This is a genomic window from Marinomonas rhizomae, from assembly GCF_003315485.1.
Taxonomy (GTDB): Bacteria; Pseudomonadota; Gammaproteobacteria; order Pseudomonadales; family Marinomonadaceae; genus Marinomonas; species Marinomonas rhizomae.
Genome location: NZ_QNSE01000006.1, coordinates 1 through 57,671 on the forward strand (window position 1 = coordinate 1; position 57,671 = coordinate 57,671).

Consider the following 57,671-nt stretch of genomic DNA (forward strand, 5'->3'; position numbering starts at 1 on the left):
TTGTTTTGGTGTTGTGAAACATCAAAGCGAATACAAGCCTCAAATAGTCTAAATGACTAAAAAAGGCTTGCTTTGAAAGATGGTATCTCCCCTTGGAAGACATAAGGGGAGGGAATAAAAAGCTAAAACTCTCTCCCCAGTAAAAACACGTCTTCTTTAATCTGTTCATTCTGGGCAATATTGGGAAGCAGCCCCCATTGCTCAAACCCCTGACGAGTGAAGAAGCTTTGGCTGTCGAGGTTGCTGGCGTAGATGTAGGCGATAAGGTGGGTAAAACCAAGTGTTGGTCGGTTGGTTTCTAGATATTGAAATAGCTGTGTACCAATGCCTTTTCCTTGGCTATCTGGGAAGACATAGACACTAATTTCACAGGCGGTGTTGAAGGCGGGTAAGCCATAGAAGGGTTCAATGGAGCACCAAGCAATCACCTTTCCCTGCTCTTCTAGAACTAACATAGGATGATTGTCTGTAACGCTTTCTAGCCAATCCATGACATCGATTAAGCCAATGTGATCTTGTCGATGCCCTGATGTGGCGAAAAGATCACAGCGTTGAAATATCTCTAAAATCGCAGGGGCGTCCTCTAGTTCAGCTAGACGAACTTCCCTGCGGGGATGAGGGGACATTGGCGTGCTAGCCCTGTTCAAGCAAGCGGCGCAAGTCAATAATGGCGGTATTAGCGCGTGCAATGTATGACGCCATAACCAAAGAATGGTTGGCCAATACACCAAAACCGCTACCATTTAAGATGAAGGGAGACCAAATACTCGCTTGCGTTGCTTCTAGTTCTCGAATGATTTGACGTAGGCTAACCAGCGCGTTTTTATCCTGTAGGGTGAAGATAAAATCCACCTCGACTGCACGCAGCATGTGGATTAGTGCCCAGCTTGTTCCGCGTGCTTCGTAGAAAACATCATCGACTTTTGACCAAGGCGTACGCACGTAACGGGTATTTTCATCTGATTCCAACTGAGGTTTGTCTTCAATGACGCTTGCGGATAAGCGCTGAGACAAGCTACCAAGACGAGTGCTGACGTCTGACAACCAGTCTGAAAGGTTGTCTGCACGAGCATAGAATTGCGCCTTGTTGTTGGTTTGTCCCGCCAGACGGTCAAGGTATTCCATTAACTCTTTGTTGCCACGACGATATTCACTCTCACTGGATGGTAGTGCCCAGCTTTTGTTATCGAAGTTAAATTGTGGCTCAGCTATTTTTAAATTTACATCTTCTGTGGACTGTGACTGCGAACGACTAAACTCTTTACGGAAGGCTCTTGCCAGGTCTCGAGACTGCACCAAGGCACCAAATTCCCAAGCTGGCATGTTGTCCATAAATACGCCAGGCGGCATTACGTCGTTACTAATAAATCCACCTGGTTTATCCAGTAAAGTTTCCATAATAGTGTGCAGTGTGCTTGCCGTTGTATAACCTGCAACCAGTTTTTTACTGTTGTTTAGATAACCTCGCTCCGTGGCTTTTTCTTTTGCAGTGGCGACCACATCAAACTGATCAGGCTCACTACTCCAGTACATACCTAAAAAGCTCAATAGCACAGCGGCAACAAGCAAAGCAGCCGCCGTGACTTTTCCGACACTTGAAAAATTAAAGCTTGGCTTTAAACCTTGTAATTTACTTGCTAACCACGACATTATTGACCTACCTTAATCTTGTTGTAATTCGACCATGTAATCAGCACGATGATATGTCATCGCACGTACACGAAATTCGGGAACACGACTGTTAATTATTTGATAAATCAAACGTGCTTCTTTGTCATTTGGCCAGTAAATGACGAGTGGACGATCTGCTTTTGCCACGTCATCTATAATAGGCTGAATTTTTTCAATTATCTCATCTTCGCTCAAACTAAAAAGCGTTTTAGGCAATAAAAACTGATCTTCTTTTAATGGTTCTGGCTCTTGCGGCGTAACCTGCTTTGATTTTTGCAATTGAGACGTTGATTTTGGCTCTCTTACGGCCAGCTCTCGTCTGGCTTTTAAATCCGTCACTCGCGAGGCCATTTCTACAATAGCTGGGTCCTCTGGGTTCACTGAACGGGCTGAATCTAAATATCGCTTAGCTTGTTTATAGTCATGATTTTTTGCGGCTTGCCATGCCCACTGAGTGTAGACATCAACAATAGCGGTTATGCCTTGTATAGCTTTAAAGTTACCTGGATCACGACCTAAAGCAGCTTGAAAATATAAGTTGGCGTTGTCATCCACCGGTGTTAGAAGCCTCTTGGCCGTCAGTGCCGTTTCACCTTGTTCAATTAAGCGTTGGGTCAACTGCTCAAAAGCCGTTGGCGTTTTTGCTGGTTTAGGCGACGGCGTTTTTAGAGTCGTAGAGCGTTCAGACTCTGCTACTTTATTAATAGAAGCGCTGTCTGGTGCAGGTTGTGTTATTTCCACTTCTTCAATGGGCTGACTTTTCTCTGTTGACTTCACATTTGACTGACAACCTGTCAGGAAAACTACAACAATTAGAAAAGAAACTAGGTTTTTACTCAATTTGCCCCCTTGCAATTGGCAACTTAAAGGTGGATTGGTAGTCTACACCTTATACTTAGCGTGGTGAAATATGGATTTACACTATACGTACAACTTGACTGAAGATATTTATGCGCCTATTCGTTCTACTGTTTTTATTAACCTTCCAAAACTTATCTTACGCTTTCACCTTCGCTCCCACATCAAGACTTTCAGAACCTGAATTTTTACCCGTTGAGCAAGCTTTTCAGCTATCTGTTACAGCACCTAAAGATGGTAAATTAACGGCAACTTGGCAGATCAATGATGGTTACTATTTATACCAAGAACAGTTTGCTTTGTCTGGCGAACACACAGATAAGCTGCATTTCTCTCCGTTTCCTGCCGGAGAAACAAAACAAGACCCTTATTATGGTGAAGTAATCGTTTATCGAGATCAATTCACTCTACCAATATATTACGACATCAAATTGGCGCCAGGCACACAAGTAAATGCGGTTCTATCCTATCAAGGCTGTGCAGATAAAGGTTTATGTTACGCACCGCAAAAAATGCCCATTCAATTTACGATTCCCCCCTTATCATCAGCAGTAGAAAAGCAGCTCACCGCATCTCAATCCAGCACCCAAACGGCTCACATGGTTAATTCGAGCATTGCACCTTCTGAAGCGGAATCTGTTAGCCAGCTACTTAATTCAAATAGTTTGACGGCAACCATTATCGCAGTGTTTGGCTTAGGTTTACTCTTATCTTTCACTCCTTGCGTGTTACCCATGGTGCCTATTGTCAGCGCTATTGTAGTTGGCACTCGCCATTCAAGGTTAGGTGCGTTTTATTATAGCTTTATTTACGTATTGGCGATGGCATTAACCTATGCTGCTATTGGCGGATTAGTCGGTATTTTTGGTACTCAACTTAATCTACAAGCTCAGTTACAAAATCCTATTTTATTGATCGCTAGTGCAATTATCTTTGCTCTGCTTGCTCTGGCAATGTTTGGTGTTTATGAAATAAGAGTACCAAGCTCATGGCAACAACGCTTCCAGGTGTCCACAAAACCAACAAGCTCGACTTGGAAATCGACAACAAGCATTTTTATCGCAGGAGTTTTGTCTACACTAATTGTCTCCCCTTGCGTATCTGCACCACTTGCTGGTGCTTTACTTTACATAAGCAGCCAAGGCAATGCATGGTACGGCGCGATGATGCTGTTTGTGATGGCTGTTGGAATGGGTATTCCACTATTACTAGTAGGATTATTTGGCCCTAAAGTTTTACCCAAAAACGGCGAGTGGCTGCATGACATCAAGGTATTGATGGGCTTTGGTTTACTTGCTATGGCAATTTGGCTGATTACTCGTTGGTTACCGATGAGTAGCCATTTATACCTTTGGGGCATTTTAGCACTGGGGATCAGCAGCTATTTCATTCATCGCGCTTATAAGGTTGCTTCGCACCCTATTAGATGGTTTTTGGTTTTAGTTTTCTTCCTTATTGGTAGTGTTGAATTTATTGGTGGTACAACGGGTGGCAACAGTCCATTACAACCCTTGGAAAAGTTCTCGTCTTCCTCAACAAACCTAGAAGAGAAAGTGACATTTGATGCCACTATCACAAATTTAGATGAACTCGATAGGATTATAGCGAATCAGGACAATCGCCCTATCGTCTTAGACCTTTATGCAGATTGGTGTATCAGCTGCAAAATATTAGAAGACATGTTTGCTTCGCCAGATGTATTACCACTGCTCGATAAGGTTCAATTAGTTCGAGTTGATGTCACAGAAAATTCAGCAAAGAACCAAGCATTAATGCAGAAGTTCGGCCTATTTGGACCACCATCACTGATATTTTTAGATAAAAAAGGCGAAGAACGCAAAGACTTAACCTTAATGGGAGAGCCAACAAAACCATCACTCATTGACCGATTAAATTTTGTCACGGCCCCCTAAACTCAACATAAAAAAGCAAGCAGTTTACAGTAGATTAAAAAACACTCATCGCAGATGTTTTTAGGTTTTTTTGCCGCATAACTGGACAATATCCCGCTTTTTATCGATAATTTCGAGCTACAAGCTTTTACAACTGGTATTTTTATAAAAGCCCTGTTTGTTGGATTAAGCAAGCAGCATACAAATTTATAAAAGAGGTCTTTATAAAGCCTCTATATAGTCAGTGATAACATAAAGCACTGAACCACCAACACAGACAGAAGAGAGTAATTATGGACATTCGTAAAATCAAAAAACTAATCGAGCTTTTAGAAGAATCTAACGTCTACGAGATTGAGATCAAAGAAGGCGAAGAGGCTGTTCGTATTAGTCGTGGTGGTGCTCCGGTTCAAGCACCTATGATGGCCGCCCCAGTGATGTCAGCACCTGCTGCTGCCCCAGCTGCCGCTTCTACTGCAGCACCAGAGGCTCCTGCTGCTATCGCAGGTCACTCAGTAAGCTCTCCAATGGTTGGTACTTACTACAAGTCTTCTGCACCAGGTGCTAAGCCTTTCATCGAAGTGGGACAAAAAGTTAACGTTGGCGATACTATCTGTATCGTTGAAGCAATGAAAATGATGAACCAAATTGAAGCAGATAAGTCTGGTACAATCGGTGCGATCCTTGTTGAAGACGGCGAGCCAGTTGAATTCGACCAGCCTCTTATTACTATTATTTAATCTAACGCAAAGGTTTCATCATGCTCGATAAGGTATTGATTGCTAACCGAGGCGAAATCGCGCTACGTATTTTACGTGCGTGTAAAGAGCTCGGTATCAAAACCGTTGCGGTTCATTCTAAAATTGACCGTGACTTATTACATGTGCGCCTTGCAGATGAATCTATCTGCATAGGGCCAAATCCATCAGCTCAAAGTTATTTGAACATCCCAGCCATCATCAGTGCTGCGGAATTAACAGATACCTCAGCGATTCACCCAGGCTACGGCTTCCTTGCTGAAAATGCAGATTTTGCAGAGCAAGTTGAACGCTCTGGTTTTGCCTTCATCGGCCCTAAAGCTGAAACAATTCGCCTAATGGGTGACAAAGTTTCTGCTATTAAAGCGATGAAAGAAGCTGGCGTACCAACTGTTCCCGGTTCAAATGGCCCTGTGCCAACCAATCCAGAAGAGTGTATCCGCATAGCAAATGAAATCGGCTTTCCGGTTATCGTAAAAGCGGCAGCAGGTGGCGGTGGTCGTGGGATGCGCGTTGTTCACAACGAAGGCAGCCTACTAAAATCCATCAGCATTACACAATCTGAAGCTGGTTCTTACTTTGGTGACAGCACGGTTTATATGGAAAAATTCCTACAAAACCCACGCCACGTAGAAGTACAAGTATTAGCTGATGGCCAAGGCAACGCAGTTCACCTATACGACCGCGATTGTTCTTTGCAACGCCGTCATCAAAAGGTATTGGAAGAAGCTCCAGCACCAATGTTGAACGAAGAATCCCGCCAAGCTTGTTTAAAAGCCTGTGTTGATGCTTGTATCAAGATCAATTACCGCGGCGCAGGTACGTTCGAATTCCTATACGAAGATGGCAACTTCTACTTCATCGAAATGAACACTCGTGTTCAAGTAGAACATCCAGTTACTGAAATGGTAACAGGAGTAGACATCGTCAAAGAACAGCTTCGTATTGCTAGCGGCTTGCCATTGTCTTTTAAACAAGAAGATATCAAGCTTAATGGCCACGCAGTTGAGTCTCGTATAAACGCAGAAGACTCTAAAACCTTCATGCCTTGCCCAGGTAAAGTGGAGTATTTCCATGCACCAGGCGGTATGGGTGTTCGTGTTGACTCTCATTTGTACAGCGGCTACTCAGTACCACCAACGTATGATTCCATGATTGCTAAAATCATCTGTCATGCTCCTGATCGTACTGCTGCACTAAAACGCCTTTCTGGCGCTCTAGATGAAACATTCATCGATGGTATTAAAACCAACATAGAGCTTCAAAAAGACCTAGTAAATGATTCAAATTTCATTGCTGGTGGCGTTAACATCCATTATTTGGAGAAAAAACTGGGTCTATAAAGACTGCAGTTTTGCCCCTAGTGACATCATAAATCACTAGGGGCAATCATTTTCCTCTCGCCTCTCGCTCCAAGCTTCGCTATTCTATTCCTGTTTGTTTTATTGTTGGACTCCACTTTATGCCTTGGCTTCAAATACGTATTCATACCACGCCCGATCACGTCCCAGCGTTCGAAGACACTCTTCTCGACTGTGGCGCCATGGTTGTCACTTTTGAAGACGTTCATGACGACCCTGTATATGAACCAGACCTAAACACCACGCCACTGTGGAAAAACACTAAGGTAACGGGCCTATTTGAGGCTGATGCAGATATTGAGCACATACGCCCAGTGATTGAGCATAAAGCCAGCGCTCTTGGCGAAAACGATATCGACATGAAAATAGAAATTGTTGAAGACAAGGATTGGGAAAGAGAGTGGATGGATAACTACCACCCAATTCAATTTGGCGAACGCCTTTGGGTTTGCCCAAGCTGGCGCGAAGTTCCGGATCCAAATGCAGTCACACTGATGCTGGATCCAGGGTTGGCATTTGGCACAGGCACTCACCCCACTACCGCCTTATGCTTACAATGGTTAGACAGCATTGATTGCAAGGACAAAACCATTATAGATTACGGTTGTGGTTCAGGTATTCTTGGCATCGCCGGCTTGTTACTTGGCGCAAATAATATGGTGGGTATCGACATTGATCCACAAGCCGTACAAGCAACCGAAGCCAATGCAGAACGTAATAAAATTGACCCAAACCGCCTAGAGGTAAAACTTCCTCCATACGAGTCTGATTTACAAGCTGACATCGTAGTGGCAAACATTCTGGCTGGACCACTTGCTCACTTAGCCCCTACTATTTCCTCTCTAGTAAAAAGTGGTGGTCAGTTGGCACTCTCTGGCATTCTTGCCAACCAAGCCCAGGAAGTGGTTGAGGCTTATCAAGAATGGTTTACAATTGACTCCATTACTGAAAAAGAAGAATGGGTTCGTATTGTTGGCACTAAGCACGCATAATAGCCGTTTTACCCGAGCACAGTTTTAGACAGGAAGATGATACCCTATGGCCAGTAGCCTAATAACACGTTGCCCAAAATGTTCAACTGCATTTCGAGTAAGCGATGAAGTATTAAGCATGGCCAAGGGCAAAGTCAGATGTGGCCAATGCTTTCATATTTTTAATGCTAGCGATACTGCAAATAATAAAACAACCGCTGCTCACGCCGCAAAAAAGCAGAGACATGAACACACCAACCCAACGGTTGAAGTAGCCGCACCTAATAAAAAAACGCTCGCAGATTCATCACACCAAGCAACGGCGACAGAACAAGCCATCCCAACTAGAGCAAATACTGACAAGCTTATTGATAGTAGACTGGCCCCAGCGGAAGACATTGTTAACCCTGACTGGCTGCATACATTATTTGATGACGAAGACTTACAGCCCCCCAGCCCAGACACAACAACTCAATCCTCTCTAGAAGAAACGGAAGCGGCAGAAGCCCAATCGATAGAAACAAGTACGGTCTATCAGGATTCGGCTCGCAAACAAGAACAGGCAAAATACCAAGCGAAAAAAGTAGAGACTGAGGCAGCGCGACAGGATGAGCCAGCGCCGTGGGAAGTTGAGCTGGCAGAAGTAGAAGCCGCGCTACAAGCAACACAACAACCTGCTGTAGCAAGCAAACCTATTACGAAACCTTCACCAGCACCTAAAACGCCTGTAGATGAAAAACCTAGCCCAGAACCGGATTATATGGTCGCCCTGCACTCTTTGGCGCAAACTGCAGCAGAGCAAACACGTCCGTCAGACATTAAAAATCAACATACCATTCTTGAGCAATTATCCGCTCAGCAAAGCTTAGCCCCCTTGATGGGTGAAAGTACCCCTAAGTCACGCAAGAAAAACAACCATCCTTGGTTATGGTTCTTTGCTTCTCTCTTAGGAGTTGCCTTATTAACCGCACAAGTAGCAACGCATTTTTTTGAAGAAGGCAGTCGCTCCTCTAATTTTAGAGCCATGTACAAAACAATTTGCTCTTACTCCGGCTGCTCTCTACCAAGATTTGAGGACATCAGTGCCATCTCTATTCAACACGTACGCATACAAAGCCACCCATCCATCCCTAACACACTTTTAGTAAATGCCATCATCACAAATACCAGTGATTTTTCTCAACCTATGCCCAAAATCGCCTTGGAATTTTTTGACTTAAATGGCTTACCAGTGGCGGCACGTCTATTTGCTCCAAGCGACTACCTACACAAAGACTTTCTAGATATCACTTATATGCCACCAAATACCCCGATCCATTTGGTCATTCCAATACAAGATCCAGGCGCTCGAGCAGTCACTCATCAACTCAGAGCCTTTCCTACAGACACTCGCTCTTACTAGTTTTTAAGCGAGTGCACGACTACTGTGCTCGCCAATACTTTGTTAAATATAGACTCGCTTATTTACGGATTTAACAACATGGGCTCATTTATAACCCATAATTAGGCTTTTCCTTCCTGCGTCGACCTAATAACTACATCCATGTAGTTATCCGTTTCTCGTCTTTTTTTCTCGTCTTGGCTTCGCTCGTGACTTCGTGCAAAGGTCTCTTTTCACTGTTTTAGTGCAAAGGTTAAAAAAAGAACAAAAAATAGTCAGTTTTTAGCCTGTCAAGACTTCAAAAACAACGATTGCATAGGTATTATTCACGCCCGCTCGACAGTGTCGACGATCTTTAACATTCAATCCAGTATTCAGGAACATCATGGCATTTGCTATTGGCCCATATTGCGTTGACAAATCGGTTATTCTGGCCCCTATGGCTGGTGTAACAGATTTGCCTTTTCGCCGCCTTTGTCATGATCAAGGTGCAGGCTTAGTCGTATCAGAAATGGTCACTTCTGATGTTCGTCTGTGGAACTCGACAAAAAGCCGTCATCGTCTAATTCATGATGCGGAAGTCTCGCCGAGATCCGTTCAAATTGCTGGTGGTGACCCTCAAATGATGGCTGAAGCCGCTCAACAAAATGTTGAGCTAGGCGCACAAATCATTGATATCAATATGGGATGCCCTGCTAAAAAAGTATGCAATAAAGCAGCAGGCTCAGCATTACTTAAAGATGAAGCACTTGTTCGAGAAATACTGGAAACTGTTGTAAATAGTGTTTCGGTTCCGGTCACTCTAAAAATCCGCACAGGATGGAGTCTTGATCAGAAAAATGGTCTTGCGATTGCAAAAATGGCAGAAGATATTGGCATTCAAGCACTAGCGATTCATGGACGAACACGGGAATGCAAATTCCAAGGACAAGTAGAATACGACACAATTGCAGAGATTAAGCATCATTTGAATATCCCGATTTTTGCTAACGGGGATATTAAAGACGCGCAGTCAGCAAAATTTGTGAAAGATTACACACAGGCGGATGGCATCATGATTGGCCGAGCCGCTCAAGGAAGGCCGTGGATTTTTCGCGAAATAAACCACTATTTAGAAACAAATGAATTGTTAGCGCCTCCATCTTTATCTGAGGTGAGACAGCTTGTTATTAACCACGTGAACGCTTTACACCAGTTTTATGGTGACTATTTAGGCGTGCGTATTGCTCGCAAACACGTTGGTTGGTACCTGCAGACGTTAGCGGACAAAACACAATTTCGCAGCCTGTTTAACCGTATTGATAATACGCAAGAACAGCTTGATAAATTGCAAGAGTTCTTTGTTTGCCAATAGGCAAACGAACCTTACACTTAATGCACTGAAAATCAAAAAGAAGACTTAGATCACTCTTTTCAATGACGATCAGCGCGCATTAATAAATGGTTAGCTTTAAAAATAGAAGGTCATTCTGTGGTAGAAAAAACTCATACTCATACGTTTCAAGCCGCTTCTTCAGAGCAGTCACAAACCCTACGTGACAATGTTGAAAAAGCCCTACAAAACTATTTCGCTCATCTTGATGGGCAGCCAATAACAGACTTATACCAGTTAGTCTTAGCTGAGGTTGAGGCGCCTTTGCTAGAGTCTGTAATGAGCTACACAAAGGATAACCAAACAAAAGCATCCACCATCCTTGGTTTAAACCGAGGCACACTTCGCAAGAAGTTGAAGCAATACGGCATGCTATAAGCACAAAGAAAAAAGGGCGAATTCGCCCTTTTTTTCGTCTTACCTTCCCCTTGTTTATTTAGTGTTAAATTAACTGCGAGAACCATGATGGCAAATCAAAAGACAGTAACTCCAATCAAACGAGCGTTAATCAGTGTTTCCGACAAAACAGGCATTGTCGAATTCGCGCGAGAATTGACTACTCAAGGCGTTGAAATTCTTTCAACTGGTGGCACTTACCGCCTTTTATTAGACAGCAACGTTAAAGCAACTGAAGTTTCTGATTACACTGGCTTTCCTGAAATGATGGATGGTCGTGTGAAAACGCTACACCCAAAAGTTCACGGTGGCATTCTTGGCCGTCGTGACATCGATGGCGCCATCATGAAAGAGCATGGTATCGAAGAAATCGATATGGTGGTTGTTAACCTTTATCCATTCGAAGCAACTATCGAACGTCCAGACTGCGACTTACCAATGGCGATTGAAAATATCGATATTGGTGGCCCAACCATGGTTCGCTCTGCAGCGAAAAACCACAAAGACGTGGCTATTGTCGTGTCTCCGTCCAACTACGAAGGCATCTTAGCCTCTCTTAAAGTCGATGGCGGTTTAACTTTCGAACAACGCTTTGATCTTGCGGTGAAAGCATTTGAGCACACATCACACTACGATGGTGCCATTGCAAACTTCCTTGGCAAAAAAGTCGAAGGCGGCAGCGAAGACTTTGCTCGTACCTTCAACCTACAATTCAACAAACAAGAAGAAATGCGCTATGGTGAGAATCCACACCAGAAAGCTGCCTTCTATGTTGAAGCAAACCCTAAAGAAGCATCCATTAGCACGGCTAAACAAATTCAAGGTAAGGCACTGTCTTACAACAACATCGCAGACACAGATGCAGCTCTTGAGTGCGTAAAGAGCTTCGATAAACCTGCTTGCGTTATCGTTAAGCACGCTAACCCTTGTGGTGTTGCCACGGCTGCAACACAATTTGAAGCCTACGACCTAGCCTTCCAAACAGACCCAACGTCTGCTTTTGGCGGCATCATTGCTTTTAACCAAGAACTTGATGCAAAAACAGCACAAGCCATTGTTGACCGCCAATTCGTTGAAGTTATTATTGCCCCAAGCGTGAGCAAAGAAGCAACCGACATCGTTGCTGCAAAACAAAATGTTCGCTTGCTTGAATGTGGCCAATGGTCAAAAGACAAGCCAGCTGCACTAGACTACAAACGCGTTAACGGTGGTTTATTGGTCCAAGACCGTGATGACGGTGTGATTACTTTAGACGACCTTAAAATCGTTTCTAAACGCCAACCTAGCGAAGAAGAACTAAAAGATCTATTGTTTGCTTGGAAAGTCGCTAAATTCGTAAAATCCAATGCAATTGTTTATGCAAAAGCAGAACAAACGATTGGTGTAGGTGCTGGCCAAATGAGCCGTGTTTACAGTGCGAAAATCGCTGGCATCAAAGCCGCTGACGAAAGCTTAGAAGTGGTTGGCTCTGTTATGGCATCTGATGCATTCTTTCCATTCCGTGATGGCATAGATGCCGCAGCACAAGCTGGAATTACAGCGGTTATTCAGCCAGGTGGCTCTATGCGTGATGAAGAAGTCATCGCTGCTGCTGACGAAGCTGGCATGGCAATGGTCTTCACTGGCATGCGTCATTTCCGCCATTAAAAGCACACCGCTAAGAAGCCGCATTAATGGAAATAACCATTAATGCTCCAAAACTTTTTAGTTAGTCGTCAGAGGCTTCTGCCTCTGGCTCGCAATACAAAGGATTAGATAATGAAAGTTCTTATTATTGGTAACGGCGGACGTGAGCATGCTCTAGCATGGAAAACCGCAGAGTCCAGCCAAGTTGATAAAGTTTTCGTTGCCCCAGGCAATGCAGGCTCAGCAACCGAAAGCAAAGTTGAAAACGTTAACATCGGTGTAACAGACATCGCTGATCTTGTCGCTTTTGCGAAAAAAGAAAACATCGACCTAACCATTGTTGGCCCAGAAGCGCCATTAGTTATTGGCGTGGTAGATGCGTTTGAAAAAGAAGGCCTAGCTATCTTTGGCCCCACAGCGGCGGCAGCACAATTAGAAGGCTCTAAAGCTTTCACGAAAGATTTCTTAGCTCGCCACAACATTCCAACGGCAGCTTACGGCAACTTCACTGAGATAGAAGCGGCTGTTGCATACATCAAGCAACACGGCGCTCCAATCGTTGTTAAAGCCGATGGCCTAGCCGCTGGTAAAGGCGTTATCTTGGCGCAAACCGAAGCCGAAGCGATAGAAGCCGTTGAAGATATGCTTCAAGGCAATAGCTTTGGCGATGCGGGTAGCCGCGTTGTTATAGAAGAATTTTTGGTCGGTGAAGAAGCCAGTTTTATCTGTATGGTAGACGGTGAAACAGTTTTACCAATGGCTACAAGCCAAGACCACAAAGCACGCGATAATGGCGACAAAGGCCCTAACACTGGCGGTATGGGTGCTTATTCCCCAGCTCCTGTTGTTACACCTGAAATTCACGATCGCATTATGAACGAAGTTATTATGCCAACCGTCAAAGGCATGAACGCTGAAGGTAATCGCTACCGCGGATTCTTGTACGCTGGCGTGATGATTGCTCCAGATGGCACACCAAAAACACTTGAATACAACTGTCGTTTTGGTGATCCAGAAACACAACCAATCATGATGCGCTTACGTTCTGATTTGGCTCAAATGTGCTTAGCAGCAATCAATGGCAAGCTGGATACAATTGAAGCTGACTGGGACCCTCGTGCCAGCTTAGGTGTTGTTCTTGCTGCTGGCGGCTACCCTGCCGATTATCCTAAAGGTGATGCAATTTCTGGCTTGGACACAGAGCTTCCAAAAGGTCAGAAAGTATTTCAGGCTGGTACAGCATTAAAAGGCGATCAAGTTGTTACTAATGGCGGTCGCGTTCTATGCGCCGTGGCTCTTGGTGATACCGTTGCAGAAGCACAAGCCTCTGCTTACGATGTTGTTAAAACACTGTCTTGGGACAAAGTTTACTTTCGCACTGACATTGGCCATCGCGCCATTGCTCGTGAGCAAAAGTAATCGACCTATTGAATAAGATAACAAGTAAAAAGGCCTCACATTGAGGCCTTTTTACTATGTTAATTTGGCGAAATTTAGCGCTTATTTTTTAAGTTGTGACTCTTTTTTGTCTAACCAAGCTTTAAGCAAACGCCCTAATTCCAATACCAACAAACCAAAAATAACACCAGAAACCCAGTCTAAACCTAGAACAAAACCCAGTGACGCGATCATCCCATAGCCGTACATTAGATTAGTGCGTGTTGCCGGCTTTGCTTGTCTTGCAAACCAAGTTACGCCAAGTAGCAATATGCTAAACCAAACATAATACTCTACTAAAATTGGATATAGCATTTGATCCCCTATCTAGTTAATAATGATAGCCTTTATACAATACAGTCAGGCTAGCGTTTTGCTTTATCGATTAATTTTACTGTTTTTACTCAGCATCTCCAACTGCGCTTGGAGCTCAAACACAATTGCCATTATTAATGATACAAATAGTGTATTCAATATCGGGAAAAGCGGTTCTTATTTCGTTGATAAAAATCAAAACCTCTCATTTGATACTATAGCGTCTGATGAATACGCCAAACAATTCCGCCCCCTAAATAGAGACTACTTACAATTTGGCATGGTGCAGGGAAATATCTGGATTCGTACAGATATTGCTATACGAACCACCAATAGCACACCAGTTTTACTAGAAATAGATTCTCCGAGACTCCAATACTTAGACATTTACCTGCCTAATTTATACGAAAATCAGATACAAGCAGAGCTTGGTGGCGCCAGACCCTATAACAACAAGCAAATCAAAACACCAAACTATGTCTATTCTATTCCGGCTAACTCTCCACCGGTTTTCACCCTATATATTAAACTCTCTTCTCATTTGCCGATTAATGCGCAAATAGAGCTAAAAACACTTTCACAACTAAGCCAAGACACCCAAAAGGATCTAACCTATACCGGTATAATCCTTGGCGTATTACTCACCTTATTCGTCTGCAATGCGTTTTTTTTCACCAAAACATCACACCCAATGTATTTGATTTACTGCATATTACTCATTGCTATTGCAGTACTACACTTGGCTCTTCATGATCAAGTCTCACAGTTTTTTCCAAACCAAACCAACGTTCAAGAGCGAATATATAACCTAGCCGCACTATCCTGCTTATGCGCCATCGTGTTTTTTTCTCGACTCTATTTTGATACTAAAGAACACCTACCCATAATGAATAAGTGGCTCATTTCGATAGGCTCTATTAATGCGCTCTTTGTGATCCTCTTTACGCTTTCGCCTGAAAGAATCAATATTCTGCTACTCTCGATGCTTGCGATTAGTACTTTTATTATCTTAATCGTGCATGCTGTTATCGCCTTTATGAAGAAAATCCCTTTCTCTGGGTACTATTTAGTCGCACGACTCACACTAATCTGCGGCCATTTCACATGGGTAATGTCGGTCTATGGCATCATTCCAAACATCATTTTATTTAAATGGGGCCTAACTCTCACCATCATTGTTGAATCAATGATTCATTTCACCGGTATGATTATTCAGACTGCACCACTCTTACAAAGACATTCTAGAAAAAGTAAGTACTCTCAAACTGAAACGGCCAGCCTTTTACCCGATATTTCCAGCCGACTACGTCGTCAAATAAATATTCTTGGTGGTGTTCTTTCTCACCTCGACCAAGCAGCGACGTCAAACGACACAAAGCTTCTTTTGACAAGTAGCCTTACAGCCAACAATAATATTAAAAATCTAGTAGAGCGAATTGAACTCCTCAGCGATATCAAAGAGAACACCTTACCCGACCAACTGCATCCGATAGCACTCAACCAACTAATCGATAATGCCTATAACAACTTTCAGCGTTTAGACCAAGACAATACGCTAATTGAGCTAAACACCTATAAAACGAACCAAGTTGAAATCCTACAGAATGCGTCTATTTTGCAGCATCTAATCGAAACCCTAATACAAGAATTCAAACACTTTACTGATCAAACATTGACGCTCAATATCACTCGCCACGAAATGAATAGAGAAGGCATCACTTTATTAGAATTAAGCAGCTACCCTCTCCCAACTCAAATTCGTGCCACTACGGCCAGCTTCGATCTTGGCATGCATTACATCATGCTTTTAATCCAATATTTAGAGGGTGAAGTTCACATATCCGAGAATGAGCGTACGCGAAGCATTAATATCCAGCTTCCTATACATACACACATTCGTCCATTGAATAACGACATCAACCAACAAAGTCACTTTGATATCATATTATTTGGCCAAGAAGACAGTGACCTACAAAAAGCACTAACGATTTTGCAAAATCACGCCAATAAAATAGAGCATTTCACCACACTAGAAAGCTTATTAGACTATTTAGAATTACCGGCAAAAAGAGAGTCAGGCTCTATTATTTTGGTTTTCGATAATGGCGGACACATCCCTCACATCACACAACAAAGGCTAATGCCTTTAATGCGCCGTGAAGATCAGTGCTTACTAATTAGCAACAATGTTAAAATGTCGCTAGATTATGCTAAAAAACTTGGTTTTGATGAACTATTAGCTTGCTCTGAACTAGAAGCGCATCTAAAACAAAGAATATCGCGCCTTATACAAAAAGGAGACAGACTAAAGAGCACATCTTTGTCACGGATCAATCCTTTGCGCAAGACGCCTTGAAGCAAAGCAACTAAACTTGAATAATACAATTGAAAGGAGATGATATGGACTGTTTATTTTGCAAGATAGTAAAAGGTGACATTCCGGCAACCATTTTGTTTGAAGACGATGATGTTATTGCCTTTGAAGACATAATGCCCAAAGCCCCCTGCCATTTCCTTGTCATTCCGAAACGTCATATTAGCACCTTAAATGACCTTAGCGATGAAGACGCTCCTGTGGTTGGCAAGCTGCAAATCACAGCAGCAAAAATAGCAAAACAGAAAGGCATCAGCGATGCAGGTTATCGTGTTGTCATGAACTGCAACGAAATGGGTGGACAAACCGTTTACCACATTCATATGCATGTACTCGGTGGCCGTGCAATGACGTGGCCTCCAGGTTAACAAGAGGAAATTATAATGATCTCTTTTATTGATAAAGCCGTACTACAGTTTGATCGTGCTTTACAAACGCTTGTTCCACATGCCGCAAAAGCAAATCGATCTTCTCCTGCGGATAAACTGAAGGAAGCCGAGCTAGATCAAAGCGACCGTAAACATTCATCCGGCCTTATGCGAATTAATCATACTGGCGAAGTATGTGCTCAAGCCCTCTATGCAGGACAAGCTACAACAGCAAAACTCGCTAAGGTGCGCCAAGAAATGGAGCATGCCGCTGATGAAGAGATCGACCATCTCGTCTGGTGTGAACAACGACTTTATGACCTTGGAAGTAAACCAAGCATTTTAAACCCGTTGTTCTATGGAGCATCATTTATGATTGGCGCTGGAGCAGGTTTAATTAGTGATAGACTTAGTTTGGGCTTTGTTGCGGCAACAGAAGACCAAGTTTGCATTCACCTTGAAAAACACATGGCAACCTTGCCAATGCAAGATGAAAAAAGCAAAGCGGTATTAACGCAAATGCACATTGACGAAGCGAAACATAAAGCAATGGCATTAGAAGCAGGCGGATACGAATTTCCACAACCTATTATGGCCATCATGACCCAAGTATCTAAAGTCATGACTTCTACTACTTACCGGATTTAATCATGAACAGAGATCTTCATTCTATTCGTCGTGACTACCAATTCGACGATCTTTTGGAAGAGCAAGCAGGTAACAACCCACTGGCTCTATTTGATACTTGGCTAGACAAAGCTATAGAATCCTGCCCTGATGACCCAACCGCTATGGTACTCAGTACAGTTGGGCTAGACGGCTGGCCACATTCTCGCGTAGTACTATTGAAACAACGCAATGACACAGGCTTTTCTTTCTTCACAAACTACGACAGTGAGAAAGCCCAGCAATTGGCGCAAAATAACAAAGCCAGCATGACCTTTTTCTGGCCGGCCCTATCTCGCCAAGTTCGCATTGAAGGCACCATAGAAAAAGTGTCTAGAGAAACCTCAGAAACCTATTTCGCAAGCCGTCCACGAGGCAGCCAGCTGGCAGCTAGAACGTCTAGACAAAGCTCAGTTATTGCTAGCCGTGATGAATTGCAAAAGGCATTTGATACAGAAGAAAAAACCTTCAGTGATAAAGACGTCCCTTGCCCTGAAAACTGGGGAGGATATGTATTAAACCCCAGCTTTATTGAATTCTGGCAAGGTAGACCAAGCCGACTTCATGACCGTATTTGCTATACACAAGAAGACAACAATTGGATAAGAACGCGAAAAGCGCCGTGATTTTTGAGATGCAGCCATACAATGCATCAAGAAAATAAATAGCACTCAAAACAGGAGACGAAAGGTTAAACTCATTCTCTCCTCTTTGATCCGCTTTCGCACTGGCAAAGAGTGCTGCCACAACACCTGTGTCGAAGCGGACATAATTAACCAGCTTCCATTTTCTAATTCAATGCAATGCTTAATTTGATGATTTCCTTTAAGACGAAATAAAAATGGCCGATTTGCTCCGAGACTCAACATAGCCACAACGGGAGCTGGGCCTAATATTTTTTCATCATCAGCATGCCACCCCATATATTCCTCACCATCTTGGTACCAATTCAATAACACCGCATTAAAAGACTGCCCTGCAAGCTGCTCGGCCTCTTGCTTAATAGGTAATAGCCAATCAGGCCAGCCAAAACCATTATGATCTTTGCCAGAATAGCGATAACAAATGCCGTGATCAGCAATAAATGCAACTTTTCTTGGCACCAATACTTCACGCCCAAACATGGTTAGACTTTCTCTCTCCCAGGACACATCTGATTTAAGCTGAGACATTAACGGCGGTAGGCTTGAGCTAGAAAATGAGTATCGGTATGATGGCCCAGCTCCTATTAAATTATTCACCTTGGACTTCAATGCAAACCTCTTTCACTTTAGAGCCAACTAAACGTAGTGCATTCCTAGACGTATATCGCGGGTCTGCTGTACTACTGATGATGATATTCCACTTTTGTTGGGATTTACGAAATTTTGGCTTTATGGAATTCTACATCTACGACCCTTTTTGGGTTTATTTTCGTAGCTTGATTCTAACACTGTTTCTTACCGCCATTGGCTGGTCTACCTATCTCACGTTAAGCAAAGCCAAACACCCTTCATTTTGGGTGCGCGACATCAAACTGTTTGTCTCGGCGGCCGCAATATCGCTTGCCACATACCTTGCTGCACCTGACCAATGGATATACTTTGGCATATTGCATTTTATCTTTATAGCCTCTTTAGTCACCAGGCCATTTGCCAAATGGCCAATCAGTTCAGCCTTGGTTGGTGCATCCATAATAATCATTTATCATTCAACAAATTGGCTTCATTTCCCAAACGCTTTTTCAATCATTTCCTCATACATAGAACTGCCACAAAGAACCCTAGATATTGTATTTCCATTCCCATGGATAGCCGTTGTTCTAATTGGCCCTCTTCTTGGCCACCTAAACTGGCATAAATGTCCGACTCCAAATACCCTAACAATACACATTTTAGCCTTTATGGGACGTTACGCACTCCCTATATACCTCATCCATCAAGTCATTTTATTTGCTTTGGTGGCAACATTCAAAATGGTGCTCAATCTCATTAACTGATCACTTTTCGCGCATTCAATGAGGTGAGTTTTTTTCATCAAAAAATAGATAAAAATAGCCAACACGGTATTGCCAATTGCTAACTTTACGCTTTTTCAGGCAAGTAAAGTAAGTAAGTACTTAGCTATTATCAAATTATCATTTCAGAGTTTTTTTCAAGCCTTGATTTTCACTTAAATGAGCACTATTGTTCGCTACAGATTATTAATAAAACACTATATGTAGTGTGTCAGCCAAAAACATCACACTACATACAGTAAACCACCTCTTTTTATATCGCACTAATGGGAAGCCAATGCATGAGTACTCTCACAGTTACTAAACGTAACGGGAAGACGGAAAATATCAACCTAGAAAAGATTCATAAAGTCATCGCATGGGCTGCTGAAGGATTAGATAATGTTTCTGTTTCCCAAGTCGAACTAAAAGCGCGCATTCAGTTCTTTGAGGGCATTCGGACCACAGACATCCACGAAACACTTATCAAGTCTGCAGCGGATTTAATTTCTGAACATACGCCAGATTATCAATACCTAGCAGCACGTTTGGCTATTTTTCACTTACGTAAAAAAGCTTTTGGTGATTTTGAACCGCCACACCTATACCAACACGTAAAAAACCTAGTCGAACAAAAACGCTACGACTCACACCTTCTAGAAGACTACACAGAAGAAGATTTCAACCAGCTGAATTCCTTTATTGATCACTCTCGTGATATGGATTTTTCTTATGCTGCGGTTAAACAACTGGAAGGTAAATACCTAGTACAAAACCGAGTGACTGGTGCTATCTATGAAAGCCCACAGTTTATTTATATTCTTGTTGCTGCTTGCTTATTTGCAGGTTACGACAAAAAAGAACGTTTGAATCTAATCCGTCGTTTTTATGATGCCGTATCTAAGTTCAAGATTTCATTACCTACGCCTATCATGTCTGGTATTCGCACACCAACTCGCCAATTCAGTAGCTGTGTACTGATTGAATGTGGCGACTCTTTAGACTCTATTAACGCGACATCCAGTGCTATCGTCAAATACGTAAGTCAACGCGCTGGTATTGGCGTAAACGCAGGAGCAATTCGTGCTCTAGGTAGCCCTATACGTGGCGGTGAAGCATTCCATACAGGCTGTATTCCATTCTATAAACATTTCCAGACAGCGGTAAAAAGCTGCTCTCAGGGTGGTGTTCGTGGTGGTGCAGCTACCGTTTTTTATCCAATCTGGCATCTTGAAGTGGAAAGCCTATTGGTACTAAAAAACAATCGCGGCGTAGAAGAAAACCGCGTACGTCACCTAGACTACGGCGTTCAGTTCAACCGTTTGATGTATCAACGTTTGATTAAAGGTGGCAACATCACCTTGTTTAGCCCATCTGATGTACCAGGTCTATACGACGCTTTCTTTGCCGACCAAGAAGAATTTGATCGCCTATACACTATGTATGAGCAAGATCCTTCTATCCGCAAACAAACAGTTAAGGCAACAGAGCTATTCACTCTGTTCGCTTCTGAGCGTGCAAGTACTGGCCGTATATACCTGCAGAACGTGGATCACTGTAATACTCACAGTCCATTTGATCCTAAAGTTGCACCCGTTAAACAAAGCAACTTGTGCTTAGAAATCGCTCTTCCAACTAAGCCGTTAAACAGCATTGATGATAAAGAAGGCGAGATCGCACTTTGTACTTTGTCTGCTTTTAACCTAGGAGCACTTGAAAACCTAGACGAACTAGAAGAATTAGCTGAACTCATCGTTCGTGCCTTAGACAGCTTGTTGGATTATCAAAATTACCCAATTCCAGCAGCACAACGTGCAACGGAATTGCGTCGCACATTAGGTGTGGGCGTTATCAACTACGCATACTACTTAGCGAAGAACGGAGTTAAATACTCTGATGGTAGTGCAAACGACCTAACTCATAAAACATTCGAAGCGATTCAATACTTCCTATTGAAAGCATCGAATAAGTTAGCAAAAGAGTTTGGCCCATGCTTGGCCTTTAACGAAACAACATACTCTAAGGGCGTTTTGCCAATCGATTCTTATAAAAAAGAAATCGATAACATCGTGTCATCTGAACTTCACTACGATTGGGAAGCCTTGCGTACTGAGATAGTTACTCACGGCCTACGCAATTCGACGCTAACAGCATTAATGCCATCTGAAACGTCATCTCAGATCAGTAACGCAACAAACGGTATCGAACCGCCTCGTGGTTTCGTATCTGTCAAAGCAAGTAAAGATGGTATTTTGAAGCAAGTTGTTCCAGAGTTTGAACGCCTAAAAGAAAACTATGAGCTACTGTGGACCATTCCATCAAACGATGGTTACCTACAATTAGTGGGTATTATGCAAAAGTTTGTCGACCAAGCGATTTCTGCCAACACTAACTATGATCCGCAGAAATTTGAGTCACAAAAAGTGCCGATGAAAGTCATTTTGAAAGATTTATTGACCGCTTATAAACTTGGTGTGAAAACACTGTACTATCACAACACTCGTGATGGTGCTGATGACAAGCAAGAAGACATGGATGATTGCGCTGGCGGTGCTTGTAAAATCTAACCCGTCAGACATGGAACCAAGATCGCTTCCATGACCTGACAAGCAAAGCCTCACCCAATGAGGCTTTGCTACGTTTACCGCTTTACACAAGACTCTAAAATCTATTAATAACTAAGGCATCCTCTGACAGAATATGCCTTACGCTTTTGAGGAATACCCTGAAACATGAGTTACTCGACTTTCAACCGTAAGCACTTCGATAGTACAAAAGAACCTATGTTCTTTGGTGAAAATGTCAACGTTGCTCGCTATGATCAGCAAAAGCATCCTATTTTCGAAAAGCTAATCGAAAAGCAATTGTCTTTTTTTTGGCGCCCTGAAGAAGTCGACCTATCTACCGATCGCAAAGACTTCCAAAGATTAGAAGAACATGAGCAACATATCTTTTTGAGCAACCTCAAATATCAAACCTTACTCGATAGTGTTCAAGGTCGCTCACCGAACGTAGCGCTGCTACCAATTGTTTCTCTACCAGAATTGGAAACTTGGATCGAAACATGGTCTTTTAGTGAAACCATCCACAGCCGTTCTTATACTCACATCATCCGTAATATCGTCAACGATCCAAGTAAAATCTTTGACGATATCGTTACCAATGAAGAAATAACCAAACGTGCTGATAGTGTGTCTCTCTATTATGACCGCTTAATTGAGATGGTGAATATATACAACACAATGGGCATGGGAACATTTAGCATCCCAGGTAAGGGCGACATCGAAATATCCATGCCTAAACTGAAAAAAGCGCTGTATCTGACAATTGCTTCTGTCAACGTACTAGAAGCGATCCGCTTTTACGTGAGCTTTGCTTGTAGTTTTGGCTTTGCCGAGCGCACGCTCATGGAAGGTAACGCGAAAATCATCAAACTGATCGCCCGTGATGAAGCCCTGCACTTAACCGGCACTCAACATATGCTAAACCTAATGGCTTCCGGTAAAGATGACCCAGAAATGGCGATTATTGCCGCCGAATGCCAAGACGAAATGCGTCAGATCTTCATCGAAGCCGCAGAACAAGAGAAAGAATGGGCGACCTACCTGTTTAAAGATGGCTCTATGATTGGCCTTAACGCTCAAATTTTAGGTCAATATGTTGAGTACATTACTAACGTACGCATGCAAGCGGTTGGACTTGAAGCTTATTTTGAAACTAAACACAACCCAATTCCTTGGATTAACGCTTGGTTAGTAAGTGACAATGTTCAAGTTGCCCCACAAGAGGCAGAAATCAGTTCTTACCTAGTAGGACAAACGGACAACAGCTTAGACGATTCAGATTTCGATGACTTCGACCTCTAAACCACAAGGAGACGAGAAAACAGATCAAGTACATCGAGTACTGTTAGGGAAAAAACAAATTCTCGTCACTGAAGATGAGCCCTTACTGGTACAACTTGAACGAGCTGGTATTCACGTTGAATACCAGTGTCGCGAAGGATACTGCTCATCTTGCTCAGTCAAACTCTTATGGGGACATGTTATCTACCCATTTGAACCTCTAGCATGGGTGCAAAGTGGTTATTTATTAGCGTGTTGCGCCATTGTTAAAAGCGATATTGAAATCGCTTTTTTCGATTAACCCTAAGCAACAGGATTTAGGTCAATGTTCGGTAGCCTGCATAAATTCGGGTTACCGTCGTTATCCAGCATATCACACCAAACGAATATGCCATGACGGCAAAGTAGTCAGGCAATAAACAAATCAATACCAGAAACACAATAGTTTCTGTCCCTTCTGCCAATCCACCTAAAAAATATAAAGATTTACGACCATATTCTAAACGCTCGATTTTTCGCTTTTCTGCCATGATGGCAAACGCTAAAAAACTGCTGCCAGTCCCCATAAAAGAAAAAATCAAAAAACTCGCGGCTAACGCATTATCCAATGGGTTCATCAGAGCAAAGCCAAAAATCACCGCAGAATAAAAAATAAAATCCAAGGTAATATCCAAATAACCACCCAAATCAGTTGGCCCCTGCACGCGCGCTACAGCACCATCTAAGCCATCCATTACTCTGTTAATGATCACACAACCTAATGCAAATGATGTATTTCCAAAATACAACGCTGGCAACGCCATCATACCGACGACAAAGCCAAGCAAGGTGATCCAATTAGCTTTAACACCTAATTTATCAATCACCGCTGCGGTGACCTGCAGAGGATACTTCAGGCTCTTTATAAAAAATGTATCTAACATTCAAACAACTACCTTGATTCTATAGGGACGAAACTTTCCAAGACTTGGTACAATACAGGCAACACAACGATTCCACACGTCAACAATTTACTTACTTGCAGTATGATAAGGTTACTATGATTCACGCAAAGCAATATGGTTCCTCTGGACCAAACCTAATTGTCATTCATGGCTTATTTGGCAACGCAGATAATTGGCATTCAATAGCACAATCCCTAGCAGAACACTTCACCGTATACTGCATAGACCTTCCCAACCACGGTAAATCAGACAGCATGTCTGACGCCAGCTATCCAAAGATGGCAGAAGCAATACTTGACTGGGTGGAGCTCAATAAAATCGATTCTTTTTATCTTCTCGGCCACTCAATGGGCGGCAAAGTCGCTATGCAAATAGCAGCAATCGCACCAATCGGAAAAATTGAAAAGCTGGTCGTTGTTGATATCGCTCCCGTTGATTACCAGCCAAGCCATATTCGTATTTTAGAAGGCTTGAAGGCCATTGAAGAGGCACAACCCGCTTCAAGAAAAGAAGCCGACACACTGTTAAGTCAGTATGTATCAAATTTATCAGTTAGACAGTTTTTATTAAAAAACCTCGTCAGGAGTGAACAAGGTTTTAAACTAGAACTTTCTGTAAACAACATAGCTGATAACTATTCTACTATCCTTAAAAAGCCAGTTATGAAAGATGCTGTAGATGTTCCGACGTTATTCATCAAAGGGGAAAACTCAGACTATATTGTTGCAAAATATCAAGAAGCAACAATGGCGCTTTTCCCAAATGCTAGCTTTAAAATCATCACAGGTGCTGGGCATTGGCTACATGCGGAAAAGCCATTACCCTTTACCAGTCTTGTAAAGCGCTTTTTACAGTAGGCACTAACACGCCGTTTCCGAGCAAAGGTCGAATTTATCTTTTAAATAGGAAGGAGACGGCAATACAACACCGTGCGATTTAATAAGATAGGGGTTAAAACTTACTCTCAGCTTATCTGGGTATACGGCACCCTGCAAAACCCCTTTTGTCTGCCACACACGAATATAATCAGCCAGAATATTTAGCTTCGCCTCTGTGTCAGAATAAATAGCAAACAATGAACCAGCCCGCACGAAAGCAAAGGAAGGCCCTACCATTAACCGCTGCTTATGAAATAACAACTTCAGTATGTCTTGCGCTATACCGTCTTTATACAACTCTGTATCAACCAGTGAAAACACTACTATAGAATCTTCTAAAACAAAATTAATGGCTTTCAAAACAGATAATCGGTCTACTTCTGTTTTCATAAACTGAAATTCAAAACCATATTGGGCGGCTTGTTTTATCATTTTTCGCTCATCAACTAGTAAATTGTCACTATAAAGCACAGCCAGTGGCTTACGATCAAACCAAACCGCTTTAAGCAACGCCAAGCGTTTATCCAGAGGCGCACCAGAAAACACCGCACTATTCGGAACACTGCATTGAGGGCGTGTTTTAAGATATTCTTCTTGGCCGATAAAAACAGCCAAAACAGCACCTTCAGACGCGACTGAGCAAACTTGCTTAAAGCTTTCCACTCCAACCGCTAGGATGACATCGTCACCTTTCAGAGAGGAAAAATTTTGTAGAAATAAGGAGCGACGTACTGGGATCGGCTGATTATTTTCAGGCAATAATGCAGAAAATTGGAATGACAGAGAGCGCACTGAACTTTCTTCAATATCATGGACAATATAAATCGCTGCAGACACATTAACCGATGCCAGCAGCAACAAAATAATCGCAAAAATTTTTTTCACTTTTCTATTTATCCTAGTTAGAAAGTGATATTTGTAAAAACATAAGCAAACGTATCTTCCATCATATTGTTATGCCTAGAAACAAGCGCGTTATTATCCAAACGCGTTTCTGCTCCAACCCCCATGGTTGCTTTTGAGTACCCACCTAAAGACAATCGATAAGACAACCAAGCATTAAGAAACTCATAATCTTTTCCACCTAATTCTTTTCCATACCAATAATAGCTTTGAATAGACCATCGTTCCGCTAGCGGCACACTTCCAAAAAAAGATAGCATCACAGGCGTCGTAGCTTTCAAAAGAGCTTTGTTTTCTGTTTGAGTATCTTGATAAGCATAGGTGAAACGAGTAATAGCGCCAGATTGAAAGCGCCAATCAAACTCAAGTTCGATCCCATTGATATTAACGTCTTCGACCACGCCCTCTTCGATAGGCGTATCAGCATTAAAGGCAGTAAATAATTTCTTACTTAACACCATATCTTGAACTTCATCATGATAAAGCTTCACATCCAGCGAAAGTCCATAACTTGCCCAATAATGGTAATAACCGATTTCATAGGAGGTGATTTTTTCCTCTTCTTCACCATTATCTGCATAAGTTGTGAATGACTCTTCTCCATTAGACAATACATAATGCCATTTAAAATATTGATCTGACAAATCAGGTGTTCGCACTGCTTTAGATACATTAAAGCGAACCGACTCTTGCTCAGAGAGTTTATAAGTCATGCCAAACTTAGGAGATAAAAAATCACCTCCCATTTGGCTACGCTCAAACATAGCTCCAGCATTAACCAACCAATTATCACTAGCTCGATATTCCATATTGGAAGAAAGGCGAAACACCTCATCGCTCGCCTTGCCAGACAAAAAATTCTCGGATTCGGCCTTATCCCAACGATAACCAATAGCGGAAATTAAACGCAGCTTTCGAGACGCTTCCCACGTACTTTGTAGCTCAATGTCATGCCGTGTTTCTAACAGACCTACTGAATAAGAAACATCAACATAATCTCTACCCAAGCTAGCACCACCAAAAGTAGAGCTATAAAAAGCGGAATTTAAACGTGCTTCATGGTATTCACTTAAGTCAGATTGATCATAGTAATATTGCACTTTAAGTTCATGCGCAGAGGAGACCTGTTTACTGTAACTGGCCTTAATATGCTCACGATCAACCAAACGCATGGGGTTATTTGTATCGTAGGACCCTGTTGGCGAATCAGACTCATACTCGGTCGGATCAACTTTACCTTTTAGACTACTCGCACCAATATCTAAATCAAAAAAACTGCTTGCGGTTTCTCTCTGGATAAAGACATTCCCCATCGTTGAACGATGGCCATCATGTCGATCTTCACCATAAAAATCTTCATCAAAACCATGAACAGCATTAGTCGAAGCGGATGCTCGATAACTCCAATCGCCATTCAAGCCACTATGCTGGCCATATAAACGGTAATCACCACGAGATCCAGAGTACGCGGTAATACTATCCCCCAGAGTTTCCAATGGAGAACGAGTAATGATATTAACGACCGCAAAAAAAGAGTTAATACCGTAACTAGCAGCATTTGGCCCTCGATTAACCTCAACACGCGCCACATCTTCAATGCTGAGCGGCAAGGTCGCCCATTCAACACGCGCTAACCCTGCACTATAAACAGATCGACCATTCACCAAAACTTGAATACGACGATATTGATCTAACTGAGTACCGTGATAAGAGGCTTCCTTTTGACTCGATGACTTATAAGGGGCAACTGAAAAGCCAGGAACAAACTGTAAAAGGTCTTCCACATATTGCATGTTAATACGCCGAATAAATTCACCGTCCAATACAGACAAGGTAGAAGAGACATCAACTCTAGGCTGAGACATTTTAGACGGCGTTACCACCACCGGAATATGATCGAAAAAACCATCATATGAACCTAAATTTGAAAAACTGCCCGCTGAAAAGTTATTTTCCGTAGACTGCAGAGCGTCCACTTCTGCCCAAGCATTCACACTAAAAGACAGACATAAGCCAACACATAACCAACAACGCATCATCATTGTTACTTCAACCTATAATCATCCGCCAAATAGGTCCCTAAGATCCGCACCTCTTCAGAAAAGAAGCTCAATTCTTCAAGTGCTGCTTGCATAGAGGATGACTGAAAGTGCGCTTCAACATCTACGTAGAATTGAGTCGCGGTGAAGTTACCATTCACCATATAACTTTCTAGCTTCAACATGTTAATGCCTTGAGTAGCAAAACCTCCCATCGCCTTATAAAGCGCAGCAGGAATATTTCGCACACGAAACATAAAAGAAGTGATATAGGTTTTACCATCTTCATAAAGAGGCATTTTTTGCTGACGCGAAAAAACCAAAAAGCGTGTTGTATTGCCTACGGTATCGTTAAAAGAAGTTTTCAGTACATTTAGGCCGTACAATTCAGCAGCCAATTCAGACGAAATAACCGCCAATCCAGGCTCATCAAATTCAGCTATATGCTTAGCCGCACCAGCAGTGTCATACATAGCCTGACTTTTCGCACCTAACGCCTTAATATTGGTATCACATTGCGCCAACGCTTGAGGGTGACTACCAATGCAAGTAATTTGATCTAAGGTCATAGAATGACGAGCAATCAAGCAATGGTTGACTGGTTCAAAATGCTCTTTCACTACATACAGTTGAGTACGTTTTAATTCTCGATAAATTTCTTCAACACGACCTGCGGTAGAATTTTCAACGGGAATCATGGCGTAATAAGCGTCGCCTCGCTCCACCATCTGCAAAGCATCAACAAAAGATGCACAGTGAATACTGGTCCAGTCTGGAAAGGTGTGTTTGCAAGCAAGATGCGAATAAGCTCCAGGCTCGCCTTGATAAGCAACAACCTGCATGGCGTTAAGAGTAAGATGTTGATCTGGCATAGTAGAATCGATTCTGTGATATATTTCAGCTACAGTAACAAATAGGCGTTACTATTTACACAAAAATGACACAATTCAATCCCTATCAGAACATTCACTAGATTAAGTGGCTTATGAAAAAAATATTCATCTTATTAGTAAAAGGCTATCAGTTTTTAATTAGCCCGTTATTAGGGAATAACTGTCGCTTTTACCCCAGCTGCTCACAATATATGATCCAAGCCATTGAACGATTTGGAATCTTTAAAGGCGTGTTTCTAGGTTTAAGAAGGTTGTCTAAATGTCATCCATGGCATGAAGGTGGCATGGATCCAGTTCCAGAATCATGCCAATGTAAAAATAAAAAAAATGGAAAGACAGATTGAAAAAGAAAAGAACTAACTTTACGTTATGGTCATCTGCAACTTCAAGTCACTTGCCACCAGCACGGCTTGCGTTCTGTTATTGATTTCCAGCTTACGAAAAATCGCCGTTATATGTGCTTTTACCGTCGCTTCAGAAATAGATAATTCATAAGCAATTTGTTTATTCAATAAGCCTTCATGCAAATAACATAAAACCTTATATTGCTGAGGCGTTAGCTCTGTAACTTTATGCTGCATCGATAAATCAGGCTTAGGTTGATTGGCAACCTCTTCTCTAAGGCCATTAGGCAACCAAATATCACCAGCCAAAATCGCATGAATAGCTTGCACATAAGTGGCGGGTTCACTCGTTTTAGGAATAAACCCCAATGCACCAGCATCAATCACCTTGGCCACCATGACGCTGTCTTCACTACCTGAAATAACAGCCACAGGCACGTCCGGAAAATCTTTGCGAATTCGAATGAGTCCATACAAATCACCACTACCAGGCATATTCAAATCCAGCAGCAGTAAATCAAGGTCATTCAGGCTATCCAAACATTGCAAAGTCGAATCCAAATCATGGGATTCGACTATCACAATACCTTCAATTTCTGCACGTAGCGCACCACATAGCGCACTACGGAACAGTGGGTGATCGTCCGCGATAACAAGTGAAATCACTGTGTATCCTTTTTAAATGTATAAGCTGTCACACATTTAAACGGTTTTCGATTAAATCATCAACCACACTTGGATCTGCTAGCGTACTTGTATCACCTAATTGATCATGTTCATTCGCCGCAATTTTTCTCAAAATACGGCGCATTATCTTACCTGACCGGGTTTTTGGTAAGCCTTTGCTAGCCCACTGAATGAGGTCTGGCGTCGCAATGGGCCCAATCTCTTGTCGAACAAACTGCTTCAATGATTTTGTTAGTTCTTCATCAGGCGTAGCACCAGCAACAGCACTCACATAAACATAAATGCCTTGACCCTTGATGTCATGAGGGTAACCAACAATAGCGGCCTCAGCGACAGAAGGGTGAGCAACCAGCGCACTTTCAATTTCTGCGGTGCCTAGACGATGCCCAGACACGTTCAATACATCGTCCATACGCCCAGTGATCCAATAATGGCCATCCTCATCGCGAGAAGCACCATCACCAGTGAAATACATACCGTCGAAAGTACTAAAATAAGTTTGTTCGAAACGCTCATGGTCGCCATATACAGTTCGAGCCTGACCAGGCCAAGAATCGGTAATAACTAAACCACCCTCTACCAATGTCCCCTGCTCTTCTTGTAAGACACCTTGTGCATCAACCAACGCAGGTTGCACACCGTACAAAGGACCAGTACAAGAACCGGGTTTTACATCGCCTTGTACAATTCGTGGTGACATCATCATGCCGCCGGTTTCCGTTTGCCACCATGTATCAACGATAGGGCAAGAAGAGTTGCCAATTTCGCCGTAATACCAAGACCAAGCTTCAGGGTTGATCGGCTCACCAACGCTACCCAAAATTCGTAAAGAGTCACGCTTACTGGAACGAGTCGCTTCATCACCTTTTGCCATCAAAGCACGAATTGCTGTTGGTGCTGTATACAAGAGGGTTACGCCAAATTTATCTACAACTCGACCAATTCGACCAGAATCTGGGTAGGTTGGTACGCCTTCAAATAAAATACTCGTTGCCCCATTGGCAAGTGGACCGTAAACCATATAACTGTGACCTGTGATCCATCCCACATCGGCAGCACACCAATAAATGTCATCTGGCTTAAGATCAAACACCAATTCATGGGTTAACGAAGCGTATACTAAATACCCCCCCGTTGAATGCACTACGCCTTTTGGCTTACCAGTTGAACCCGAAGTATAAAGAATAAAAAGTGGGTCTTCCGCGCTCATGTGTTCAGCAGGACATTCAGTGCTTTCATTTTCGACTTCAACCGCCCAATCCAAGTCGCGACCTTCAAACCAAGCCACATCTTTTTTGGTATAGCGATAAACAACAACACTTTCAACCGATGGGCAGGCATTGTTGCTTAGTGCCATATCAACATTGTGTTTAAGGGGAATCGTATTTCCGGCGCGACGACCTTCGTCTGCAGTGATAACAAGCTTCACTTCACAATCATTTAAACGATCGGCGATAGCATGAGCTGAGAAGCCACCAAAAATAACAGAGTGGATAGCACCGATTCGAGCACATGCCAGCATGGCATACGCCGCTTGCGGAATCATTGGCATATATATAGCAACACGGTCGCCTTTTTTGACGCCCTGACGTTTCAACAGATTAGCTAAACGCCCGACTTCATCGTGCAAGGTTTGATAGGTAATCGCGATTTTTTCGTCACTTTCTTTATCGCCTTCGCAGTAATAAGCGACTTTATTTGCAGAGCTAGCTAGATGGCGATCAATGCAGTTATAAGCCACATTCAGCTCACCATCTTCAAACCATTTAATGTCAACTTCACCTCGTTTAAAAGACGTGTTTTTAACCTTAGTATACGGTTTGAACCAATCTAAACGCTTACCCTCTTTACCCCAAAATTCGTCTGGGTTTTCAATCGATTCTTGATAGCGTTTTTCAAACTCTGCTTGACTCACATTGGCATTTTTTGCCGCCTCATTTGAGGTTGCGCTATATAATGACTTCATAACCCGCTCCATTGTTAAATTTGTTATTCGGATGCCGAACTACTATAACCCGATAGAGGTTCCAAGCTATTCCACTTTAGTCTTATTGCAAAAGCAAGCCTAAGTAATGCGCCCTGCCCTTACAAAGAATGGCAGACGTACTTCTTGTTTCTTTGTCGGCTCCGACCAGGCCTCACGAAGGATAGCTGAAGCATTCAATAAAAAGTCATCGCCACACGCCTGTATGCGTAATTGAGACGCAGACCACGTACGAATAAAATCCAGCGTTTGTGTAACAGACCAATGACAGTTCAGCTCAAACGCTGGAACTTCTATTAATTCAAAAGGAAACTTAATATCACGATATTGATTCCACAATAAACGACTTTCTGCAGGCCAATAAGTTTCAAGATGAGGTAGCACATTGTCTGCTATTGCTTTATCTTCCGCTTTACCGACCTGCAACCAGTTATACCCCCAACAAACAAACATCCCGCCAGGTTTTAATACTCGTTTGAGCTCAACCCAAAAAGCGTCTAAATCAAACCAATGTAACGCATGAGCTACACACACCACATCAAAATAATGGTCAGGGTAAAGCGTCTTCTCAGCAGGAAACACCTGATAATTGACTTTACGATGAGGAGTCGCTGCCGTGACTTGAGATTCACTAATGTCAGACGCCTCGACACGATCAAAGTAGGCTGCAAGATCAACCGAAGCCTGCCCCGTGCCGCAAGCACAATCCCATACAACGCTGGATGGAGACACTTGCTGAGATAACCAATAGTAAAGCTCAGCTGGGTACATCGGCCGAGTTCGTGAATAGCTTGTAGAAGATTGTCCATCAAACGTACGCATAGAACCCCCTAGAGCAAATGGCATTTATACCTCAACAACTTAATTTAAGGCTTCAAACAATTCTGTTGCTGTTATCACAGTCAATCTTCTTCTCGCTGGACAACACCCCATGTTTATTCAGCACAAGGCGTGCTTCTTCAATTCCTTTCACCCGAAATGCTTTCATCCCCAAAGCTATGGCTGTATCGATATTGACTTGATTATCATCAATAAAAAGAATCTGCTCAGGAGCTACCTGTAAACTCTGAATCACATATTGGTAAATTGCTGCATCAGGTTTCACATAACCAACCATATGAGAGGCATAATAACTGTGAAATTTACCTGCCAGCGCCATTTCATCCATGAGTCTCGGCCAATGAGCCGCATTTGTATTGGATAAAATAGCACGATGGTATTCAGGACTCACCGATTCGACTAATTCAAGCGCCCCAGTAAACAACCCTCTTGGCCATGCTTTAAACGACGCCTTGAACACTTCTTTATCTATACTACTACCAACTTCTTTCAGTAAACCATCAGCAAATTGATCGAAAGTAATTTTTCCAGAATCAAATGCAGCAACGGTCGGAGATCTCAACCATTTTAACCAAACATCAGACTCCTCACCTTGCGTATTCAACATAGCATGCATTTCAGAAACATCACCTAAGTCGACCAAGACATTTCCTAAATCAAATAATACAACCCGGATATTATGATCTTGTTTCATTATTTTCTCGCTCTAAGTTCATCGGCAATATTTTGCTCACCATATCAATCGCTATGGCACAAAATAACATGTAAATAGTGATTTTTATTCACTTACATCGTAAGCAATTTATTGCCGACAGTGAAACGTCAACCATAAGCAATAAATAGCGCATATGTGTATAAAAAAAGAAAGGAAATACTAAGGACAAAATAAAAACCTTATAAATCAAATGTATATATATTTGGCACGATAATCGCTATGGATTGTGTGATCACCCCACCAATAGGAGAAAAATAATATGAAATTGGGCTTTATTACTAAAACAATTCTTACCAGCGCAACCGCGGCCGCTATTGCCTTATCTACAACTGGCGCATCAGCTGCAGATAACCGCAACTATATCCTAGCAACAGCATCGACTGGAGGCACTTATTATCCGGTTGGTGTCGCTATCGCTACATTGAGCAAAGTCAAACTAGAGCCTAAATTTGGCTTATCCGTTTCAGCTATCAGCTCAGCCGGCTCTGGTGAAAACATCAAACTTTTACGTGAAAACCAAGCTCAATTCGCTATTTTGCAAGGCCTTTACGGTGCATGGGCTTGGGACGGTGAAGGTCCATTTAAAAGCTCAGGCAAACAAAGCGAGTTACGTTCCGTTTCCATGCTATGGCAAAACGTAGAACACTTTGTGATAAAAGCAGATTTAACCAAAACAGGCACTATGTCCGATCTTAAAGGTCTTGAGGGAACCAATCATAAATTCTCTATTGGTACTAAAAACTCTGGAACCGAAGGCTCTGGTCGTCAACAACTAAAAGGCTTAAACATTGACCCTGATAAATTTGCTCTTGCTTATATGGGCTACGGAGCAAGTGCAGACGCCATGCAAAATGGTAATATCGATGGTATGAACACACCAGCAGGTGTTCCAGTCAGTGCCGTAACAAGGCTGTATGCATCTATGGGTGATAAAGTCAAAGTATTAGACTTCACTGACGAGCAAATTAAAGAAGCCAACGGTAACTACGAGCTATGGACGCGCTACGTCATTCCAGCGAACACTTACCCGGGGCAAACAAAAGCCATCAACACGGTAGCTCAGCCGAATTTCCTTGCTACACGTGCCGACCTATCCGAAGACGATGTCTATGAGTTAACAAAATCGCTTTACGAAAACCTCGGCTACTTAAGTGCTATTCATAAAGCAACTTCTGTTATGTCTATTGAAAAAGCCATTGCAGGCCTTCCTGTACCCTTGCACCCAGGTGCGGCTCGTTATTATCGTGAACGCGGTATTAACATTCCAGCTCGCCTGATCGCAAAGTAACACCATTAACTTTTGTTCTAGCGCCGTATAACAGTACGGCGCGCCTTTTACGCCTTTGCTCAATCCGTTTTTTGCACACATAAAGGTAGCTTGTCTATGACTGCTTCATCGCAACCAACTGCACCTCAAGACATCAATCTTGAAGATTTTGAAACCAAACACCGTTCAGGTACATGGCTCAACCGCTTTGTATTTGCTCTTTCGGTTTTTTTGGCTGTTGCCCACATCTACATTAATACAATAGCCACACTTCCAGAGCTCTGGGTCTCTGCGTTTCATTTTGCGGGTTTCGGTATTTTGTGCGCCTTGCTCATTCCAGCACACCCTAAATGGCAAGATAGTAAAATTGCGTTGTTTTTTGATGGGGCTATTGTTTTCGCACTTATTGGAATGGTGCTCTACATTGTCTTCTTTGAAGATGCGCTCTACGCTAGGGGCGTAACCTTCAACACTTCAGATTGGATAGTGTCAAGCATAGCTGTTTTGCTATCTCTTGAGCTAATTCGTCGCACCAGCGGTTGGTTTATTCCTTTCTTAATCATCATCGCGCTAACCTATGTTGTATTGTGGGGGCGCTGGCTTGGCGGTATGTTCAATTTCCCTGGGCTAAGTGTTGAGACATTACTGTATCGCAGCTTTTTTAGCACCGATGGCATGTTCGGCTCTATTTCCCGAATATCATGGAGCTTCGTCTTCATGTTTATTCTATTTGGTGCCTTTTTAGTAAAATCTGGTGCTGGTGACTTTATTATTGATCTATCCCGATCGCTTGCCAGCAAAATGATTGGTGGTCCTGGATTTGTGGCTGTCTTAGGTTCTGGTTTGATGGGGTCTGTTTCTGGTTCTTCTGTGGCTAACACGGTATCGACTGGTGTGATTACCATTCCTCTTATGCGCAGAGCCGGTTTTCCAGCACGTTTTGCAGCTGGTGTCGAAGCGGCGGCCTCAACGGGTGGACAACTAATGCCGCCAGTGATGGGTGCTGGCGCTTTTATTATGGCCTCTTACACTCAAGTCTCATATGTCACCATTATCAGTGTGGCCGCTATTCCAGCGTTATTATATTTCCTATCTGTTGGATTTTTTGTACGTGTCGAAGCAAAACGTAGCAAGGTTATCGCCACTGAAAGCGATGATGCGGTCGAGATTTCACAAGTTCTAAAAGATGGCTGGCATCATATTGTGCCGCTTGGCGTTTTAGTAACTTTGTTAGTACAAGGTTTTACTCCGACCTACGCAGCGGGAATCAGTATTCTAGCTGTTATTGCCGCGTCGTTCCTTTCTAGCAAGCATAGAATGGGACCGGCAGCAGTGATTGACGCCATGGCCCAAGGCGCGAAAAACATGTCAACCACAGCAGTTTTACTGGTTGGTATCGGTTTGGTAGTTAACGTAATTAGTACAACTGGGGTTGGGAATACTTTCTCTTTGTTAATTACCAATTGGGCTGGCGGTAGCCTGTTTTTCACTATTATTTTAGTTGCGATTGCTTCTTTGATTTTGGGTATGGGCTTGCCTGTAACCGCATCTTATATCGTGCTAGGTACACTATCCGCACCTGCTCTATTCAATCTTATTGCTGAAAGCCAACTCTTAGAGATGATGTCTTCTGGCAGTTTACCTGAAGCTGCTAACGCCGTTTTCATGTTGGTTGATCCTTCAGCCATTGCTTCTTTAGCGCAAGGCATGCCAATGGAACAGGCCCAAGCTCTATTGGCACAAGTTCCTAATGACTTTAAAAGCATGTTAATGGACCAAGCTCTTGGAGCCCAAAGTGTTGCGATGATTCTAGTCACTGCGCACATGATCATCTTTTGGCTTTCACAAGACAGTAATGTAACGCCTCCTGTTTGTTTAACCGCTTTCGCTGCGGCAGCCATCGCAAAAACGCCCCCAATGCGAACTGGGGTAACGGCATGGAAACTGGCAAAAGGTTTATATATTGTTCCATTATTAATGGCTTACACACCATTAATTGGTGGTGATACTGAAACGCTACTGCGCCTGACTCTCTTTGCTATATTTGGCATGTATGCACTCGTTGGGGCAATGGAAGGTTACTTAGAGGATAAATTGTCGATCTTTGCTCGAGCGATTGCCTTAGTTGCTTCTGTGATGATGCTATGGCCACATCTAGCGCTTTGGATTAATTGCCTAGGCTTAGCCATTTTCTTGGTGCTTTTCATGATCGGCAACAAATCGTACAAGAAAAACATGTAAGCGCAATATTTACACAATATTAAAGTATCTAAAGATAAAAAAGAGCCAACAAAAAAGGCGCCTCTTCTTAAGAAGAGACGCCTTTTTCTATTGCGTTATGTCGTTTAAAATCGAAGTTTAATTTGCAACAGCATCTAATGTTGACTGTGAATCTACCATAGACTCGGGCTGAGTATCTGTGGCATTTTGGTCTTCTACCTGATTGCCCATCATCATATTTAACAAGCGCTTAACATTGTTAGAGTATTCTTTTTTATCACTCTTGGGGATGGACTGAGTCGTCGGAATTTCAGCGGTCATTGGATTCACGGGGCGTCCTCTAATGTGCAGCTCATAGTGCAAATGAGCACCCGTTGTACGTCCAGTATTACCAGACAACGCAATGACTTGACCACGTTTAACCTTCTGGCCTTTTTTCACCAATATCTTACTTAAATGTAAAAAGCGCGAACCATATGGGCCAGTATAATCAATTACAACATACTTGCCGGCGTATTTATGCGAAGCAACACGAGTTACCACACCATCACCGGTTGCCAGCACTTCCGTTCCCGAGGGCGTCGCCAAATCAACACCATTATGCGGAGCTGGATGACCCGTTATAGGATGTAGCCGATTTGCATTAAAGGGCGAGCTTATTCGATATTTTTTCCGAGTAGGCCAACGCAATAAAGCGGGAGTTAAACTGTTTCCGTCTAGATCATAAAAGCGACCGTCTGAATGTAAAAAAGCGCGATAAGTTTCACCTTTCACGGTGATCTCTAAAGCCTCTAACTGACTGTCGCCTACTTTTACACCATCAATGCTGCCACTCTTAATGACGAAGTCAAACGCATCATTGGCACGTAGGTCTTTACGAAAATTCACCCGACCTTTCAGCAAATCATTAATAATTAAAATTTGCGTATCAGATAAGCCAGCTTTTTTGGCTGAAAGGTAAAAGTTTCCAATGATTTTACTGTGTACTGCTTTCTGGGTGTAAGTAATGGGTTTGATGCTCTCTTTGTAGCTAAAACCACCGCCATCATGCTGAACATAAGACACACTTTTACTAATATCTATGCGTCGGGTAATTTCGAGCAAGTCACCGTCTTCATCCAATTTAAAGGTGAACTTATCATCTGGCAGCAATGGCTCAAGTACCAAGTATTCTTGATCGGCTTCCAATACTGAGTACAAGGCCTCTCTGGATAATCCTAAACGAGCAAAAATACGTGCCAGAGTATCGCCAGGTTTAATAACATATTCAATCGCAGGTATAACAGGGGGGACTTGCTCTACATTTTGCAGAGGATCCATCGTAACCAAAGAATCATAATCATTGTCTTCATCTGTGTTCGAACTGATTTGGGGGAAAATGACATTATCATTATTGCTGACCTTAGACGTATACCCCTTACCCGTTATGACGTCGGTAACACTGGGAAGTGTATATTCATTAAGGTCGTTAGCTGGAGACACAAGAGACTTATAAACGAAAGAAAGTACAATAAATATTATAAAAATAATGGATAACCAAGCTCGTGGGCCAGAAAGAGCCCAACGCGAGAGGTGTTTGATAAACTGCATAAATAAAAAACTCATTAAACAAAAGTGGCTCACGGAGAACCTGACTATATACTGATCTTTTGACCGTACACGTTCTCAATATATGACAAAAACAGAACCACACTTTGTAGCATGCACTTTTTCCTTGCCACTGTTGGAGTGCAAATAATCACAGTCCATACCCTTTTACCCCGTAGTTTTACAAAACCCAGACGGATAAAAGCATTCGAAACTTAAATTTTCGAGGTAGGATACGGTATTTTAAGTTCTAAAGAAATACTAAAGCCATTGAAAGGGGTGACGTAAATCGCATCTTAGCCAAACAAACAATATCCATTCAAAATTCATGTCGTTTTCCTGCTCTTTCTTAGGGCAAAAGCATTGGACGCTCCTCATAACTCGCCGTACTATAAGTACATTCTTTCTCATAAACCGATCTTAACAGCATGCAGCATTCACCGACTTCTTTTACCAGTTACAGACGCCAGCTTTTTGACCGATGCGATAAATTACAAAAAGGTACTGAGCAGCAAAGTGAATCATCACACCATAAACAACAGCGTTTAGAATCAGCTGAACTGGTCGAGGAAATGCCACTGGCCATTAGCATAAATGGCATATCTTATGCTGTTATGATGGTTACACCTGTTTATTTAGAAGACTTTGTCATCGGCTTTGCCCGCAGTGAAGGGATTATTGAGCATATTAACGACATCCGAGACATTACAGTTCAGCTAACACAAACACCGCCAGACATAGAAAGTGTTGCAATCAACTTAGAGCTAAGTCCACGTCGATTTACCCAATTCAAGCAGAGAAGACAGACACACCTTGGTGCAACGGGTTGTGGTTTGTGCGGAGTGGAATCGTTAACTCAGGCTATTCCTAAATTACCAACACTTGCGCCAAGTAAAACAATCGACGAAGCCAGCTTAACCGCTCTCAGAACTCGCTTATCCCACTACCAAGAATTAGGAAATAAAACAGGGGCGGTTCATGCGGCCTTATTGATCTCGCCCAAAGGCACCCCCATTTTTTGCATGGAAGACATCGGCCGGCATAACGCCCTAGATAAGATCATTGGCTATGCACTACAACAGAATATAAACTTACATAATTACAGTGTTTTAATGTCAAGCCGATGCAGTACCGAATTGGTTCAAAAAGCCGTAAGAGTTGGACTTTCTAGACTGATTCACCTAGCCTCACCAAGTACGCTTGCCGTCAAGCTAGCCCTACATTACGGATTAACATTAATTCATTTACCCAAGCAAGATGCTCCGCGTGTATTCGCATCTTCAGCCCAGCCAGAAGGAACAGACGATGAGTAAAAAAACTGACTTTTACACACCCTACAAAGGACCAGCTGGCGGCTGGGGCGCACTTCAAAGCACAACAAAGCATTGGCTGAAAAGTGAAAATGCGGTCCGTAATATTCATACTCTGTTAAAAACCAATCAGCCCCATGGCTTTGATTGCCCTGGTTGCGCTTGGGGTGAAAAGCATGACCCAGCTAAAATCCGTTTCTGCGAAAATGGAGCAAAAGCAGTTAACTGGGAAGCTACATCTCGTAAAGTAGACGCCGCATTTATGGCGGAACACAGTGTATCTTGGCTGAATACTCAAAGTGATTATTTCCTTGAATACCAGGGCCGACTCACCGAACCAATGCGCTACAACCAAGAAACCGATCACTACGAAGCGATTTCTTGGGAACAAGCTTATAAACAAATCGGCGAGACATTAAAAGAACAAACGAATCCAGATAATGTTGCTTTTTATACGTCTGGACGAGCAAGCAATGAAGCCGCCTTTCTGTACCAACTTTTTGCTCGTGCTTATGGTACAAATAATTTTCCAGACTGCTCAAACATGTGTCATGAAGCCAGTGGTTACGCATTAACCAGTAGTATTGGCATCGGTAAAGGTACGGTTGAAATTGACGACTTTGAACGCGCGGATGCCGTATTTGTTTTTGGTCAAAACCCGGGGACAAATCACCCTCGGATGTTAGAAACGCTAAAAGAAGTGGTACAACGAGGCGCACAATTACTAAGCTTCAATACACTACACGAGCGTGGCTTAGAACGCTTCCAGAACCCACAAAACCCAATGGAAATGCTCACCAATGGCTCAAAGCCAACCAATACAGGCTACTTTTGCCCTAAAATTGGTGGTGATATGGCGGTGGTACGCGGTATCGTAAAAGTACTTATCGACTTAGACGAAAAAGCTCACCAACAAGGGCAAGCCGTCTTTGATCACGACTTTATCAAAGAACATACTCAAGGCTTAGATACTTACCTTGAGCAGGTTAAGCAAACATCTTGGCAAGACATTATTAATCAGTCTGGGCTAAACAAAGAGGAAATTACCCACGCAGCTAACGTCTACGCGAAAGCTGAAAACGTTATTCTAACCTGGGCAATGGGCATCACTCAGCATCATCATTCCGTCGCAACCATCCATGAAATGGTCAATTTAATGGCCCTACGTGGCAATTTAGGCAAACCAGGCGCTGGGGTCTGCCCTGTTCGTGGCCACAGTAATGTCCAAGGCGATAGAACCATGGGCATTAACGAACGCCCTTCTCAAGCCTTTCTCGATGCCTTGGAAAAACGTTTCAACTTCACACCACCACAAGAACATGGTTTGGCCGTTGTTGATACCATTCGCGCTATGCGTGACGGCAAAGTCGGCGTCTTTATCGCCCTAGGTGGTAACTTCGCTGCGGCAACACCAGATACAGAAGCAACCAAGCACGCCCTAAAGCAATGTCAGCTTACTGTGCAAATTAGCACTAAACTAAATCGCTCTCACCTTATTACTGGTACCGAAGCGATTATATTGCCTTGCCTTGGCCGTACCGATATCGACCATCAAACAAAAGGTCAGCAAAAAGTCACCGTAGAAGATTCTTTCAGTATGATTCATGCTTCTGGCGGCGTACTAGAGCCATTAAGCAAAGAACAAAAATCTGAACCAGCCATTGTCGCAGGAATAGCATCTGCTACGTTAGGCGACTTCCCCATTGATTGGAACGAAGTCGTAAGCGATTACGACCTAATTCGTGAGCATATTGCAGCCGTTGTTCCTGGCTTCAATGACTTCAACCAACGTATTTTACAAGATGGTGGTTTTTACCTAGGCAACAGTGCGCGAGAAAGAAACTGGAAAACACCCGCTGGCAAAGCTATTTGCCACACACATGTGTTGCCTGAATCTATCCTACCTAAGCGTGCACAAAATTTATTATCAGACAAAACGCTCATCATGCAAACACTGCGTTCTCACGACCAATACAACACCACGATTTATGGTATGAACGATAGGTACCGAGGCATTAAAGGTGAACGTAAAGTAGTGTTTATCAACCCCGCGGATATACAACGTCTTGGCTTCGAAGAAGGCCAAACCGTTACATTACGTTCAATTTGGGATGATGGTGTAGAGCGCAAAGTTAGTGGCTTTAAACTAGTGCCTTATAGTATTCCAGCAGGCAACATCGCGGCTTACTACCCAGAAACGAACCCATTAGTACCGCTAGACAGCCATGGTGAATTTAGCAACACACCAACCTCAAAAAGTATTGCGATAGAGCTAGAAGCATACGAAGAAGAAAGCAACGGCATCGCGGTTGCTGTCGTTTAAACTTCTTTTTAAATAGCACGCTCTTTTATGAAGTAATTAAAAAGGGACAGATCTCAATAAGATATCTGTCCCTTTTTTGCTTTTACTATGTATCAAAACGATCAAATACTTATTAATGGCGCCACATAACGGGAAAGAATAGCACCAGCACCGTAAAGTATTCCAAACGCCCTAAGATCATCGCAAAGCTCATCAGCCAAGTGCCCGTGTCGCTTAATGGAGAAAAGTTACTACCAAGTTCAGCAAAGCCTGGTCCTAGTACATTTAAACAAGCCGCCGTCGCGCTCAAGGATGCCATAAAACTCATCCCCGTCATCATCAACAACACCGTAAAAAAAACCGTTACCATAGCGGCAAGACACATAAAACCCATCACCGAATGACGCACATCGGCACTGATGCTTCGTCCCTGAAACTTCATCGTAAAAACACCATTTGGATGCACCAAACGTTTGAGTTCCAAAGCGATAGATTTTAGCGAAATGATATTTCGAATGACTTTATTACCGCCCGCTGTCGATCCCGCACAACCGCCAATATAACCGACAAAAATCAACACAATCGAGGTCACCGCAGGCCAAGCTCCAAAGTCCGTTGCCGCGAACCCTGTGCTGGTAATAAACGAAATAACATGAAAAAACGACTGAGTAACAGACACCCACAGCCCCTCTTCTGCATCCGTTTGGAAAAGAAACAACGCCAATAACAGAGCCACAAAAGCAATAATTTTCAGAAAGCCGCGAGTCTCTTCGTCTTGCCAATACAGCCGAATACTACGGGCAATATAAATACGATAATGCAGAGCAAAGTTTACCGCGCCCAACACCATAAAAAGATTACAAATCCACAAGATTAATGAACTGTTAAAATAGCCCATGCTGGCATCGTGTGTTGAAAACCCACCTGTCGAGACGGTAGTAAAGCTGTGTCCGATAGCGTCGAACACCGACATACCAGCAAGGTAATAACTCAGCGCACACAAGCCAGTAATGGCTAAATACACCATCCATAAATAATGAGTCGTGCTGGATACGCGAGGCGAAAGTTTATCGTCTTTAATCGGCCCTGGTGTTTCCGCTTTTAACAAGCGCATGCCACCGATGTTCAGCATGGGAAGAATCGCCACCACAAAGATCACCACTCCAAGCCCCCCCATCCACTGTAAAAACTGGCGATACATCAAGAAGGTTGGAGGCATATCATCCAAACCAGACAACACAGTTGCACCTGTGGTCGTCAAAGCACTAATGGATTCAAAAACACCATCAGTAAAGGAAATATGCGTAACAGATATAATAGGTACGGCGCCCAATACACCTACAGCCAACCAGGTTAAGGTGGCAAATAGCATGGCTTCACGAGTATTTACAGAGGGTAAAGGATATTTTTTAAACCCCAATAAAATAGCCAAAGCTAGGGGAAACGTAATTAAGGCCGGCAGGGCAAAAGCACGCCCAACATCGTCTTTAAAGAACATAAAGGACAATTCACCGAATACAAACTGCACCACACTCATCCATAAACACGGCATAGTCAGCAAACGCATAATCAACAGTGGACGAATCATGAGTCGCCACGACTCCTATAAACAATCTGCACGGTATAAAAACATCTTTAACTAGGGAGTTATTTCAACAGAACGACAGGACCGAGGCACATAATGAATCCTGACAAACACTATAAGGCAAACAAGACGAATTCTAAACATTTCATTCGCGCAAACAAACACAATCAAAAAAGGCTATTTTGCAAATACTGTGGACGAATTGTGAATGCTATGCTTTTATTAAACAATAAAAATAACAACGAATAAAAGTCTCATAAGAGGAAAATACCATGGAAAACATGCTACTTGTTGATTTCTTTCACCTTAGTGCACTAGCAACGACTGTTTGCTGCTTTTTGGTTATCAGTGGTAAACGAGCTATTGAACTTTGTAGCCAAACTGGCTCTGAAAGATAAAAAAACCGAGCCTAAGCTCGGTTAATGTCACCAAAACCATAATAGACTGTGACTGTCTAAGTATTAGACCTATCTATGCTTTCCTGACCGCCATCTAAAGCTTATTTGTCATCTCAGGAAGCACGCTAAAGAGATCCCCAACCAAACCATAATCTGCTACTTGGAAAATAGGTGCATCTTCATCCTTATTGACCGCCACAATAACATTAGAGTCTTTCATGCCTGCCAAATGTTGAATAGCACCAGAAATCCCAAACGCCATATACAAATCGGGCGCAACAATTTTACCCGTCTGCCCGACCTGTAGATCATTTGATACAAAACCCGCATCAACTGCTGCACGAGATGCACCAACTGCCGCACCTAGTTTATCGGCTAAGGCTTCAACCAGCGCAAAGTTGTCGCCACTACCAACACCACGACCACCAGACACAATACGACTGGCACTAGCAAGATCAGGTCTCATAGATTCAGTGATGTCATCGGATTGCCAACTAGACAAACCACTCTCAGCCACAAAATCAATTCTTTCAACAGCACAAGCTTGCTCATTTTTTTGAGTATTTTTACCAAAGGAAGATGCTCGCACCGTGATGACTTTTTTATCGTCCAACACGGTTACCGTCGCTATGGCATTGCCAGCATAGATAGGACGTTTAAATTGATCAGCACTTAATACCGCGCAGATATCAGACACTTGACCGACATCTAATAATGCCGAAACCCTTGGCATAAAATCCTTTGATTCTGAGTTGGATGGCGCAACAATATGTGAATAACCCGCCGATAAATGCACGATCAAATCGCCCATTGGTTCAGCCAATGCGTACTCATAGATATCAGCATTTGCGCAAAGTACTTTACTTACACTAGTCAAATTTGCCGCTGCATCAGCAATCGATTCAATATTTTTGCCAGCTACCAGCACATGAATGTCATTGCCGATGGCTTGAGCCGCCGTCAGCGCAGACAAAGTAGAAGACGAAAGTACGCTTGAATTATGTTCTGCAATTAATAAAGTCGTCATTAGATCACCTTCGCTTCGTCTTTTAATTTACTGATCAATTCATCCACTGACGCCACTTTAATACCGGCACTACGAGTGGCGGGCGCTTCAACCTTGTCTATTCGGCAATGCGTCTTTGACGTCACATCTAAATCCGCCAAAGAGAGAGTATCTAAAGGTTTACGCTTAGCTTTCATGATGTCAGGTAATTTGGCATACCGCGGCTCATTAAGGCGTAAATCCGTCGTTACAATGGCAGGAAGGGTCAGTGCAATCGTTCGTAAGCCGCCATCAATTTCACGAGTCACTAACGCTTTGCCGTCGTCAATAACTAGCTTAGAGGCAAAGGTGCCTTGCGGACAATTTGTCAAAGCCGCCAACATTTGTCCCATCTGATTATTATCTGAATCAATCGATTGCTTGCCAAGAATAACCAATCCAGGTTGCTCTTTTTCAACGACTGCCGCAAACGTCTTAGCCACATTTAAAGGTTCAACATCACCTTCCGCTTCTACCAAAATGGCACGATCCGCACCTAGTGCCATAGCATTACGAAGTTGCTCTTGACTTTGCCTTGTACCAACACTCATGACGATAACTTCAGACGCAACACCCGCTTCTTTGAGGCGAACCGCTTCTTCTACGGCAATTTCACAAAATGGATTCATCGCCATTTTGACATTGGTTAGATCCACATTGCTTTGATCTGCTTTAACACGAACCTTGACGTTATAATCAATGACTCGTTTAACACCTACTAAAATTTTCATTTTTTCACTGACCTTTCTGTTTAATCGTGACTCAACATTTTGGCTTTGATGTCATCTGGGATGGGTTGGGCTTTAAGAACACCTTCTGCATTTAAACAAGCCCAAACTCGCTTTTCCGTGCATTCGACAGCCAACCCCTTCTCATTAAAAAGTTGATGACGCACTCCAAAGCTAGCACGTCCGACCTCGGTAATTTCACTTTTTATGATCACTTTATCACCGTATTTTGAAGGCGTAAAAAACTGTGAACGAGTGTCTACCATTGGAAAGCCAACTGCCTTCAATTCATCACGTATTTGTCGAAGGGTGTAACCCATTGCCTCAAACAAGGCACCAGTAGATGCATCAAAAAAAGCAAAATAACGCGGATAAAAAACAATATCGGCGGGGTCACAGTCACCCCACTCGATTTGTACTTGGCGCTCATTTTTAAACATGAAGCGGCCCCTTTTAAAGACTAATAACCAAATCAGCAAGAGGCTCTTGGTACAGAAGCTCAATTTGATCTTCTCGATGAGCTTGCACAGCACGCTGATTCAATGATCCCTTGTCAGTCACTTCATGAGCATCGATACTCGGTGGCGTCGCCTGCAACAAAATACGCTGAACAACGGTGGAACTGCCAGTACTGTTTTTCGAAAACTCAACCAATTTTTGCTTAAAGGCTTCACGAACGGCTGAATGAGCGATAATTTCTTCGTTTGTTTCCAATAAATCATGAGGAAGAATCGCCTGACAATGAGCCCAATCTGGGAAAATTAGCGCCGTTATATAACCTCGATTTGTACCACACAAGACAACATCTTGTGCAAAGGGCGCAAATGCACTGATGAACTTAGCTCGTAGTGTTCCAGCGCTTACCCAAGTACCGCTGTCCAATTTAAAATCTTCCGATACACGCCCATCAAAACGAAAGCCTCGCTGTGGCTCAAGTTCATCAAGATAAGCGAAAGCATCACCTAGACAGTAGTAACCTTCTTCATCAAAGGCTTTTGCCGTCAACTCAGGCTGACGCCAATACCCCGGCATCACGGTTTCCGCTTTGACACGCGCTTCTAATTTACCCTCGTTTGGAACCAGCTTGATAGACACCCCAGGCGCAGGCACACCAATCACCCCAGAAGTAGATTCTTCTACCGAGGCGAACGTTGCTGATGGCGCGGTTTCAGTACAACCAAGTCCAGTGAGCATGGGGATTTTTTTACCTGTGTATTGAATCGCTAAGGCATCCAAATCATCCCAAATATGTTGCGCTAAGCCAGCTGCAGCAAAGAAGGTAAACTGCAAACGAGCAAAAAACTTCTCAGCTAGATCTTTATCAGCTCTTAAATTTTTCACCAATAACTCGAAACCTTTTGGCACGTTGAAATACACTGTTGGTGAAACTTCAGCCAAATTTTTCAAGGTCTTAGCAAACAATTTTTCGGTCGGTTTACCATCATCAAGGTACAGGCTGCCTCCGTTATACAAGGCAATACCGATATTATGATTACCACCAAAGGTATGATTCCAAGGAAGCCAATCCACCATAATTGGCGGCTGATCTTTAAAGAACTGCATAACCTGATGAATCATCACTTGGTTGGCACAAATCATCCGCTGAGTATTAATCACCCCTTTAGGCATGCCTGTTGTACCAGAAGTAAACAATACCTTGGCAATGGTATCGCCATTCACTTCGGCATTCTTTTCATCGACAGCATCAGACTCTGGAAAGTCCCAAAATGACTGAAAAGAGAGGGTGGGGTTTTTGATCTTCTGCGGTGTAATGTCACCTTTGATCACAGCAACAGGCGTATCCAGATCTTGGCAAACTGACTCAATCGCATTTTCATAAGGTGCAAGCTCATCCACCACAATTAAACCAGGCGTCAATATATCGAAGATATGACGCAATTTACTGTAGTCAGTCGCAACCAAAGAGTACGCAGGAGACACAGGTGCATGAGCAATGCCCACATACATGCCAGCCAGCGCTAACATCAAATGTTCTAAGCTATTGCCACACAAAAAGACGATAGGACGTTCAACCGACACGGGCTGAGTTAGTAGCCAAGAAGCGATCTTACGCACTCGAGTTACGGCTTGTGCATAAGTGACTTTTTGCCATTCACCTTGATCATCACGTTCTGCAACAAACATTTGATCAGGTGTCTTAGCAGCCCAATATTCAAGTTGATCAGTCCAACAGCGCGCATACTCATCGAGCGCTTTTTGGCTGTTGATGATTTGCACTCCGCCTTCGCGGTTTTCAATGTTGATAGGATGCGCCACAACCTTAATAGGATGAAATTCACCGTTCATTTTTTTGCTCCCACTCTCATCTTTTACCTTATAAAAGGCAATTTGATTATTTTTATGGCTAGAGTTTTAAGGGAGTGGTTTATAAACCACTGCCGAATTGTTATTTTTTTCTCGACTTCAGACCGAAACGATCTGTTTCAAAATTCGTACTCGCTAAGACCTAAGCCAGCGTTTTCAACAACCTTTAAAGCCGCCATCGCAGAAGGCAACCGATAAGCTGTATAAAACTTAACCATACTTCTAAGATTCTGCATATAGGGCTTATCAGTGTTTTCTTGTGCTTGCTGATAAGCCAACACATTGAATAGCTGCCAAGTGCAACATAAGATGCCCATTGCTTCTAAGAAGGGGACAGACACGCCATGCAAAGACACTGAATTGACATCAAGTTTCAACAAGTGTGAAGTCAATAAAGACGTTACTGTATCAACCGCTTTTAATGTTTCTTTTGCAGCTACGCCGAACGTTTCATCGATTTCAAAGAAGCTTGCCAACTGAGTAATATCTGCAAGTAACTCAGTCAAAGCTTTGCCTTGATCACCACGCACTTTTCGAATTAATAAATCACGCGCTTGAATACCAGTGGTGCCTTCATAGATCGTCGTGATTCGAGCATCCCGCATGATCTGTGCAACGCCGGTTTCTTCGACAAAGCCCATACCACCAAACACCTGAACCACTTGACCTGCCATCACATTGGCACGTTCCGTCGCGAAGGCCTTAAAAATAGGCGTTAGCAAAGCGACTCTGGCTTTTTTACTTTGATTACTTTCCGTTTCATCAAGTGTCACTTGATCGTGAGCAGCTTCAGTAGCATCAATTTGCGCTGCAATCTGATAACCCAATGCACGCAATGCAAACGTTTCGGAACGCATTTCTAATAACATACGCTTCACATCGGCATGATCAACAATCGCAGCTTTTTCGCCTTGACTATTCGTTCCCTGAGTTCGCTCTTGTGCGTATTCCAATGCACGTTGGTAACCCAATTCACCGAGAGCCACACCTTGTAAACCGCAACTTAGGCGAGCTTCATTCATCAAGACAAACATCGCCATTAAGCCTTGGTTCAGTTCACCAACCAATTCACCGATGCAATCGTCTTGATCGCCGTAACTAATAGAACAGGTTGGACTACCATGAAGCCCCATTTTGTGTTCGATACCAGTACAACGAATATCGTTAAACTCCCCTAACGCGCCGTCATTAGCAACACGATATTTAGGTACGATAAAGAGCGAAATACCGCGACTTCCCGCTGGCGCATCAGGTGTTCTAGCGAGCACCAAATGAGCTATATTGTCAGTCAAGTCATGATCGCCATAGGTAATGAAAATCTTCTGGCCTTTGATTTTATAAGTGCCATCTTGTTGTGGAATTGCTTTGGTATTTAGCGCCCCTAAATCCGAACCGGCATTGGGTTCTGTTAATGCCATCGCCACTGTCCACTCACCGCTGACAATCTTTGGTAAATAACGCTGTTGAATCGATTCGCTGGCAAAGTTCAATAGAATCTCCGAACCACCTTGCGCCAAAGCTTGGAACATCACAAAAGCCAAATTCGCTGACAACCACATTTCATTGACAGGTTGAGCGATGTACTTTGGCAGGCCTTGCCCACCAAACTCCTCGGGCAATGCTAAGCCAATCCAGCCCGATTCAGTAAATTGCTGATAGGCATCTTGCCAGCCATTCGGTGTGATCACTTTCCCGTCTTGAAAGCGACAGCCTTGCACATCCCCCACTGAATTGAGCGAGGCAAGAACGCCAGAGGCAAACTTCGCCGCCTCTTCCATCACAGCGTTGGCTAGCTCAGGATCAAAACCTTCTAGGGATTCCACAGCATCTAGACCTTGCTGCTGATAAGCTTGTGCCACCAGCAACTGCATGTCTTTGTAAGGCACTTTATAAGTCATCATCTACTCCAGCATACAATCATCAAACTATTTCGCGGCCATACGAATGGCACCGTCAAGGCGAATCACTTCGCCATTCAACATGCTGTTTTCGATAATATGTTGAGCCAAAGAAGCGTATTCATCTGGCTCGCCAAGACGTGGTGGAAACGGAACAGACTCACCCAAAGATTTTTGCACTTCTTCTGGAAGCACATCCATCATAGGTGTTTTGAATAGACCAGGCGCAATCGTCATAACACGAATACCAAAACGTGCTAGTTCACGGGCAACCGGCAAAGTCATGGCACAAACGCCACCTTTGGAAGCTGCATAGCCAGCTTGACCAATCTGACCATCAAACGCCGCTACGGATGCAGTATTAATAATCACACCACGCTCTAAATTGGCTTCTTGCTCATTATGCTGCATTTTGTCAGCCACCAAACGAATCATGTTAAAGGTGCCAATTAAATTAACCGATACCGCACGCTGGAATGACGCTAAACGATGTGGGCCTTCACGACCAACGATACGTTCTGCACCAGGAATACCAGCGCAGTTCACTAACCCACTGATAGGGCCAAAGGCTTCTACGGCTTTATCAACCGCACTTTGTACCGATTCTTCGCTAACAATGTCTGTCACGCAACCTTGTACTCGTTCACCTAAAGAGGCTTTCACACGTGCTAAACCTTCTTCATTAACATCAGCCAAAGTAACTTTCGCTCCTAGGCCATGTAGACGGCGTGCAACTGCTTCACCGATACCTGAAGCTGAACCTGTCACCACAAAATGTTTGTCTTGAATTTGCATTTAACTACTCCTGATCTTGCTATTATTTTTATGACAAAGGGCAGATTCACTTCGCTTTTTTACGATTCAAAAAGGCATCAATACGTGCTTTCACTTCATCGCTGGTTTGCGTAATACCGCAAATTAATGACTCGGTATACAAGCCTTCTTGTGCAGACATATTGCTAATACGGCTTAGCCCTGTAGTCATTGCCCAGTTAGAATATTTAGAGTTTTTGCCAATGCCTTCTGCAATCTCAAAGGCTTTTTTAAGCGCTTCACCATGACCAACAACATAATGTGCCAAACCAATACGCAAGCCTTCATCCGCTCTTACATCACGGCCCGTTAACATCATCTCGGTCATACGGCTAGCGCCAATAACATTCGATACATTTACTGATGCGCCACCGCCGACAAAGATGCCATGCTTACCCTCAGGCAGACGGTAAAAGGTATTCTCTTCACTGACTCGAACATGAGCACAAATAGCCAACTCCAGACCGCCCCCAATAACCGCCCCATGCATAGCGGCAACGACTGGAATACCAGAATCACTAATATGACCAAAGACGCGATGCCACATATTGGAATGCTTCACCACTTCGAAAGGTTCGCGGGCTTTATGCTCTTGCAAATCAAGACCAGAGCAGAACTCCGGACCATTCCCAGAAAACACAATGACATTGACATCATCGGTTAAATTCAAAAATACCTGTTCAATCTCAAGACATAAGCTGTCATTGATGGCATTTTTCTTTTCTGGGCGATTAAGCTGCAAATGCGCCACGCCATTCTCTACAGAATAATTAATAAATTTATATGTCATCTTGAATTACCTTAAATCTTATAATTAGCGATCTGAAACCTTGATTACGACGGCCATACCTGTATCGCCAGCAGCGCAGCCAGTGAACAAACCATAACCGCCGCCATTGATAACCAGCTCTTCAATCAACTCAATAATGGCGCGCATGCCAGTTGGCCCTTGAGGGTGCCCCCAAATCAAAGAACAGCCATAGTTATTCATAGTCATCACATCAATGCCCATGGCTTTCGCAAAGGCAACATCGTTAACGGCAAATGGATTGTGTGTTTTGATGGCTTTAACTTGTTCAATATCAATACCTGCTACGGCAAGCGCACGTTTCGCCGCTTCTATTGGCGCCGCTGGCATAAAAGCCAAATCATCACGGGCTTGACCAAAACCTAATACTTCAATCTTGATGTCAGGGCGGGCTGTAAGGGAGGCTACGTCTTCTGAACGGCAAAGAATCGCAGAAGCATTACCATCAGCAGGATGAGTTTGGTTACCAAAAGTAATCACACCGCCTTCTTGAATCGGTTTAAGCTTCTGCAAACCTTCTAGCGTGGTTGGAAAAACGCCTTCATCACCCGTAATTACTTTATCTTCTTTTTTGAAGTTGGCTGTTGGCACAGACAGGGGTAGCGTCATATAACGCTTTTGAAAGGCTTGATCGTCTTTTAAGGCATCTTGATACTGATCATAACGGCGAAAAGTCACTTCATCTAGCTCTTCACGACTGATATCAAAACGCTTAGCAACATTTTCACCCGTTTGCATCATCGAATGGCCGCCCACACAATCATTCATCATATTGTAGGTCACTTGATCTTCTGAAGATCCAGCTGGGCCTTTCGCATTTGGGTAGTAAATATGCGGGCCGTTTGAACAACGATCAGCCGTCATCAAAAAAGAAATATTCGCCATACCACAAACAATCTCTGATGCGGCAGCAAACAAACCACGAGCACTGGTCGCACAAACCTGATTGACTGCATGACCCGCTGTATTTACAGCGCCTATGTCATATAAGGGCCAAGGCGCACCATTAAAAGATTGATACTGGTTAATGGTCATGCCCAAGACACCAGAATCGAACACCAATGGATCAATATTACGTTTCGCCAACTCCGCTTTTGCCACATGACTGGCAAACTTCATCGAATGCAAATGCTGCAACGAACCTTGCCACTTAGTAAACGGCGTACTCCAGTAAGCGCCATAAGGAATTTCTACATTTTTGATCGACATAAGATTTTCTCGCTTATTTATTCTTGTTTTACTGATCGGCCGCCATAATGTCGCCTAGACCTCCCCACTGCTCAGCAAAGATTTCTACTGGCATGGCTTTAAGGTCTTCAGCGATGATTGGACGGAACGCCATCACACTCAATACGTCTTTTTCTAAGTCTAGTCCTGGTGCGATTTCAGTTAACACCATACCTTCCTGGCGCAGTTCCAATACACATCGCTCAGTCACAAAAACCACTGGCTGATGATTTCCTATCGCCACAGCACCACTGAAAGTAATATGATCAACGGCTTCGACAAATTTTTGCACCTTGCCTTCTTCCAGCACCTTCATCTGGCCGTTTTCAAAACCAAGCTTAGCGCCATTCACTAAAGTACCGCAGAACACGACTTTCTTCGCACTCTGGGAAATATTAATAAAGCCACCAGGACCAACCACTTTAGGGCCAAACTTACTGACATTTAAATTGCCTTCTTGATCTGCTTGCGCCAACCCTAAGAAGGCAATATCTAAACCGCCCCCGTCGTAAAAATCGAACTGAGCTTCATGCTCAATAATCGCATCAGCATTCCATGCAGCACCAAAGTCACCACCAGAAGCAGGAATGCCACCGTAAGTGCCAAGTTCGGTCGTTAAAGTAAATAAATGAGAGACGTTTTCTTCCGCCGCGATGGCCGCCACGCCATCAGGCATACCGATACCAAGGTTCACCATAACGTTGGCTTTTAGTTCCATGGCAGCACGACGAGCAATCACTTTTCGATCGCTGAACGGCATAGGTGGCAAAGCATTTAACGGCACTCGAGAATTACCCGCTAATCCTGGATTGTAGGTTGTTGTGATGGTTTGTTTGTGATCATCGGCAGGGGCCACAGTAACGTAATCAACTAAAACGCCAGGCACTTTGACTTCTTTAGGGTGAATTGAGTGACGCTCAGCAATGTATTTCACTTGCGCAATAACGATACCACCGCTGTTTTTCGCCGCTTGAGCCATCGGCAAAATTTCCGCTAACATGGCTTCTTCTTCAACGGATAAATTACCGTCTTCATCTGCGGTTGTTGCACGAATCACCACCACATCCAATGGGAATTTTTTATACAGCAGCCATTCTTCATCTTCAATATCAATACGTTTAACCAAATCCTCTGTCGTTAAAGACGTAACTTTACCGCCGCTAATCAAAGGATCAACATAAGTCCCCATCCCAACTTTAGTAATTACTCCTGGTTTATTTCCCGCAATCTGACGCCACATGGTAGTCAATACACCTTGCGGCAGTAGATAGGCCTCAATAGCATCATCGGTAATCATTTGTGCCATTTTTGGTGCTTGTCCTGTATGACCAGAAATCAAACGTTTCACCAGATTCGGATGCGCCATGTGAGACATGCCAGCGTCTTTACCATCACCACAACCGCAATCATGGATAAGAGTTAGCTGCTGTGGATGACCTGTTTCGTTGAAACGCTGCTCAACCGCTTTAGCAACGGCTTCGGCAAAATAGGACATGCCGACCGTTGACCAAGCAACATTGGCACTGTCGGGAATCAAGTTAGCGGCTTGCGCTAGGGAAATAACCTTACTCATCTTTTACCCTCACATCTCTTTTACTTATTTGGTTAATCGGGGTTTAGTTAGTTGGGCTTAGCTTGTCGACATTACTTTGTCGGGAATTATTCTGTTGTACATCACAACTATTTTCATTACAAACATTTTATTTGAGTGTTGCCTTTTTTGAATACCTTGGGTGAAAATTAAATAAACACAAATGTTGAAATGAACAACAATTTATGTGAAAAACAAACTGTATTTTAGAGAGCCTCAAAAACAGTAGTCTTATCATTATCATGACAAACTATGTTCAAGGCTCGCTGAACGACTGAGTGAAAACAGCGCTTTTAGAGATCTTTGTATGAAGTCACGAGCGTTGCTAGGGCGAGCTAAAACAGACAAAAAATCGCAGTTTATAAGTTATAAATGTACATTTTTCGTCTATTTTTAAAAAAGTGTTGGCAAGTACCGTAGTCGTACGAAAGCCTCTTTTAATAACAATAAAATCAAAGGTGAAAAGAATGAAGAAAATCCAACTAGCGAGCTTGGCATTAGTAGCTGGCTCTATGATGTCTATGAATTCATTGGCTGCGGAACCAGAATATAATCTCAAGCTACACCACTTCCTTCCTCCCATGTCGATGGCTCATAGTCAGTTTATCGAGCCTTGGGCTAAGAAAGTGGAAGCGGATTCAAATGGTCGTATCAAGATAGATGTTTATCCCGCAATGCAGTTAGGCGGTAAAGCGCCACAACTATTTGATCAAGTAAGAAAAGGGATTGTCGATATTTCTTGGACTGTCGCTGGATATACGCCCGGACGTTTCCCTAAAATGACATCTTTTGAACTGCCATTTATTCCGGGAACCGCAAAAGCCACTAGTATGGCACTACAAGAGTACGCTGAAACGGAAATGCAAGATGAGCTAAAAGACGTTCATTTAATTGCCGCGCACACCCATGCTCCAGGTTCTTTTCATTCCAGAGAAAAAGCCATTAAAACACTAGAAGACATAAAAGGGCTAAAAGTACGCGCACCAAACAAAGTCATGTCAGATGCGTTTAAAGCAATTGATACAAACACAATTTTTTTACCCGTAACTGAAATGCCAAGTGCGCTATCAAAAGGCGTAATTGATGTTGCCGTCTTACCTTTTGAAGTCGTTCTACCGACAAAAATATACGAACTAGTTAAACATCACACCGAGTTTAAAGGCGCTGGGTTATATACCAATACCTTTCTTTTCTCTATGAACAAAGATGTCTACGAGAGTATGCCCGCAGATTTACAGAAAGTCATCGATGACAACTCAGGCATCTCTTTGGCCGGACATATTGGTGATCTTTTTGATAATTATGAAATTTTTGCGCGTAAACACGCTGTAGACCAAGGTAACAGCTTTGATTACATAGAAGGAGCCGAACACCAACGTTGGGAAGACGCTATGGCACCTGTTACAGAGCAATGGATGACGGATATGAACAAAGATGGTTATGATGCTCAACGCCTTTTAGACAAAACAAAATCCCTTATCAAAAAATATAGTGATTTTTAAGCAACACATTTATTTCGATATTACATATCAACTCTCACTGATAAGTGCTCTTTAACTAGAGCGCTTTTTCACTCTTTTGAGGAGATTGTTTTTTTTGAATGCCTGAAGTGAAAAATCTATAACTCAAATTGTTGAAAGTCAAAACAATTTGTGTCACAAAGTAGATATCTCTTAAACAACAGAGAAAGTGAATGCCAAATGGCAGTGTATTTAGCGATTATGGATTGATCTCACTTATTATCTGCAATTAAAGCCATTTAAGAATAGAAAACACTTAATAAAAAAAATAAAGGTGATCGAGATGAGAAAATTCAGACTACAAAGCTTAGCGTTAATTGCTGGCTCAATCCTGTCCATAAACGCAATCGCAGCTGAACCAGAGTATACCTTTAAGCTTCATCACATGCTTCCACCTGTGTCTAATGCACACACAAACTTTCTACAGCCATGGGCAGAGAAAGTAGAAGCTGAATCCAATGGTCGCATTAAAATTGACATTTACCCGGCCATGCAACTAGGCGGTAAACCGCCACAGCTTTTCGACCAAGTTCGTAAAGGTGTTGTCGATCTTAGCTGGACTGTAACTGGCTATACACCAGGACGCTTCCCTAAGTCGACCGTATTTGAATTACCTTTCATACCGCTAAGCGCTCGTATCACTAGTATGGCATTGCAAGAATATGCAGAAAAAGAAATGCAAGATGAAATGAAAGACGTTCACCTCCTTGCCATGCATACTCATTTCCCAGGCTCTCTTCACTCCCGTGAAAAAGACATTAAATCCCTTGAAGATTTAGAGGATATGAAAGTACGTGCGCCTAATAAAATGATGGCAGATGCCTTCGGCTTATTAGGTGCTAATACTGTTTTCCTACCAGTACCAAGTATGCCAAGTGCCCTATCAAAAGGCGTTATTGATGTCGCCGTGCTTCCGTTTGAAGTGGTTAAACCGCTAAAAATTGATGAATTAGCGCCACATCATACCGAGTTCAAAGGGGACCGCGGCCTTTATACCAATACCTTTATCTTCTCTATGAATAAAGACGCTTACGAGAGCTTGCCTGCCGATCTAAAAGCCGTTATTGATCGTAACTCAGGGGTCAATTTAGCTGGTTTCATCGGTGATGCCTTCGATGCATATGAAGTAGGTGCTCGCGGTGATGCCATGAAACGCGGCAATACCTTCAGTTTAATTGAAGGTGCAGAATTTGATCGCTGGAAAGAAAAACTTGCCCCAGTGACTGAGCAATGGCTAAAAGAAATGAATGATGACGGTTATGACGGACAACGCCTACTAGACGAAGCCAAAGACCTCATTAAAAAATACCAAAACTTCTAAGACATACCGCACGTAGGATAATTTAACATGATACGTTTTACTACCGACTTACAGCGCTCCCTTCTAGGACGCACCTCGGACATATTAGCACTGACAGGTGGGTTTATCATGTTAGTGGTAGCGGCAGTAACTGTCGCTAGCATTATTGGTCGAACCACAATTGGTCAATCAATAGAAGGAGATTATGAGATAACAGAAATGGGTCTAGCCATGGCAGTATTTCTCTTTCTCCC

51 protein-coding genes (1 of these 51 running past the window's edge) are annotated in these 57,671 nt (G+C 43.0%); 27 read left to right on the forward strand and 24 right to left on the reverse strand.

What is annotated here, in order from left to right:
- Positions 1-122: 122 nt before the first annotated feature.
- From DFP80_RS08295 to DFP80_RS08305, 3 genes are read right to left on the reverse strand one after another with little or no spacing between them, the layout of a single operon-like run.
- Positions 123-626, reverse strand: coding sequence for a GNAT family N-acetyltransferase (locus tag DFP80_RS08295; protein WP_113916345.1), 504 nt, complete (start codon positions 624-626; stop codon positions 123-125).
- Between the two features lie 7 nt (positions 627-633).
- The gene (locus tag DFP80_RS08300) at positions 634-1,650 is read right to left on the reverse strand and encodes a DUF2333 family protein (RefSeq protein ID WP_113916346.1); all 1,017 of its coding nucleotides are present in this window, start codon (positions 1,648-1,650) and stop codon (positions 634-636) included.
- Positions 1,651-1,662: 12 nt separating this feature from the next.
- On the reverse strand, positions 1,663-2,511 hold the full coding sequence (locus DFP80_RS08305; protein WP_113916347.1) for a tetratricopeptide repeat protein: 849 nt from the start codon (positions 2,509-2,511) through the stop codon (positions 1,663-1,665).
- 110 nt (positions 2,512-2,621) lie between these two features.
- On the opposite strand from DFP80_RS08305, the gene dsbD reads away from it, so the two are divergent.
- The 9 genes from dsbD (at position 2,622) to purD (ending at position 13,705) form a co-directional block, all read left to right on the forward strand.
- Complete coding sequence (dsbD, locus tag DFP80_RS08310; RefSeq protein WP_113916348.1) at positions 2,622-4,442, forward strand: protein-disulfide reductase DsbD; 1,821 nt, start codon at positions 2,622-2,624, stop codon at positions 4,440-4,442.
- A 272-nt stretch (positions 4,443-4,714) separates the two neighbouring features.
- Positions 4,715-5,161 (forward strand): acetyl-CoA carboxylase biotin carboxyl carrier protein, encoded by a 447-nt coding sequence (gene accB, locus DFP80_RS08315; RefSeq protein ID WP_113916349.1) that lies wholly within the window; start codon positions 4,715-4,717, stop codon positions 5,159-5,161.
- 20 nt (positions 5,162-5,181) lie between these two features.
- A complete protein-coding gene (gene accC / locus DFP80_RS08320; protein ID WP_113916350.1) occupies positions 5,182-6,522 on the forward strand; it encodes an acetyl-CoA carboxylase biotin carboxylase subunit in 1,341 nt (446 codons plus the stop codon).
- Positions 6,523-6,641: 119 nt separating this feature from the next.
- A complete protein-coding gene (gene prmA, locus DFP80_RS08325) occupies positions 6,642-7,532 on the forward strand; it encodes a 50S ribosomal protein L11 methyltransferase (RefSeq protein ID WP_113916351.1) in 891 nt (296 codons plus the stop codon).
- A gap of 46 nt (positions 7,533-7,578) precedes the next feature.
- Positions 7,579-8,913, forward strand: coding sequence for a zinc-ribbon and DUF3426 domain-containing protein (locus DFP80_RS08330; protein ID WP_113916352.1), 1,335 nt, complete (start codon positions 7,579-7,581; stop codon positions 8,911-8,913).
- Positions 8,914-9,277: 364 nt separating this feature from the next.
- Entirely contained in the window at positions 9,278-10,246 is a 969-nt protein-coding gene (dusB, locus tag DFP80_RS08335) for a tRNA dihydrouridine synthase DusB (RefSeq protein WP_113916353.1), read from the forward strand.
- A 117-nt stretch (positions 10,247-10,363) separates the two neighbouring features.
- The gene (gene fis / locus DFP80_RS08340; RefSeq protein ID WP_113916354.1) at positions 10,364-10,642 is read left to right on the forward strand and encodes a DNA-binding transcriptional regulator Fis; all 279 of its coding nucleotides are present in this window, start codon (positions 10,364-10,366) and stop codon (positions 10,640-10,642) included.
- 87 nt (positions 10,643-10,729) lie between these two features.
- Positions 10,730-12,307 carry a bifunctional phosphoribosylaminoimidazolecarboxamide formyltransferase/IMP cyclohydrolase gene (gene purH, locus DFP80_RS08345; RefSeq protein ID WP_113916587.1) on the forward strand — a complete coding sequence of 526 codons (1,578 nt, stop codon included), beginning with the start codon at positions 10,730-10,732 and terminating at the stop codon, positions 12,305-12,307.
- A 111-nt stretch (positions 12,308-12,418) separates the two neighbouring features.
- Positions 12,419-13,705, forward strand: coding sequence for a phosphoribosylamine--glycine ligase (gene purD / locus DFP80_RS08350; protein WP_113916355.1), 1,287 nt, complete (start codon positions 12,419-12,421; stop codon positions 13,703-13,705).
- An 81-nt stretch (positions 13,706-13,786) separates the two neighbouring features.
- On the opposite strand, the gene DFP80_RS08355 is transcribed toward purD, so the two are convergent.
- Positions 13,787-14,038, reverse strand: a complete 252-nt coding sequence (locus DFP80_RS08355) for a hypothetical protein (protein ID WP_113916356.1) — start codon at positions 14,036-14,038, stop codon at positions 13,787-13,789.
- A 22-nt stretch (positions 14,039-14,060) separates the two neighbouring features.
- Here DFP80_RS08355 and DFP80_RS08360 point away from each other — a divergent pair, with 22 nt between their 5' ends.
- Genes DFP80_RS08360 through pdxH form a run of 4 tightly spaced genes read left to right on the forward strand, consistent with a single transcriptional unit; the run spans position 14,061 to position 18,072 of the window.
- Positions 14,061-16,394 (forward strand): 7TMR-DISM family protein, encoded by a 2,334-nt coding sequence (locus tag DFP80_RS08360; RefSeq protein WP_241560206.1) that lies wholly within the window; start codon positions 14,061-14,063, stop codon positions 16,392-16,394.
- 44 nt (positions 16,395-16,438) lie between these two features.
- Positions 16,439-16,780: a histidine triad nucleotide-binding protein gene (locus DFP80_RS08365; protein WP_113916357.1), complete on the forward strand. Its 342-nt coding sequence runs from the start codon at positions 16,439-16,441 to the stop codon at positions 16,778-16,780.
- 15 nt (positions 16,781-16,795) lie between these two features.
- Complete coding sequence (coq7, locus tag DFP80_RS08370; protein ID WP_113916358.1) at positions 16,796-17,428, forward strand: 2-polyprenyl-3-methyl-6-methoxy-1,4-benzoquinone monooxygenase; 633 nt, start codon at positions 16,796-16,798, stop codon at positions 17,426-17,428.
- A gap of 2 nt (positions 17,429-17,430) precedes the next feature.
- Positions 17,431-18,072 carry a pyridoxamine 5'-phosphate oxidase gene (pdxH, locus tag DFP80_RS08375; RefSeq protein WP_113916359.1) on the forward strand — a complete coding sequence of 214 codons (642 nt, stop codon included), beginning with the start codon at positions 17,431-17,433 and terminating at the stop codon, positions 18,070-18,072.
- 45 nt (positions 18,073-18,117) lie between these two features.
- On the opposite strand, the gene DFP80_RS08380 is transcribed toward pdxH, so the two are convergent.
- Positions 18,118-18,687, reverse strand: a complete 570-nt coding sequence (locus tag DFP80_RS08380) for an alpha-ketoglutarate-dependent dioxygenase AlkB family protein (RefSeq protein WP_241560207.1) — start codon at positions 18,685-18,687, stop codon at positions 18,118-18,120.
- A gap of 11 nt (positions 18,688-18,698) precedes the next feature.
- Here DFP80_RS08380 and DFP80_RS08385 point away from each other — a divergent pair, with 11 nt between their 5' ends.
- The 4 genes from DFP80_RS08385 (at position 18,699) to yfaE (ending at position 23,567) form a co-directional block, all read left to right on the forward strand.
- A complete protein-coding gene (locus tag DFP80_RS08385) occupies positions 18,699-19,424 on the forward strand; it encodes a heparan-alpha-glucosaminide N-acetyltransferase (RefSeq protein ID WP_113916360.1) in 726 nt (241 codons plus the stop codon).
- A gap of 299 nt (positions 19,425-19,723) precedes the next feature.
- Positions 19,724-21,988: a class 1a ribonucleoside-diphosphate reductase subunit alpha gene (gene nrdA / locus DFP80_RS08390; RefSeq protein ID WP_113916361.1), complete on the forward strand. Its 2,265-nt coding sequence runs from the start codon at positions 19,724-19,726 to the stop codon at positions 21,986-21,988.
- Positions 21,989-22,153: 165 nt separating this feature from the next.
- Complete coding sequence (nrdB, locus tag DFP80_RS08395; protein ID WP_113916362.1) at positions 22,154-23,287, forward strand: class Ia ribonucleoside-diphosphate reductase subunit beta; 1,134 nt, start codon at positions 22,154-22,156, stop codon at positions 23,285-23,287.
- Entirely contained in the window at positions 23,271-23,567 is a 297-nt protein-coding gene (yfaE, locus tag DFP80_RS08400) for a class I ribonucleotide reductase maintenance protein YfaE (RefSeq protein WP_113916363.1), read from the forward strand. The genes nrdB and yfaE overlap by 17 nt, the downstream gene beginning before the upstream one ends.
- Before the next feature lie 16 nt (positions 23,568-23,583).
- Here yfaE and DFP80_RS08405 read toward each other — a convergent pair whose 3' ends face one another.
- Positions 23,584-24,189 (reverse strand): CDP-alcohol phosphatidyltransferase family protein, encoded by a 606-nt coding sequence (locus tag DFP80_RS08405; RefSeq protein WP_113916364.1) that lies wholly within the window; start codon positions 24,187-24,189, stop codon positions 23,584-23,586.
- A 116-nt stretch (positions 24,190-24,305) separates the two neighbouring features.
- On the opposite strand from DFP80_RS08405, the gene DFP80_RS08410 reads away from it, so the two are divergent.
- Positions 24,306-25,067 (forward strand): alpha/beta fold hydrolase, encoded by a 762-nt coding sequence (locus tag DFP80_RS08410; protein ID WP_113916365.1) that lies wholly within the window; start codon positions 24,306-24,308, stop codon positions 25,065-25,067.
- A 3-nt stretch (positions 25,068-25,070) separates the two neighbouring features.
- On the opposite strand, the gene DFP80_RS08415 is transcribed toward DFP80_RS08410, so the two are convergent.
- Genes DFP80_RS08415 through DFP80_RS08425 form a run of 3 tightly spaced genes read right to left on the reverse strand, consistent with a single transcriptional unit; the run spans position 25,071 to position 28,902 of the window.
- Entirely contained in the window at positions 25,071-25,973 is a 903-nt protein-coding gene (locus DFP80_RS08415) for a hypothetical protein (protein ID WP_241560208.1), read from the reverse strand.
- 17 nt (positions 25,974-25,990) lie between these two features.
- Positions 25,991-28,033 carry a TonB-dependent receptor plug domain-containing protein gene (locus DFP80_RS08420; RefSeq protein WP_241560209.1) on the reverse strand — a complete coding sequence of 681 codons (2,043 nt, stop codon included), beginning with the start codon at positions 28,031-28,033 and terminating at the stop codon, positions 25,991-25,993.
- A 2-nt stretch (positions 28,034-28,035) separates the two neighbouring features.
- Complete coding sequence (locus DFP80_RS08425) at positions 28,036-28,902, reverse strand: prephenate dehydratase (protein WP_113916367.1); 867 nt, start codon at positions 28,900-28,902, stop codon at positions 28,036-28,038.
- Between the two features lie 113 nt (positions 28,903-29,015).
- Here DFP80_RS08425 and yidD point away from each other — a divergent pair, with 113 nt between their 5' ends.
- Positions 29,016-29,267, forward strand: a complete 252-nt coding sequence (yidD, locus tag DFP80_RS08430) for a membrane protein insertion efficiency factor YidD (RefSeq protein ID WP_113916368.1) — start codon at positions 29,016-29,018, stop codon at positions 29,265-29,267.
- An 18-nt stretch (positions 29,268-29,285) separates the two neighbouring features.
- On the opposite strand, the gene DFP80_RS08435 is transcribed toward yidD, so the two are convergent.
- The 4 genes from DFP80_RS08435 to DFP80_RS08450 all read right to left on the reverse strand — a co-directional run bounded on the left by DFP80_RS08435 (position 29,286) and on the right by DFP80_RS08450 (position 33,472).
- Complete coding sequence (locus tag DFP80_RS08435; RefSeq protein ID WP_113916369.1) at positions 29,286-29,933, reverse strand: LuxR C-terminal-related transcriptional regulator; 648 nt, start codon at positions 29,931-29,933, stop codon at positions 29,286-29,288.
- Positions 29,934-29,961: 28 nt separating this feature from the next.
- The gene (gene acs / locus DFP80_RS08440) at positions 29,962-31,920 is read right to left on the reverse strand and encodes an acetate--CoA ligase (protein ID WP_113916370.1); all 1,959 of its coding nucleotides are present in this window, start codon (positions 31,918-31,920) and stop codon (positions 29,962-29,964) included.
- Positions 31,921-32,019: 99 nt separating this feature from the next.
- The gene (locus DFP80_RS08445) at positions 32,020-32,760 is read right to left on the reverse strand and encodes a class I SAM-dependent methyltransferase (RefSeq protein WP_113916371.1); all 741 of its coding nucleotides are present in this window, start codon (positions 32,758-32,760) and stop codon (positions 32,020-32,022) included.
- A 52-nt stretch (positions 32,761-32,812) separates the two neighbouring features.
- A complete protein-coding gene (locus DFP80_RS08450; RefSeq protein ID WP_113916372.1) occupies positions 32,813-33,472 on the reverse strand; it encodes an HAD family hydrolase in 660 nt (219 codons plus the stop codon).
- A gap of 280 nt (positions 33,473-33,752) precedes the next feature.
- Between DFP80_RS08450 and DFP80_RS08455 the strand changes: the two genes are divergently transcribed.
- Together DFP80_RS08455 and DFP80_RS08460 are read left to right on the forward strand one after the other, a co-directional pair.
- Entirely contained in the window at positions 33,753-34,781 is a 1,029-nt protein-coding gene (locus tag DFP80_RS08455; RefSeq protein ID WP_113916373.1) for a TAXI family TRAP transporter solute-binding subunit, read from the forward strand.
- A gap of 96 nt (positions 34,782-34,877) precedes the next feature.
- On the forward strand, positions 34,878-37,001 hold the full coding sequence (locus DFP80_RS08460; RefSeq protein WP_113916374.1) for a TRAP transporter permease: 2,124 nt from the start codon (positions 34,878-34,880) through the stop codon (positions 36,999-37,001).
- 117 nt (positions 37,002-37,118) lie between these two features.
- On the opposite strand, the gene DFP80_RS08465 is transcribed toward DFP80_RS08460, so the two are convergent.
- Positions 37,119-38,570, reverse strand: coding sequence for a peptidoglycan DD-metalloendopeptidase family protein (locus DFP80_RS08465; RefSeq protein WP_241560210.1), 1,452 nt, complete (start codon positions 38,568-38,570; stop codon positions 37,119-37,121).
- 425 nt (positions 38,571-38,995) lie between these two features.
- Here DFP80_RS08465 and fdhD point away from each other — a divergent pair, with 425 nt between their 5' ends.
- Positions 38,996-39,880: a formate dehydrogenase accessory sulfurtransferase FdhD gene (fdhD, locus tag DFP80_RS08470; protein ID WP_113916376.1), complete on the forward strand. Its 885-nt coding sequence runs from the start codon at positions 38,996-38,998 to the stop codon at positions 39,878-39,880.
- Positions 39,873-42,200, forward strand: coding sequence for an FdhF/YdeP family oxidoreductase (locus tag DFP80_RS08475; protein ID WP_113916377.1), 2,328 nt, complete (start codon positions 39,873-39,875; stop codon positions 42,198-42,200). Before fdhD ends, DFP80_RS08475 begins: the two co-directional genes overlap by 8 nt.
- A 112-nt stretch (positions 42,201-42,312) precedes the next feature.
- On the opposite strand, the gene DFP80_RS08480 is transcribed toward DFP80_RS08475, so the two are convergent.
- Positions 42,313-43,767, reverse strand: coding sequence for a TrkH family potassium uptake protein (locus tag DFP80_RS08480; RefSeq protein ID WP_113916378.1), 1,455 nt, complete (start codon positions 43,765-43,767; stop codon positions 42,313-42,315).
- Between the two features lie 269 nt (positions 43,768-44,036).
- Between DFP80_RS08480 and DFP80_RS20885 the strand changes: the two genes are divergently transcribed.
- Positions 44,037-44,162: a hypothetical protein gene (locus tag DFP80_RS20885; protein ID WP_258546980.1), complete on the forward strand. Its 126-nt coding sequence runs from the start codon at positions 44,037-44,039 to the stop codon at positions 44,160-44,162.
- A 94-nt stretch (positions 44,163-44,256) separates the two neighbouring features.
- Here the strand turns inward: DFP80_RS20885 and DFP80_RS08485 are convergent, their stop codons facing one another.
- The 9 genes from DFP80_RS08485 to DFP80_RS08525 all read right to left on the reverse strand — a co-directional run bounded on the left by DFP80_RS08485 (position 44,257) and on the right by DFP80_RS08525 (position 54,579).
- Positions 44,257-45,189: an FAD-binding protein gene (locus tag DFP80_RS08485; RefSeq protein WP_113916379.1), complete on the reverse strand. Its 933-nt coding sequence runs from the start codon at positions 45,187-45,189 to the stop codon at positions 44,257-44,259.
- Positions 45,189-45,938 carry an electron transfer flavoprotein subunit beta/FixA family protein gene (locus DFP80_RS08490; RefSeq protein ID WP_113916380.1) on the reverse strand — a complete coding sequence of 250 codons (750 nt, stop codon included), beginning with the start codon at positions 45,936-45,938 and terminating at the stop codon, positions 45,189-45,191. The genes DFP80_RS08485 and DFP80_RS08490 overlap by 1 nt, the downstream gene beginning before the upstream one ends.
- Before the next feature lie 20 nt (positions 45,939-45,958).
- Complete coding sequence (locus DFP80_RS08495) at positions 45,959-46,375, reverse strand: acyl-CoA thioesterase (protein ID WP_113916381.1); 417 nt, start codon at positions 46,373-46,375, stop codon at positions 45,959-45,961.
- A gap of 13 nt (positions 46,376-46,388) precedes the next feature.
- Positions 46,389-48,242 carry a feruloyl-CoA synthase gene (locus DFP80_RS08500; RefSeq protein ID WP_113916382.1) on the reverse strand — a complete coding sequence of 618 codons (1,854 nt, stop codon included), beginning with the start codon at positions 48,240-48,242 and terminating at the stop codon, positions 46,389-46,391.
- 137 nt (positions 48,243-48,379) lie between these two features.
- Positions 48,380-50,158, reverse strand: a complete 1,779-nt coding sequence (locus tag DFP80_RS08505; RefSeq protein WP_181799883.1) for an acyl-CoA dehydrogenase family protein — start codon at positions 50,156-50,158, stop codon at positions 48,380-48,382.
- Between the two features lie 27 nt (positions 50,159-50,185).
- The gene (locus DFP80_RS08510; RefSeq protein WP_113916384.1) at positions 50,186-50,953 is read right to left on the reverse strand and encodes a 3-hydroxyacyl-CoA dehydrogenase; all 768 of its coding nucleotides are present in this window, start codon (positions 50,951-50,953) and stop codon (positions 50,186-50,188) included.
- A 46-nt stretch (positions 50,954-50,999) separates the two neighbouring features.
- On the reverse strand, positions 51,000-51,761 hold the full coding sequence (locus tag DFP80_RS08515) for a crotonase/enoyl-CoA hydratase family protein (RefSeq protein WP_113916385.1): 762 nt from the start codon (positions 51,759-51,761) through the stop codon (positions 51,000-51,002).
- 24 nt (positions 51,762-51,785) lie between these two features.
- A complete protein-coding gene (locus tag DFP80_RS08520; protein ID WP_113916386.1) occupies positions 51,786-52,988 on the reverse strand; it encodes a thiolase family protein in 1,203 nt (400 codons plus the stop codon).
- Between the two features lie 28 nt (positions 52,989-53,016).
- The gene (locus tag DFP80_RS08525; protein WP_113916387.1) at positions 53,017-54,579 is read right to left on the reverse strand and encodes an acyl CoA:acetate/3-ketoacid CoA transferase; all 1,563 of its coding nucleotides are present in this window, start codon (positions 54,577-54,579) and stop codon (positions 53,017-53,019) included.
- Positions 54,580-55,064: 485 nt separating this feature from the next.
- Here DFP80_RS08525 and DFP80_RS08530 point away from each other — a divergent pair, with 485 nt between their 5' ends.
- The 3 genes from DFP80_RS08530 to DFP80_RS08540 all read left to right on the forward strand — a co-directional run.
- Positions 55,065-56,099 carry a TRAP transporter substrate-binding protein gene (locus tag DFP80_RS08530; protein ID WP_113916388.1) on the forward strand — a complete coding sequence of 345 codons (1,035 nt, stop codon included), beginning with the start codon at positions 55,065-55,067 and terminating at the stop codon, positions 56,097-56,099.
- A 301-nt stretch (positions 56,100-56,400) separates the two neighbouring features.
- Positions 56,401-57,438, forward strand: a complete 1,038-nt coding sequence (locus DFP80_RS08535; RefSeq protein ID WP_113916389.1) for a TRAP transporter substrate-binding protein — start codon at positions 56,401-56,403, stop codon at positions 57,436-57,438.
- Positions 57,439-57,465: 27 nt separating this feature from the next.
- Positions 57,466-57,671, forward strand: the start of a protein-coding gene (locus DFP80_RS08540; RefSeq protein ID WP_113916390.1) for a TRAP transporter small permease. It continues 298 nt past the right edge of the window; the window shows 206 of its 504 coding nt (coding positions 1-206); its start codon is at positions 57,466-57,468; the stop codon falls past the right edge of the window.

Excerpts from the sequence above, each read along its gene's own strand:
- DFP80_RS08295 (WP_113916345.1), bottom strand. The coding sequence starts at position 626 with ATGTCCCCTCATCCCCGCAGGGAAGTTCGTCTAGCTGAACTAGAGGAC.
- DFP80_RS08300 (WP_113916346.1), bottom strand. The coding sequence starts at position 1,650 with ATGTCGTGGTTAGCAAGTAAATTACAAGGTTTAAAGCCAAGCTTTAAT.
- dsbD (WP_113916348.1), top strand. The coding sequence starts at position 2,622 with ATGCGCCTATTCGTTCTACTGTTTTTATTAACCTTCCAAAACTTATCT.
- accB (WP_113916349.1), top strand. The coding sequence starts at position 4,715 with ATGGACATTCGTAAAATCAAAAAACTAATCGAGCTTTTAGAAGAATCT.
- accC (WP_113916350.1), top strand. The coding sequence starts at position 5,182 with ATGCTCGATAAGGTATTGATTGCTAACCGAGGCGAAATCGCGCTACGT.
- prmA (WP_113916351.1), top strand. The coding sequence starts at position 6,642 with ATGCCTTGGCTTCAAATACGTATTCATACCACGCCCGATCACGTCCCA.
- DFP80_RS08330 (WP_113916352.1), top strand. The coding sequence starts at position 7,579 with ATGGCCAGTAGCCTAATAACACGTTGCCCAAAATGTTCAACTGCATTT.
- dusB (WP_113916353.1), top strand. The coding sequence starts at position 9,278 with ATGGCATTTGCTATTGGCCCATATTGCGTTGACAAATCGGTTATTCTG.
- purH (WP_113916587.1), top strand. The coding sequence starts at position 10,730 with ATGGCAAATCAAAAGACAGTAACTCCAATCAAACGAGCGTTAATCAGT.
- purD (WP_113916355.1), top strand. The coding sequence starts at position 12,419 with ATGAAAGTTCTTATTATTGGTAACGGCGGACGTGAGCATGCTCTAGCA.
- DFP80_RS08355 (WP_113916356.1), bottom strand. The coding sequence starts at position 14,038 with ATGCTATATCCAATTTTAGTAGAGTATTATGTTTGGTTTAGCATATTG.
- DFP80_RS08360 (WP_241560206.1), top strand. The coding sequence starts at position 14,061 with ATGATAGCCTTTATACAATACAGTCAGGCTAGCGTTTTGCTTTATCGA.
- DFP80_RS08365 (WP_113916357.1), top strand. The coding sequence starts at position 16,439 with ATGGACTGTTTATTTTGCAAGATAGTAAAAGGTGACATTCCGGCAACC.
- coq7 (WP_113916358.1), top strand. The coding sequence starts at position 16,796 with ATGATCTCTTTTATTGATAAAGCCGTACTACAGTTTGATCGTGCTTTA.
- pdxH (WP_113916359.1), top strand. The coding sequence starts at position 17,431 with ATGAACAGAGATCTTCATTCTATTCGTCGTGACTACCAATTCGACGAT.
- DFP80_RS08385 (WP_113916360.1), top strand. The coding sequence starts at position 18,699 with ATGCAAACCTCTTTCACTTTAGAGCCAACTAAACGTAGTGCATTCCTA.
- nrdA (WP_113916361.1), top strand. The coding sequence starts at position 19,724 with ATGAGTACTCTCACAGTTACTAAACGTAACGGGAAGACGGAAAATATC.
- nrdB (WP_113916362.1), top strand. The coding sequence starts at position 22,154 with ATGAGTTACTCGACTTTCAACCGTAAGCACTTCGATAGTACAAAAGAA.
- yfaE (WP_113916363.1), top strand. The coding sequence starts at position 23,271 with ATGACTTCGACCTCTAAACCACAAGGAGACGAGAAAACAGATCAAGTA.
- DFP80_RS08405 (WP_113916364.1), bottom strand. The coding sequence starts at position 24,189 with ATGTTAGATACATTTTTTATAAAGAGCCTGAAGTATCCTCTGCAGGTC.
- DFP80_RS08410 (WP_113916365.1), top strand. The coding sequence starts at position 24,306 with ATGATTCACGCAAAGCAATATGGTTCCTCTGGACCAAACCTAATTGTC.
- DFP80_RS08420 (WP_241560209.1), bottom strand. The coding sequence starts at position 28,033 with ATGATGATGCGTTGTTGGTTATGTGTTGGCTTATGTCTGTCTTTTAGT.
- DFP80_RS08425 (WP_113916367.1), bottom strand. The coding sequence starts at position 28,902 with ATGCCAGATCAACATCTTACTCTTAACGCCATGCAGGTTGTTGCTTAT.
- yidD (WP_113916368.1), top strand. The coding sequence starts at position 29,016 with ATGAAAAAAATATTCATCTTATTAGTAAAAGGCTATCAGTTTTTAATT.
- acs (WP_113916370.1), bottom strand. The coding sequence starts at position 31,920 with ATGAAGTCATTATATAGCGCAACCTCAAATGAGGCGGCAAAAAATGCC.
- DFP80_RS08445 (WP_113916371.1), bottom strand. The coding sequence starts at position 32,760 with ATGCGTACGTTTGATGGACAATCTTCTACAAGCTATTCACGAACTCGG.
- DFP80_RS08450 (WP_113916372.1), bottom strand. The coding sequence starts at position 33,472 with ATGAAACAAGATCATAATATCCGGGTTGTATTATTTGATTTAGGAAAT.
- DFP80_RS08455 (WP_113916373.1), top strand. The coding sequence starts at position 33,753 with ATGAAATTGGGCTTTATTACTAAAACAATTCTTACCAGCGCAACCGCG.
- DFP80_RS08460 (WP_113916374.1), top strand. The coding sequence starts at position 34,878 with ATGACTGCTTCATCGCAACCAACTGCACCTCAAGACATCAATCTTGAA.
- DFP80_RS08465 (WP_241560210.1), bottom strand. The coding sequence starts at position 38,570 with ATGCAGTTTATCAAACACCTCTCGCGTTGGGCTCTTTCTGGCCCACGA.
- fdhD (WP_113916376.1), top strand. The coding sequence starts at position 38,996 with ATGCAGCATTCACCGACTTCTTTTACCAGTTACAGACGCCAGCTTTTT.
- DFP80_RS08475 (WP_113916377.1), top strand. The coding sequence starts at position 39,873 with ATGAGTAAAAAAACTGACTTTTACACACCCTACAAAGGACCAGCTGGC.
- DFP80_RS08480 (WP_113916378.1), bottom strand. The coding sequence starts at position 43,767 with ATGATTCGTCCACTGTTGATTATGCGTTTGCTGACTATGCCGTGTTTA.
- DFP80_RS20885 (WP_258546980.1), top strand. The coding sequence starts at position 44,037 with ATGGAAAACATGCTACTTGTTGATTTCTTTCACCTTAGTGCACTAGCA.
- DFP80_RS08485 (WP_113916379.1), bottom strand. The coding sequence starts at position 45,189 with ATGACGACTTTATTAATTGCAGAACATAATTCAAGCGTACTTTCGTCT.
- DFP80_RS08490 (WP_113916380.1), bottom strand. The coding sequence starts at position 45,938 with ATGAAAATTTTAGTAGGTGTTAAACGAGTCATTGATTATAACGTCAAG.
- DFP80_RS08495 (WP_113916381.1), bottom strand. The coding sequence starts at position 46,375 with ATGTTTAAAAATGAGCGCCAAGTACAAATCGAGTGGGGTGACTGTGAC.
- DFP80_RS08500 (WP_113916382.1), bottom strand. The coding sequence starts at position 48,242 with ATGAACGGTGAATTTCATCCTATTAAGGTTGTGGCGCATCCTATCAAC.
- DFP80_RS08505 (WP_181799883.1), bottom strand. The coding sequence starts at position 50,158 with ATGACTTATAAAGTGCCTTACAAAGACATGCAGTTGCTGGTGGCACAA.
- DFP80_RS08510 (WP_113916384.1), bottom strand. The coding sequence starts at position 50,953 with ATGCAAATTCAAGACAAACATTTTGTGGTGACAGGTTCAGCTTCAGGT.
- DFP80_RS08515 (WP_113916385.1), bottom strand. The coding sequence starts at position 51,761 with ATGACATATAAATTTATTAATTATTCTGTAGAGAATGGCGTGGCGCAT.
- DFP80_RS08520 (WP_113916386.1), bottom strand. The coding sequence starts at position 52,988 with ATGTCGATCAAAAATGTAGAAATTCCTTATGGCGCTTACTGGAGTACG.
- DFP80_RS08525 (WP_113916387.1), bottom strand. The coding sequence starts at position 54,579 with ATGAGTAAGGTTATTTCCCTAGCGCAAGCCGCTAACTTGATTCCCGAC.
- DFP80_RS08530 (WP_113916388.1), top strand. The coding sequence starts at position 55,065 with ATGAAGAAAATCCAACTAGCGAGCTTGGCATTAGTAGCTGGCTCTATG.
- DFP80_RS08535 (WP_113916389.1), top strand. The coding sequence starts at position 56,401 with ATGAGAAAATTCAGACTACAAAGCTTAGCGTTAATTGCTGGCTCAATC.